General features: G+C 61.5%; 45 protein-coding genes and 1 tRNA gene (2 of these 46 running past the window's edge). 25 read left to right on the top strand and 21 right to left on the bottom strand.

Annotation, left to right across the window (positions count from 1 at the left end):
• Together AC1DYC_RS17880 and AC1DYC_RS17875 are read left to right on the top strand one after the other, a co-directional pair.
• Positions 1–794 carry the 3' portion of a GlxA family transcriptional regulator gene (locus AC1DYC_RS17880; protein WP_112561945.1) on the top strand. 169 nt of this gene lie to the left of the window's left edge, so only the last 794 of its 963 coding nucleotides appear in the window; the start codon falls outside the window, past its left edge; its stop codon occupies positions 792–794.
• Between the two features lie 149 nt (positions 795–943).
• Positions 944–2,608, top strand: coding sequence for a vWA domain-containing protein (locus AC1DYC_RS17875; RefSeq protein ID WP_477306656.1), 1,665 nt, complete (start codon positions 944–946; stop codon positions 2,606–2,608).
• Between the two features lie 69 nt (positions 2,609–2,677).
• Here the strand turns inward: AC1DYC_RS17875 and edd are convergent, their stop codons facing one another.
• From edd to zwf, 3 genes are all read right to left on the bottom strand, one after another.
• Positions 2,678–4,501 carry a phosphogluconate dehydratase gene (gene edd / locus AC1DYC_RS17870; RefSeq protein ID WP_477408606.1) on the bottom strand — a complete coding sequence of 608 codons (1,824 nt, stop codon included), beginning with the start codon at positions 4,499–4,501 and terminating at the stop codon, positions 2,678–2,680.
• A gap of 64 nt (positions 4,502–4,565) precedes the next feature.
• Positions 4,566–5,282, bottom strand: a complete 717-nt coding sequence (gene pgl / locus AC1DYC_RS17865; RefSeq protein WP_477306652.1) for a 6-phosphogluconolactonase — start codon at positions 5,280–5,282, stop codon at positions 4,566–4,568.
• On the bottom strand, positions 5,264–6,733 hold the full coding sequence (gene zwf, locus AC1DYC_RS17860; RefSeq protein ID WP_477408604.1) for a glucose-6-phosphate dehydrogenase: 1,470 nt from the start codon (positions 6,731–6,733) through the stop codon (positions 5,264–5,266). Before zwf ends, pgl begins: the two co-directional genes overlap by 19 nt.
• Positions 6,734–6,990: 257 nt before the next feature.
• Here zwf and AC1DYC_RS17855 point away from each other — a divergent pair, with 257 nt between their 5' ends.
• The 3 genes from AC1DYC_RS17855 (at position 6,991) to AC1DYC_RS17845 (ending at position 10,592) form a co-directional block, all read left to right on the top strand.
• On the top strand, positions 6,991–7,737 hold the full coding sequence (locus AC1DYC_RS17855; protein ID WP_477408998.1) for an SDR family oxidoreductase: 747 nt from the start codon (positions 6,991–6,993) through the stop codon (positions 7,735–7,737).
• Positions 7,738–7,915: 178 nt separating this feature from the next.
• Complete coding sequence (locus tag AC1DYC_RS17850; protein WP_477408602.1) at positions 7,916–9,211, top strand: Mur ligase family protein; 1,296 nt, start codon at positions 7,916–7,918, stop codon at positions 9,209–9,211.
• Positions 9,212–9,296: 85 nt separating this feature from the next.
• Entirely contained in the window at positions 9,297–10,592 is a 1,296-nt protein-coding gene (locus tag AC1DYC_RS17845) for a Mur ligase family protein (protein ID WP_477408600.1), read from the top strand.
• A gap of 33 nt (positions 10,593–10,625) precedes the next feature.
• Here AC1DYC_RS17845 and AC1DYC_RS17840 read toward each other — a convergent pair whose 3' ends face one another.
• The 3 genes from AC1DYC_RS17840 to AC1DYC_RS17830 form a co-directional block, all read right to left on the bottom strand.
• A complete protein-coding gene (locus AC1DYC_RS17840; RefSeq protein ID WP_477408598.1) occupies positions 10,626–11,489 on the bottom strand; it encodes an SH3 domain-containing protein in 864 nt (287 codons plus the stop codon).
• Between the two features lie 247 nt (positions 11,490–11,736).
• Positions 11,737–13,023, bottom strand: coding sequence for an NAD(P)/FAD-dependent oxidoreductase (locus tag AC1DYC_RS17835; RefSeq protein WP_477408596.1), 1,287 nt, complete (start codon positions 13,021–13,023; stop codon positions 11,737–11,739).
• A 120-nt stretch (positions 13,024–13,143) separates the two neighbouring features.
• The gene (locus AC1DYC_RS17830; protein ID WP_477408594.1) at positions 13,144–14,580 is read right to left on the bottom strand and encodes a glutamine synthetase family protein; all 1,437 of its coding nucleotides are present in this window, start codon (positions 14,578–14,580) and stop codon (positions 13,144–13,146) included.
• A 148-nt stretch (positions 14,581–14,728) separates the two neighbouring features.
• Between AC1DYC_RS17830 and AC1DYC_RS17825 the strand changes: the two genes are divergently transcribed.
• On the top strand, positions 14,729–15,436 hold the full coding sequence (locus AC1DYC_RS17825) for an HAD family hydrolase (RefSeq protein ID WP_477408592.1): 708 nt from the start codon (positions 14,729–14,731) through the stop codon (positions 15,434–15,436).
• Positions 15,437–15,476: 40 nt separating this feature from the next.
• On the opposite strand, the gene AC1DYC_RS17820 is transcribed toward AC1DYC_RS17825, so the two are convergent.
• The 3 genes from AC1DYC_RS17820 to aceA form a co-directional block, all read right to left on the bottom strand.
• A complete protein-coding gene (locus AC1DYC_RS17820) occupies positions 15,477–15,938 on the bottom strand; it encodes a response regulator (RefSeq protein WP_477408590.1) in 462 nt (153 codons plus the stop codon).
• Between the two features lie 276 nt (positions 15,939–16,214).
• Positions 16,215–16,457 carry an SMc00767 family acetate metabolism repressor gene (locus tag AC1DYC_RS17815; RefSeq protein ID WP_352558581.1) on the bottom strand — a complete coding sequence of 81 codons (243 nt, stop codon included), beginning with the start codon at positions 16,455–16,457 and terminating at the stop codon, positions 16,215–16,217.
• Positions 16,458–16,511: 54 nt separating this feature from the next.
• Complete coding sequence (gene aceA / locus AC1DYC_RS17810; RefSeq protein WP_477408588.1) at positions 16,512–17,801, bottom strand: isocitrate lyase; 1,290 nt, start codon at positions 17,799–17,801, stop codon at positions 16,512–16,514.
• 247 nt (positions 17,802–18,048) lie between these two features.
• On the opposite strand from aceA, the gene AC1DYC_RS17805 reads away from it, so the two are divergent.
• The 10 genes from AC1DYC_RS17805 (at position 18,049) to AC1DYC_RS17760 (ending at position 29,155) form a co-directional block, all read left to right on the top strand.
• Positions 18,049–19,482 carry a helix-turn-helix domain-containing protein gene (locus AC1DYC_RS17805; RefSeq protein WP_477408586.1) on the top strand — a complete coding sequence of 478 codons (1,434 nt, stop codon included), beginning with the start codon at positions 18,049–18,051 and terminating at the stop codon, positions 19,480–19,482.
• A gap of 140 nt (positions 19,483–19,622) precedes the next feature.
• Positions 19,623–20,522, top strand: a complete 900-nt coding sequence (locus tag AC1DYC_RS17800) for a DUF2167 domain-containing protein (protein WP_477408584.1) — start codon at positions 19,623–19,625, stop codon at positions 20,520–20,522.
• Between the two features lie 366 nt (positions 20,523–20,888).
• Complete coding sequence (locus tag AC1DYC_RS17795; RefSeq protein WP_477408582.1) at positions 20,889–22,925, top strand: hypothetical protein; 2,037 nt, start codon at positions 20,889–20,891, stop codon at positions 22,923–22,925.
• A gap of 58 nt (positions 22,926–22,983) precedes the next feature.
• Entirely contained in the window at positions 22,984–23,265 is a 282-nt protein-coding gene (locus AC1DYC_RS17790) for a DUF1360 domain-containing protein (protein ID WP_477408580.1), read from the top strand.
• A 42-nt stretch (positions 23,266–23,307) separates the two neighbouring features.
• The gene (locus AC1DYC_RS17785) at positions 23,308–23,535 is read left to right on the top strand and encodes a hypothetical protein (RefSeq protein ID WP_477408578.1); all 228 of its coding nucleotides are present in this window, start codon (positions 23,308–23,310) and stop codon (positions 23,533–23,535) included.
• A 168-nt stretch (positions 23,536–23,703) separates the two neighbouring features.
• The gene (locus AC1DYC_RS17780) at positions 23,704–24,657 is read left to right on the top strand and encodes a DMT family transporter (protein ID WP_477408576.1); all 954 of its coding nucleotides are present in this window, start codon (positions 23,704–23,706) and stop codon (positions 24,655–24,657) included.
• A 387-nt stretch (positions 24,658–25,044) separates the two neighbouring features.
• On the top strand, positions 25,045–26,142 hold the full coding sequence (locus AC1DYC_RS17775; RefSeq protein WP_477408574.1) for a polyamine ABC transporter substrate-binding protein: 1,098 nt from the start codon (positions 25,045–25,047) through the stop codon (positions 26,140–26,142).
• Between the two features lie 83 nt (positions 26,143–26,225).
• Positions 26,226–27,365: an ABC transporter ATP-binding protein gene (locus AC1DYC_RS17770; protein WP_477408572.1), complete on the top strand. Its 1,140-nt coding sequence runs from the start codon at positions 26,226–26,228 to the stop codon at positions 27,363–27,365.
• 9 nt (positions 27,366–27,374) lie between these two features.
• Positions 27,375–28,340 carry an ABC transporter permease subunit gene (locus tag AC1DYC_RS17765; protein ID WP_477408570.1) on the top strand — a complete coding sequence of 322 codons (966 nt, stop codon included), beginning with the start codon at positions 27,375–27,377 and terminating at the stop codon, positions 28,338–28,340.
• On the top strand, positions 28,337–29,155 hold the full coding sequence (locus AC1DYC_RS17760) for an ABC transporter permease (protein WP_477408568.1): 819 nt from the start codon (positions 28,337–28,339) through the stop codon (positions 29,153–29,155). Before AC1DYC_RS17765 ends, AC1DYC_RS17760 begins: the two co-directional genes overlap by 4 nt.
• Positions 29,156–29,409: 254 nt before the next feature.
• Here AC1DYC_RS17760 and AC1DYC_RS17755 read toward each other — a convergent pair whose 3' ends face one another.
• Positions 29,410–31,266 (bottom strand): AsmA family protein, encoded by a 1,857-nt coding sequence (locus tag AC1DYC_RS17755; RefSeq protein ID WP_477408566.1) that lies wholly within the window; start codon positions 31,264–31,266, stop codon positions 29,410–29,412.
• A 329-nt stretch (positions 31,267–31,595) separates the two neighbouring features.
• Here AC1DYC_RS17755 and AC1DYC_RS17750 point away from each other — a divergent pair, with 329 nt between their 5' ends.
• Positions 31,596–33,554, top strand: a complete 1,959-nt coding sequence (locus AC1DYC_RS17750; protein WP_477408564.1) for an acetoacetate--CoA ligase — start codon at positions 31,596–31,598, stop codon at positions 33,552–33,554.
• Between the two features lie 536 nt (positions 33,555–34,090).
• On the opposite strand, the gene AC1DYC_RS17745 is transcribed toward AC1DYC_RS17750, so the two are convergent.
• Entirely contained in the window at positions 34,091–38,077 is a 3,987-nt protein-coding gene (locus tag AC1DYC_RS17745; protein ID WP_477408562.1) for a PAS domain S-box protein, read from the bottom strand.
• A gap of 296 nt (positions 38,078–38,373) precedes the next feature.
• Here AC1DYC_RS17745 and AC1DYC_RS17740 point away from each other — a divergent pair, with 296 nt between their 5' ends.
• From AC1DYC_RS17740 to AC1DYC_RS17715, 6 genes are all read left to right on the top strand, one after another.
• Positions 38,374–38,832, top strand: coding sequence for a phasin (locus AC1DYC_RS17740; RefSeq protein WP_112561969.1), 459 nt, complete (start codon positions 38,374–38,376; stop codon positions 38,830–38,832).
• A gap of 348 nt (positions 38,833–39,180) precedes the next feature.
• A tRNA-His gene (locus AC1DYC_RS17735) sits at positions 39,181–39,257 on the top strand.
• 563 nt (positions 39,258–39,820) lie between these two features.
• Positions 39,821–40,270: a hypothetical protein gene (locus tag AC1DYC_RS17730; protein ID WP_477408560.1), complete on the top strand. Its 450-nt coding sequence runs from the start codon at positions 39,821–39,823 to the stop codon at positions 40,268–40,270.
• Between the two features lie 29 nt (positions 40,271–40,299).
• Entirely contained in the window at positions 40,300–40,566 is a 267-nt protein-coding gene (locus AC1DYC_RS17725) for a flavin reductase (protein WP_477408558.1), read from the top strand.
• Between the two features lie 202 nt (positions 40,567–40,768).
• Positions 40,769–42,109, top strand: a complete 1,341-nt coding sequence (locus AC1DYC_RS17720; RefSeq protein ID WP_477408556.1) for a hypothetical protein — start codon at positions 40,769–40,771, stop codon at positions 42,107–42,109.
• A gap of 415 nt (positions 42,110–42,524) precedes the next feature.
• A complete protein-coding gene (locus tag AC1DYC_RS17715) occupies positions 42,525–42,956 on the top strand; it encodes a hypothetical protein (protein WP_477408554.1) in 432 nt (143 codons plus the stop codon).
• Positions 42,957–43,113: 157 nt separating this feature from the next.
• Here the strand turns inward: AC1DYC_RS17715 and cysN are convergent, their stop codons facing one another.
• The 3 genes from cysN to AC1DYC_RS17700 form a co-directional block, all read right to left on the bottom strand.
• The gene (cysN, locus tag AC1DYC_RS17710) at positions 43,114–45,051 is read right to left on the bottom strand and encodes a sulfate adenylyltransferase subunit CysN (protein ID WP_477408552.1); all 1,938 of its coding nucleotides are present in this window, start codon (positions 45,049–45,051) and stop codon (positions 43,114–43,116) included.
• A 2-nt stretch (positions 45,052–45,053) separates the two neighbouring features.
• Positions 45,054–45,959, bottom strand: coding sequence for a sulfate adenylyltransferase subunit CysD (gene cysD / locus AC1DYC_RS17705; protein ID WP_477408550.1), 906 nt, complete (start codon positions 45,957–45,959; stop codon positions 45,054–45,056).
• 73 nt (positions 45,960–46,032) lie between these two features.
• Positions 46,033–46,260 carry a hypothetical protein gene (locus AC1DYC_RS17700; protein WP_477408548.1) on the bottom strand — a complete coding sequence of 76 codons (228 nt, stop codon included), beginning with the start codon at positions 46,258–46,260 and terminating at the stop codon, positions 46,033–46,035.
• 163 nt (positions 46,261–46,423) lie between these two features.
• On the opposite strand from AC1DYC_RS17700, the gene AC1DYC_RS17695 reads away from it, so the two are divergent.
• Together AC1DYC_RS17695 and AC1DYC_RS17690 are read left to right on the top strand one after the other, a co-directional pair.
• Positions 46,424–47,707 (top strand): O-antigen ligase family protein, encoded by a 1,284-nt coding sequence (locus tag AC1DYC_RS17695; RefSeq protein WP_477408546.1) that lies wholly within the window; start codon positions 46,424–46,426, stop codon positions 47,705–47,707.
• Positions 47,704–48,660, top strand: a complete 957-nt coding sequence (locus AC1DYC_RS17690) for an NAD-dependent epimerase/dehydratase family protein (protein ID WP_477408544.1) — start codon at positions 47,704–47,706, stop codon at positions 48,658–48,660. The genes AC1DYC_RS17695 and AC1DYC_RS17690 overlap by 4 nt, the downstream gene beginning before the upstream one ends.
• Positions 48,661–48,709: 49 nt before the next feature.
• Here AC1DYC_RS17690 and AC1DYC_RS17685 read toward each other — a convergent pair whose 3' ends face one another.
• The 7 genes from AC1DYC_RS17685 to AC1DYC_RS17655 all read right to left on the bottom strand — a co-directional run.
• On the bottom strand, positions 48,710–49,243 hold the full coding sequence (locus AC1DYC_RS17685; RefSeq protein ID WP_477408542.1) for a sugar transferase: 534 nt from the start codon (positions 49,241–49,243) through the stop codon (positions 48,710–48,712).
• A gap of 7 nt (positions 49,244–49,250) precedes the next feature.
• Positions 49,251–50,183, bottom strand: coding sequence for a glycosyltransferase family 2 protein (locus AC1DYC_RS17680; protein ID WP_477408540.1), 933 nt, complete (start codon positions 50,181–50,183; stop codon positions 49,251–49,253).
• 139 nt (positions 50,184–50,322) lie between these two features.
• On the bottom strand, positions 50,323–52,311 hold the full coding sequence (locus AC1DYC_RS17675) for an SDR family NAD(P)-dependent oxidoreductase (RefSeq protein WP_477408538.1): 1,989 nt from the start codon (positions 52,309–52,311) through the stop codon (positions 50,323–50,325).
• A gap of 178 nt (positions 52,312–52,489) precedes the next feature.
• A complete protein-coding gene (locus AC1DYC_RS17670; protein ID WP_477408536.1) occupies positions 52,490–53,857 on the bottom strand; it encodes a sulfatase in 1,368 nt (455 codons plus the stop codon).
• Positions 53,854–54,648 (bottom strand): sulfotransferase domain-containing protein, encoded by a 795-nt coding sequence (locus AC1DYC_RS17665; RefSeq protein ID WP_477408534.1) that lies wholly within the window; start codon positions 54,646–54,648, stop codon positions 53,854–53,856. Before AC1DYC_RS17665 ends, AC1DYC_RS17670 begins: the two co-directional genes overlap by 4 nt.
• Positions 54,649–54,726: 78 nt before the next feature.
• Complete coding sequence (locus tag AC1DYC_RS17660) at positions 54,727–55,644, bottom strand: NAD-dependent epimerase/dehydratase family protein (protein WP_477408532.1); 918 nt, start codon at positions 55,642–55,644, stop codon at positions 54,727–54,729.
• A gap of 160 nt (positions 55,645–55,804) precedes the next feature.
• A protein-coding gene (locus AC1DYC_RS17655; protein WP_477408530.1) for a glycosyltransferase crosses the window boundary here: on the bottom strand, positions 55,805–57,671 show its final stretch. 2,363 nt of this gene lie beyond the right edge of the window; only the last 1,867 of its 4,230 coding nucleotides appear in the window; its start codon lies off the right edge, out of view; its stop codon occupies positions 55,805–55,807.

The raw sequence follows: 57,671 nt of genomic DNA, 5'->3' as shown, positions 1-57,671 counted from the left end.
CTTCCAACGGCCTGCCGCTCAAGATCGACTATGCCGTGGCCGACCTGCCGCCGGTCGACATCCTGTTCGTGTCGGTGGGCCTGTCGATCGAGTTCCCCGGCAAGAGCAAGGTGCTGGCGGCGCTGCGCAGCTGGGGCCGGCGCGGTAACGCGCTCGGCGCGCTGTCGGTCGGTTCTTATCTCCTGGCCGAAGCCGGCCAGCTCGAAGGCTATCGTTGCACCATCCATTGGGAGAACCGCGCCGGATTCGTCGAGCGCTTTCCCGACATCAACTGCACCGGCAACGTCTTCGAGATCGACCGCAAGCGCTACACCTGCGCCGGCGGCACCACCTCGATCGACCTGATGCTGGAAATCGTGCGCGGCGATTTCGGCTCGAACCTCGCCAATGGCGTCGCCAACCAGTTCCAGCATGAGCGCATCCGCTCCGCCGGCGACCGCCAGCGCGTCGGGCCCGAACGCGACCTGACCGGCAAGTCGGAGAAGCTGAGGCGCATCGTCGAACTGATGGCCGACCATCTCGACGAGCCTTTGTCGGCGGTGCAACTCGCCAAGTCGGCAGGCCTGTCGGTGCGCCAGGTCGAGCGCCTGTTCCTGCGCCATCTAAGCGTCACACCCGGTCGCTACTACATGCGGCTCAGGCTCGAGCGGGCGCGCGAATTGCTGCGTCAGACCAACATGCCGATCCTCGACGTGGCCATCGCCACCGGCTTCACCTCGCACTCCTATTTCGCGCAGAGCTACCGGCTGCAGTTCGGTCGCCCGCCCTCGGAGGAGCGGCGCACCACCTACTGATGGGGTGCTGAGCCAGCCCTCGGGACAGGCCTTGGCCGCCGCCGGTCCTGTTACATTGCAACCGTTCGTGAGCCGCTCCGGGCTTGTGTCCGAACGCGCTGTCAAATAGCTTCCGGCGCGGACCAGAGGGCGGCCTCAAGGAGATTCCAATGGCGGGACTTTTGCGGAGCGTCGCTGCGGCGCTGCTCCTTTTGTCGATGACGTCGCTCGGCTTTGCGGCCAACAAAGTCATCATCATTCTTGATGCTTCAGGTTCGATGTGGGCCCAGATCGACGGCAAGCCAAAGCTCGAAATCGCCCGTGAATCGCTCAGGACCGTGCTGCAGTCGGTCCCGGCCGACGACGAGATCGGCTTCATGGCCTATGGCCATCGCGAGAAGGGCAGCTGCGAGGACATCGAGCTGATCGTGCCGCCGCAGGCGGGCTCTGCCAGTGCCATCTCGGCTGCTGCCGACAGCCTGAAATTCCTCGGCAAGACGCCGCTGACCGCTGCCGTCAAGCAGGCAGCCGAGGCCTTGAAATACACCGAGGACAAGGCGACCGTCGTTCTCATCACCGACGGGCTTGAAACCTGCGGCGGCGATCCTTGCGCGCTGGGCAAGGAGCTGGAAGCCTCGGGCGTCGACTTCACCGCCGACGTCGTCGGTTTCGGCCTGACCGCCGACGAGGGCAAGCAGATCGCCTGCCTTGCCGACAACACCGGCGGCAAATACATCCAGGCTTCGGACGAGAAGGCGCTGCAGGAAGCGCTGGTTGAAACCGTCGCCGCCCCGGCCCCGGCACCCGAGCCTGAACCCGCTCCGGCTCCTGCCCCGGCCCCCGAACCGGCCAAGCCCGAGTTCAATTTCATCCCCAGCGTGGTCATGGCCGAAGGCGGCGATCCGATCACCGACGGCAATGCCTGGGAGGTCTACAAGGCCAAGTCCGACGGCACGCGCGGCGAGTCCGTCACCACCCAGTACAACAGCTACGAGGCCAATCTAGAACCGGGCGACTATCTCGTCGTCGCGCGCGCCGACGAGGCTCAGGTGGAACAGAAGGTCAAGATCGAGGCCGGCCAGGTCTACAAGCCGCTCTTCACCTTGAACGCCGGCACCATGCTCATCCATCCGAAGGCGTACCAGGGCGCTGATATCAGCGACGAAGCCCATGTCGACTTCGCCTTCCCGGGCGGTAGCACCACTCACTATGGTGATACCAAGATCATCGTGCCGGCGGGTGAGCAGAAGGTGAAGGTCGAGATCGGCAGCGGCTCGGTAAGCGAGACCATCCAGCTCGCCGCCGGCCAGACGGTCGAAAAGGACATCGTCGTCGGCGTCGGCCACGCCGTCGTCAACGCCTACTACACTGCGGGCGGCGACAAGGCCGACTCCTCAGGCATCAGCATCCAGATCGTCAAGGCCAAGAAAAAGATCGACGGCTCGCGCGAAGACGTCGCCCATAGCTATGGTCCTGACAGCAAGTTCTGGCTGCCGCCGGATGACTATGTCGCGGTTACCGCGCTCGACCTCGCGACCGTCGAGCAGCCTTTCAGCATCAAGGCCGGCGACAGTCAGGACGTCAAGGTGACCCTCGATGCCGGCGTGCTGGCGATGTCGGCGCCTGGTGCCTATTCGATCGAGGTGCTGTCGCCGAAGAAGGACATCCAGGGCAACCGCAAGGCGCTTGGCCTGAGCTATGGCGACACCTGGCAGCAGACCATTCCGGCCGGCGACTATGTTGTCGTCCGCCACATGTCCGGTGAAGGCCAGGACAAGGAAATGCCGGTGACGGTCAAGGCCGGCGAACGGAGCGAGGTTACGGTCCAGCCGTAATTGACGTTTCATCCTAAACGACAAAGGGCGGCCTTGAGCCGCCCTTTTTATGTCGTGTGGAATGATGGTTCAGGCCGTGCCGAAGGCGCTGGCGCCATGGTCGGCGCGGCCGACCAGCTGGCGGAAGCCGGCGAACAGCTCACGGCCGAAGCCGAACTCGTTGCCGATGAGATCGATGTCCGCCGTGCGGCGCAGCGCAAGCTCAGGCCCCGGCACCAGCACTTCCAGCGTGCCGGCGTCGGCGTCGAGGCGGATGATGTCGCCGTCATGGATGCGGGCGATCGGCCCTTCCTCGACCGCTTCCGGCGTCACATGGATCGCCGCAGGCACCTTGCCGGACGCGCCCGACATGCGCCCGTCGGTGACCAGCGCGACGCGCTGGCCGCGATCCTGCAGGATGCCGAGCACGGTGGTCAGCTTGTGCAATTCCGGCATGCCGTTGGCCTTCGGCCCCTGGAAGCGGATGACGGCGATGAAGTCGCCGGTGAGCGTGCCGGCCTTGAAGGCTTCGTTGAGGCCTTGCTGGCTGTCGAACACTTTTGCCGGCGCCTCGATGACGCGGCGTTCCGGCTTCACAGCCGACGTCTTGATGACGGCGTGGCCGAGATTACCGGCGAGCACTTTCAGGCCGCCGGTCGGCTGGAAGGCCTTCTTGAAAGGCGCCAGCACCTTCTCGTCACCGCTCTCAAGCGGCGAGGCCTCGCGCACCACGCTGCCGTCTTCGCCGAGCCTGGCCTCGACCGCATAGGGCCGCAGACCCTCTCCCCACACCGTCTGCACATCCTCATGCAGGATGCCTTCGTCGAGCAGTTCGCGGATCAGGAAGCCAAGCCCGCCGGCGGCGTGGAAATGGTTCACGTCGGCAAGCCCGTTCGGATAGACGCGGGCGAGAAGCGGCACGGCTTCCGACAGGTCGGAAATGTCCTGCCAGGTCAGCGTGATGCCGGCCGCCGCCGCCATGGCGATCAGGTGGATGGTGTGGTTGGTCGAGCCGCCTGTGGCGTGCAGGCCGACCACGCCGTTGACGAAAGAGCGTTCGTCGATCATGCGCCCGACTGGTGTGTAGGCGTTGCCCAGCGCGGTGATCGCCAGCGCCCGCTTCGTTGCCTCACGCGTCAGCGCGTCGCGCAGCGGCGTGCCCGGATTGACGAAGGAGGCGCCCGGCGTGTGCAGGCCCATGATCTCCATCAGCATCTGGTTGGAATTGGCGGTGCCATAGAAAGTGCAGGTGCCCGGCCCGTGATAGGATTTGGACTCGGCCTCGAGCAGTTCGGCCCGACCGGCCTTGCCCTCGGCGTAGAGCTGGCGAACCTTCGCCTTCTCGTCATTGGGCAGGCCCGTCGTCATCGGCCCGGCCGGGATGAACACCGCAGGCAGATGGCCGAAGGTGAGGGCCGCGATCACCAGCCCCGGCACGATCTTGTCGCAGACGCCGAGATAGACGGCGGCGTCGAACATGTTGTGCGACAGGCCGACCGCGGCCGCCATGGCAATGATGTCGCGTGAAAACAGCGACAGCTCCATGCCGGGCTGTCCCTGGGTGACGCCGTCACACATGGCCGGCACGCCGCCTGCAACTTGCGCGATGCCGCCAACTTCGCGCGCGGCATCCTTGATCAGTGCCGGAAACGTCTCGAACGGCTGATGCGCCGACAGCATGTCGTTGTAGGAGGTAATGATGCCGAGGTTCGGCACCTTGTCGGCGCCGAGAGCCAGCTTTTCCGACGGGCTGCAGACGGCAAAGCCATGCGCGAGGTTGCCGCAGGACAGCACCGAACGGTTGGCGGTGCGGTTGGAGGCCTCGGCGATGCGGCCGAGATAGCGCTCGCGCCCGGCTTTCGAGCGCTGGCGGATGCGTTCCGTGATGGCTTCGATGTCGCGTCTGGCTGTCATGGTCGGTCCTTTCGAGCCCCGGAAGAACGTCCTCCACCGTCTGCCGGGACTGTGGCAGTTGAAATCAGGGCGCCCAGAACACCTCTACGGGCTTTGGCGAGGCGTCGATCACGGCGCGGATAGGCTTGTGCTTTCCCGGTCCCATCGCATTCTCGAAGGCGGTAAGCTTGTCCTCGCCTTCGATATGCAGTGCGATGAAGCCGGCGGCGATGATGCGCGCCATCGATAGGGTCAGCCGTGGCTCGCCGCCGCTCGGTGCATGCACCGGCAGCACGATCCTCTGCGAGGCGGGATCGAGCAAGGCGGGGAGATTGTCGGCATCGGGAAAGAACGACGCGGTGTGGCCGTCGCCGCCCATGCCGAGGACGACGACGTCGAGCGGCCAAGGCAATGCCTTGAGTGCCGTGTCGTCGGACGCTGCGGCAGTCTCGATGCTTGCGGCCTCGTGATACATCGGTACGAAATGCGCGGCGGCCGCCGCGTTCTGCAGCAAGTTGGCGGCAACCAGCCCGGCATTCGAGCGTGGCGAGGAGGCCGGCACGAACCGTTCGTCGACCAGCGTCACCGTCACCTTGTTCCAGGCGATCGGAATGGTCGAAAGCGCTGCAAAGAACTTCGCTGGCGTGGTGCCGCCGGAGACGGCAAGCAGGCCGCCGCCGCGCTCGTCGATGGCCTTGGTCAGCCGCGCCGCGACATTGCCGGCAAGGGCTGCCGCCAGGTCCTGGCGCCCGGCAAAGCCGTTCCAGTTATAGGAGGGCTCGCTCAATTGCTCTCGTGCCATGTCCGCCCGTCGCGTTCGATCAGCGCTATCGAGGCCGAAGGGCCCCACGTGCCGGCCGTATAGCCTTGCGCCTCCTGCCTGGCGCTTTCCCAGGCGTTCTGGATCGGATCGATCCACTTCCATGCCGCCTCGACTTCGTCGCGGCGCATGAACAGCGTCTGGTTGCCGCGCACGACATCCATGATCAGCCGTTCGTAGGCATCGGGCGCGCGACCGTCGAACGACGTTGCGAAGCTCATGTCGAGTGGGATCTGGCGCAGCCGCATGCCGCCCGGACCCGGATCCTTGATCATGATGAATTGCTTTACGCCTTCGTCGGGCTGCAGCCGGATGACCAGCTGGTTGGCGAAGATCGGTCCCGCGCTCTCATCGAAGATCGAGAAGGGGATCGGCTTGAACTCGATGACGATTTCCGAAACCCGGCTTGCCAGCCTTTTGCCGGTCCTGAGATAGAACGGCACGCCGGCCCAGCGCCAGTTGCCGATCTCCGCCTTGATGGCGACGAAGGTCTCGGTATTGCTGTCCTTGCCAAGCTCCTCGACATAACCCTTCACCGCGCCCCCGGCCGACGCGCCGGCACGGTACTGACCACGCACCGTGTGCTTGGGCGCCTCGTTGCCGTTGATGCGCTTCAGCGCGCGCAGCACCTTGAGCTTCTCGTCGCGCACGGCATCCGCGTCCATCGACGACGGCGTTTCCATGGCGACCAGGCACAGAAGCTGCAGCATGTGGTTCTGCACCATGTCGCGCAGCGCGCCAGCCTTGTCGTAATAGGTGACGCGGTCTTCGAGACCGACGGTTTCGGCAACCGTGATCTGCACATGGTCGATATGCGCCGAATTCCACAGCGGCTGGTAGAGCGCGTTGGCAAAGCGCAGCGCCATCAGGTTCTGCACCGTCTCCTTGCCGAGATAGTGGTCGATGCGGAAGATCTGGCTTTCGTCGAAATCGTCACCGACGGCATCGTTAAGCGCGCGCGCCGAGGCAAGGTCGCGGCCGATCGGCTTTTCCAGCACGATGCGCGAATTCGGCGTGATCAGCTTGTGCTGCTTGAGCTGGTGCGAAATATCGCCGAACAGCGCCGGCGCCACCGCCAGGTAGAAGGCGCGGATGCGGTCGCTGTCGCCGATCGCCTTTTTCAGCTTGTCGAACCCGGCGCCGGTCGTAGCGTCGGCCGGGATGTAGGACAACCGGGCAAGGAAGGTCTTCAGCTCCTTGGCGTCGATATCGGCCGGCTTGACATGATCGGAAATCGCCTGGCTGGCGAAAGCCTGGAATTCGGCGTCGGTCATCTTCGAGCGCGACGTGCCGATGATGCGGGTAGGCTCGGAAAACTGATGGTCGCGCTGGCGATGGTAGAGCGACGGCAGGAGCTTGCGTTCCGACAGGTCGCCGGTGCCGCCGAAGATGATGAAGTCGAAAGGATCGACGGGGATGATCTGGCTGGTCATGGTCTGTCCGCTTTGACGCCGCTCGCTGTGACGCGGCTGATATAATCTAATCGATTTAAATTATCCAGTGCCATGGTGTCACATCAAGGACCAATCACTCCATATTGATCCGGTCCAAATGTGCCTTGACACTGGCTGCCACCCGGAGGCTTGTCACTATCAGAGGGTCCCGGGGAGCTTTCGCGCCTGCAACATAGAGCGGGAATGTGACGAAAGCTAAGGGCAAAATGCGGTTGCGGAGTGATCTTGGAATGAGCATGCGTCTGGAAAACAAGGTCGCCGTCATCACCGGTGCTGCGGCGGGCTTCGGCGAAGGCATGGCCAGGCGCTTTGCCGAAGAGGGTGCCAAGGTCGTCGTCGCCGACCTCAACGCCAAGGGCGCGGAGCGTGTCGCCGCCGAGATCGGCGAGGCCGCGATCTGGACGCAAACCGACGTTTCGCAGCGCTCCGAATTCGACGAGATGGTCTACGCCGCCAAAAGCGCCTTCGGCCGCATCGACATCATGGTCAACAATGCCGGCTATACCCATCGCAATGGCGACATGCTCGACGTCGACGAGGCGACCTTCGATCTGATCACATCCGTCAACATGAAGGCGATCTACCATGCCGCACTTGCCGTGGTGCCGATCATGGAGCGGCAGGGCGGCGGCGTCATCCTGACCACGGCTTCGACCGCGGGTCTGCGGCCGCGGCCGGGCCTCACCTGGTACAATGCGTCGAAGGGCTGGGCGATCACCGCCACCAAGTCGATGGCGGTCGAACTCGCGCCGAAGAACATCCGCGTCAACTGCATGTGCCCGGTCGCCGGCGAAACCGCCATGCTGGAGAAATTCATGGGCGCCGATACGCCCGAAATCCGCGAGAAGTTCCGTGCCTCGATCCCGCTCGGCAGGCTGTCGACGCCGCTCGATATCGCCAACGCCGCGCTCTGGCTCGCTTCCGACGAAGCCGCCTTCATCACCGGCGTGGCGCTGGAGGTCGACGGCGGACGCTGCATCTGAGCAATTCGGCAAGTACCTCTCTGTTCGCATGCGCGGCGGACAGAGCAACGTTGGGAAGAGTTCGTATCGGTTCGCCGGCCGGCCAAGGAACGAACAGTTGACGTCGTCGCGCCGGACCCCAGTTTGACTTCACGATCCACCGAAAGGCATAACGGATCGGCGATTGGTGTCGACGGGAATGAAGATCAAGCAGCCGAAGTCACGCAACGATCTGGGCTGGCGGCTGCGGCTCTACCTGGCCAGACGTGCGCGGGCGAGAAGCAAGGCGACGTTCATCGGCATTACCGGAAGTTCCGGCAAGACGACGGCGGGGAGCCTGCTTGGACATATCCTGGCAGGCCACGGTTCGGTCCATACACAGGTTTTGGCCAACACGATGAAGCTGTTGGTCTCGACGCTATCCAGGCGAATGGGAAAGGGCGGCAAAGCCGACTACGTCGTCTTCGAGGCTGGCGCGTCCGGTCCGGACACAATCAGGCCGATGGCCGAGTTGCTTCGCCCTGACGTGGCTGTTGTCACGATGGTTCGGCTGGAGCATCGCGCCAGTTTCAAGACCCTGGAAAACGTTGCGCATGAAAAGAGCGCACTGGTCGCTGCGCTGGAGCCGGGCGGCTTCGCGATGCTCAATGCCGATGACGCGCATGTGCTGGGCATGGCCTCGGTGAGCGATTGCCGCGCCGTCACATTCGGCACATCGGAGCAGGCGGATTATCGCGTCAGCGATATCGAGGCCGCCTATCCCAAGCCGTTGCGATTCTCCCTCCATTGGCGCGGCGGTGTGCTTGACATCGAGACGCCGTTTCCCGGCGCGCATTTCTGGCTGCCGACGGTCGCGGCCGCGGCAACCGCTCTGGAGCTGGGAGTGCCTCCGCAAACCGTAAAAGACAGGACTGCGACGTTTCAGCCCTTGGCGAACCGCGGTCAGGTGCTCGCCCCCGCCGACGGCCCCCACTTCATCGTGGATGCCGCAAAGGCGCCATGGCATTCGCTGCCCCTTGCCTTCGACATGGTAGCCAGATCGACGTTCGCACGAAAACGCATCGTTCTTGGCCAGCTATCCGATTTTGCCGGCTCGAACAGAAAATATGCCGACGCCTACAGGAGCGCGTGCGAGATCGCAGACCAGGTGATCTATGCCGGCGATCGCGCTCATCGCTCCAAGGCGAACCAGTCCGACCGCGATAGCGGGCGTTTCGTCGAACTGCGCACGGCAAAGGAAGTGTCGGACTACGTCGCCCAAACCGCGCAGCCGGACGAACTGATCCTGATCAAGAGCTCATCCAGCCTTCACCTCGAACGTGTCGCGCTGGCCTGGACCCACAACGTCCAGTGCTGGGTTCCGGTATGCGGCAAAACCGAAGGATGTGAGCAATGCGGCCTCTATGAAGTGCCGTTTGAGCAGCACCGCGAATTTGTGGCGCAGAGAAAATCGAAGCGCCGCAAGCTCAGACTGCTGCGGCTTCTCGGTCGCTAAAGTTTTGGCCCAGGCCCGCCAGCACCCCGTTTGACTCGGCAAATTGGCACGACGCATATAAGGCTGTGCTAAAAACCGGTGGGTTGTGAAACTGGAATTCCGAAAAATTCGCAAGGACCTCGGGTGGGCGCTGCGACGGCTGCAGGCGCGCTGGGTGCGAGCGCGTAGCAAGGCGACATTCATCGGCATTACCGGCAGCTCCGGCAAATCCACATCCACCAGCCTGCTTGCACATTTACTGGGCGCCCAAGGCAAGGTGCATCTCCAGGCCCAGGCCAACACGATGCCTGCGCTCATTCGAACGCTTTACAAGCGCCTGAGGAAGGCTGGCAAAGTCGATTACGTCGTTTTCGAAGCCGGCGCTTCCGACTTCGGCTCGATCGGTGCCATGGCGCAAATGCTGAAGCCAAGCGTGGCGGTGGTTACGATGGTCAGGCTGGAGCACTTCGGCAAATTCAGGACTCTGGACGCTGTGGCGGCAGAGAAGCGGGCGCTGGTCGAGGCAAGCCAACCCGATGGACTTGCGGTTCTCAATTGCGATGACCCACTGGTGCTCGGTATGGCGTCTGGCGCGAAATGCCGGATTGTGACCTTTGGCCAATGCGAGAAGTCAGACTACCGCGTGAGTGACGTCTATGCCGCGTACCCGGAATTGCTGCGGTTCACCCTTCATTGGCGCGGTGGCAGCCTGACTATTCAGGCGCCTTTTCCCGGCGAGCAATTCTGGCTGCCGACTGCAGCTGCTGCGGCCACCGCCTTGGAACTTGGCGTCCCGCCGGAGACAGTTGCGGCGCGAACGGCATCGTTTGAACCGTTACCCAACCGCTCCATGGTGCAATCGGTACAAGCAGGTCCGCAATTCCTGGTCGATACGGCCAAAGCGCCCTGGCACTCGCTCAACATCGCCCTCGAGATGATTGCAAAGGCCAAGGCCACTCGGAAGCGCGTTGTGCTTGGGCAGATATCCGACTACGCCGGCTCGTCGAGAAAGTACGGCACTGCCTACAAGATCGCGCGCGAAATCGCCGATCAGGTCATCTACACGGGCGACAATGCGCATCGCTCGCGCGCCAGCCAGGCCGACCGCGACGGCGGCCGTTTCGTTGAGCTTCGCAGCGCCAAGGAGGTTTCGGATCATATCAAACAGACGGCAGTCCCAGGAGAACTGATTCTGCTGAAAAGTTCGTCCAACCTTCATCTGGAAAGGATCGCGCTCGCCTGGACGCACGATGTGAAATGTTGGGTCCCGGTATGCGGCAAGCCATCAAGCTGCCAAACGTGCGGCCTCTATGAGGTGCCGTTCGAGGAACACCGGGACTTCGTAGCGAAGCGCAGACTTGCTCGCAGAAGACACCGTTTCAGGTGGCTGCTCGGCGGCTGACCAGAAACTGGCAGCCTCGACGACGTCGTTATCTCAAGCTCCGGTCTTGATGTAGCTCTTGTAAATCCAGCCGCGCTTGCCGTTGTAGACGATCTGGCACCATTTCTTGCAGCTCATCACCTGCACTGACGCCTTGGCGGGCACGGTACCCATGGCGGCGGCATTCTTCTTCGGTCCGGTGCGCATTGTCACCGTCCTGAGAATACGTCCGGTGCCGGCGGCAGCGGCCACCGTCTGTGGCTTGGTCTTGGCCTCGTCCGTTGCGGCGGAAGATTGCGCGTCCGGCAGTTGCGGCTTTGGCGTCGGGATGGCGGCGGTTTCGGCGCCGTCGGTGTGACCGTCCTTCGCAGCGGGGTCTGGTGCGGCAACCTTGGACAGTTGCGTGGTGGCATCGCTCTGCGCCGACGGTTCCTCATAAGCCGCAGCATCTGACGGTTTGGCTGCTGCCTGCTCGGTCGTGGCCTGATCGGACGGCGTGGCTGCGGGGTCGGTGTTCGATTGCGGTGCTGTCCAGCGCGGATCGTTGGCCGCCAGCGCCGGTATCGCGGCCGCCCCGGCCGCCACCGTCGTTGAAACCGCGTCGCCCTTGCGCGCGGCTGGCGACGCCGCTGCCACGGCAACTGTCGTTGCGGGCGTGACCGGGGCGATCTTGGTCGTCTTGACCGGAATGGTCGGAACGTTCTGCTGTGTGCTGGCGCTCGCCTGCCGGTCGTTGGCCGGCAACGCCAGCCAAAGCGCGATACCCGCCACGCCAAGCAGCGCAGCGGTGCCGACCGCGGCGATCACCAGATGCGAATTCGTGCGCACCCCCTGCCAGAAGGAGGGCCGCATGTCATAACCGAACTGCATGGCAAAGCGCCGTCGTTCCGGCGCACCGAAACTGAAGGGCTCGTTCACGTTTGCCACCTCCAACATGCGGCCGATGTTCTTTCGATCAGCGCCGGAAGGCCGGCATTCGATCGGCATCGGTCCCAAAAACAAGCGGGCAGGCCCGCAAAAGTCCCCGTTCAATCACCCAGAACCGGCACCTTTTACCCGCGATTGTGGCATCAGTGCGCCCCAACCGTGGATTCTGCACCCTTGTTAAGGATTCTGCAATGTGTCGCTCAAGCAACGAATATTACAGACGGAATCGCTTGTTGCTCTAGATTCGATCCCGCAGCGCAAACCAGTTGAGCGCCAGGAACAGCAGCGGCGTGCGAAAGCGTCGGCCGCCGGGGAAGGCCGGGATGTTCAAATCCTCGATCAGCTTGAGCCGATCGCGGTTGCCGGCGACGGTTTCGGCATAGAGTTTGCCGAAGAAGTTCGACAGCATGACGCCGTGGCCGGAATAGCCGCCGGCCGAGATCACATTGGGCATTACCTCGCGCACGAACGGTTTTCTGGGCACGGTGATGCCGACATAGCCACCCCAGCCATGGGTGATCTCGACATCCCGGAGGTCCGGATAGAGTTCCGCGATCTGCCGGCGGATATGGATGTGGATGTCCTTCGGATCGTTGACGCCATAGACCTCGCGACCGCCGAACAGCAGCCTTCCATCCCTGGATTTGCGGAAATAGCGCACGACGAAACGCGAATCGTCGACCGCCTCGCCGCCCGGCAGCACCTTCGAATCGACGCCCAACGGCACCGTCGCGCCGATGAAGGAGCCGATCGGCATGATGTGCGCGGCACTCACCGGCTCGAGCGTGCCGCCATAGGCGTTGACGCCGATCAGGCATTTCTGCGCCGTGATGGTGCCTCTCGGCGTCGTAACCTTCACCGTGCCACCGCTGGACGTGATTCCGGTCGACGGCGTCTGTTCGAACAGATGGGCACCCGCCGCTGCCGCCACCTTTGCCGTGCCGATCACCAGCTTCATCGGGTGGATGTGCCCGGTGCCGGTGTCGCGGGTACCGCCGAAGTAGCGTGTGGAGCCCAGCCGCTCGGCCGTTTCCCTGGCATCCATGAAGGCGATGTGCGGATAGTTGAAGCGGCTCGCCATGATCTCGGCATGCGCCTTGTAGTCGTCGACATAGCGCTGCTTGTGCGCCACCGACAATTGACCGGGCATGTAGTCGATGTCGATCTGGTTGACGGCGGCGAATTCGAGCAGGTGCGCCTTGGCTTCCTCGGCAAGATCGAACAGCGCCTTGGCGCGGGAGAAGCCGTATTCGGCCTCCATCTCCTCGGCCCAGGCGCGCTGGCCGGTGCCGAGCTGGCCGCCATTGCGCCCGGAGGCGCCGTCGCCGAAGCGATACGCTTCGATCAAAACGACATTGGTGCCCGCCTTGGCCAGGTGGGCCGCGGCCGACAGACCGGTAAAGCCGCCCCCGACGATGACGACATCGCAGGTACGGTCGCCGTCCAGGGCCGGATATTCGGGCCGTGACCCAGCTGTATCCTCATACCAGGAGCGGCCGGGAGAAATCGGAGATTGATAGGGCATGGGAACGCCACGAATCCAATGAATGGTGAATAGTGAATGGCTGCGAGTCGAGTCGTCTGCGCTCATCCATCCAATATGAAACTACTCACCATTCACGGTTCACCATTCGCGCGTCGCCGCTCACACGTTCAGCAGCAGATACTCCCGCTCCCACGGGCTGATCACTTCCATGAAGGTTTCGAACTCCGCCCGCTTGATCGCTGCATAGGTGGCGGCGAAGGACTTACCCAGGAGCGCGCAGAGTTCCTCGTCGCCTTCGAACAGGTCGACAGCCTCAAGCAAGCCGCGTGGCAGGTCGATCTCGTCTGCGTTGGCGGTGGTCAGCACCGGTGGCTCGGCCTTGACCTTGTTGGTCATGCCGATCAACCCGCAGGCAAGCGACGCCGCCAGCGCCAGATAGGGGTTGGCGTCGGAAGACGGGATGCGGTTTTCGACACGCCGCGCCGCCGGGTCCGAGCGCGGCACGCGGAACGCCGTGGTGCGGTTGTCATAGCCCCATTTGTTGTTGACCGGCGCCGAGGCCGACTGCGTCAGCCGGCGGTAGGAATTGACGTAGGGCGCGAACATCACCAGCGCGTTCGGCACATGCTTCTGCATGCCGCCGATGAAGTGGAAGAAGGCGTCGGTTTCCGAGCCATCCTCGGCCGAAAAAATATTCTGGCCGGTCTTCTTGTCGATGATCGACTGGTGGATGTGCATGGCGGAGCCCGGCTGACCCTGGATGGGCTTGGCCATGAACGTGGCGTAGATCTCGTGCTTCAGCGCTGCCTCGCGGATGGTGCGCTTGAACATGAACACCTGGTCGGCAAGCTCGATCGGATCGCCGTGGCGCAGATTGATCTCGAGCTGGCCGGCGCCCTCCTCATGGATCAGCGTGTCGATCTCCAGGCCCTGGCTTTCCGAGAAATGGTAGATGTCGTCGATCAGTTCGTCGAACTCGTTGACGCCGGCGATCGAATAGCCGGCGCCGCCGCCGATGGCCCGCCCCGAACGCCCGACCGGGGGCGTCAGCGGATAGTCCGGATCGGGGTTCTTGCGCACCAGGTAGAATTCGATCTCGGGCGCAACCACAGGCTTCAGCCCACGCTTGTCATAGGCGGCCAGCACGCGTTTCAGCACGTTGCGCGGCGTGAACTCCACCGAGCGGCCGTCCTGGTGGACGAGATCGCAGATGACGGCGGCCGTCGGGTCTTCTTCCCAAGGAACCACGGTCAGGGTCGACAGATCCGGCATCAGCTTAAGGTCGCCATCGTCTTCCGGATAGTGGAAACCGTTGCCATCCTCTGGATAGCCGCCCGAAATTGTCGTCATGAACACCGCCGAAGGCAGTGCGAGCGAGGTGTTGGAAGTGAATTTCTTCGACGGCATCATCTTGCCGCGCGCGACGCCCGCCTGGTCGGGCGTGATGCATTCTATGTCTTCGATGCCGCGCCATTCCAGCCAGGCGCTGACTTCCTTCCAGTTCTTGACGCCGCGTTGATTTTTCACGAAGGCAGGCGTGCGGGCGCGTCCTCCGCGGCTCGACGGACGGACTTCCTTTTTTGCAGGCGGCATCATTCACCAGTTTGGGTTGCGGATTTCGCAGTATAGCCGGGGCGGGTGATGGAAGGGAAGGGGAGCCCACCTGAGTTCGCCTTCCTGGTTGAAAATCGCTCCGTGCAGATTAGGGTCGGCCTCCCGCAGATCGAGCAGCAGAAGACACCACATGCCAGGCAAATTGACCACAATCGGCTTCGATGCCGACGACACGCTGTGGCAGAACGAACAGTTCTTCCGCATGACCGAAAAGCGCTTTGCCGCACTCTTGGCCGACCATGGCGACGCGGAACAGATTTCGGCGCGCCTGCTCGAAGCCGAAAAGCGCAACCTTGCCGTCTACGGCTTCGGCATCAAGGGATTTACCTTGTCGATGATCGAAACGGCGATCGATGTAACCGAGGGACGTGTGCCGGCCTCGACCATCGCCGAAATCCTTGCGGCCGGGCGCGACATGCTGGGACATCCGGTCGAGGCGCTGCCGCATGCGCGCGAGACCGTGGAAAAGCTCGCCGGCGCCTATCATCTGGTGCTGATCACCAAGGGCGATCTCTTCGACCAGGAACGCAAGCTGGAAGCCTCCGGCCTCGGCGACCTGTTCGATGCCGTCGAGATTGTCAGCGACAAGAGCGCCGCCACCTATGCCAGGATCTTTGGCCGCCACGGCAGCCCACAGGACAGCATGATGGTCGGCAATTCGCTCAAATCGGACGTGGTGCCGGCCATCGAGGCCGGCAGCTGGGGCGTCTACATCCCGCACGAACTGACCTGGGTGCTGGAACACGTCGAGCCGCCGGTCTCGGCACAGCGCTTTCGCCAGATTGTTGATCTGGGCGAACTGCCGGCTTTGATCGAAAGCATCGACAGGAAAGGTTGACCGCCTTACCTCGTTTCAGACCGTGAGGCGCGGACTGCGGTCAGCAGCGACCGAGGCCGATCAGCCGGTCGATCACCGGTTGCAGCCTTTCGGTGGTGATCGGCTTGGTCACCACCACATCGATGACGCTGGACAGGCCGAGGCTTTCCGGCGTGCCGGTCTTGGTTGACAGCAGGATCACCGAGGGAAGCGACCGCCCGGACGCGCGCCGCAATGCGCCGATGGCCGACATCAACGCGTCGCAGTCCTTGTTGTCGGCGCCGCCGTCGAGAACGACCGCGCCCGGAATAAGGGTTCGCAATGCCTTGGTCGCCATCTCGGGTGACTCGGAGATCGGCTTCAGCCCCGACTTCTCGACGATCTTCGACACCACCACCCGGTTGATCGGCGATTTTCCGACCACCAGCACCTGGGAGAAATCCGTTGATATCTCGGAGTTCGCATCCCTGCTTGTCGACTTCAGATGTTTGGCGGTGTCGGTCTCGCGATTCACAGGGCACATGGGCGATGCGGGCACTCGGCGCTGCTTCAATGCAGGGTTGAAATACGAGAGCCAATTGGCGCGAGATCGCGCGCCATGTCAAGCTGAAATGGCGGAGCCGGGAAATATAGCCAGAAATATTAAACCGCGAAGCCAAGGTCTGTTTTCAAACTGTAGTTAAGTTTGTGCTCAAAAGCGAAAGTCACCCGCGCTGAAAACGCGCGGGTGACGTTGAAATCAGCCACTGCATGACCGCGTCAGAAGATTCCGTAAGCACAAATCTTCCGTAAGGGAAGATCATCCGTGATTCTGCTGCGTGACGATCACCGGGATCAGCAGGTCACCCCAATTGCCGTCGCCGCCATGGTGCCGGGCCGAGCGCACCAGTTCCACCGAAACGCCCGCCTCGACTGCCTTCATCACCGATTGATTGAGCCTGTGCAGGTCGTTGGCCAGCATGCGGATGGTCGCCTGCTGGTCGACGCTCATGGTGGTGGACTGCTCTTCTGCACGTTCCTTGACGCGGCTTATCGATGCCATTTTTCTTCTCCTGTGTCCCTTGCCCTGTTGGGCGTTTCCTCTGGTTGTTTTCTGTTATTCCGCTGCCGGCTTGAACTGGGCATGCTCGGTCGATTCATGCATGGCGGTGGTCGATGACTGGCCGCCGCTGATCGCCATCGACACCGCATCGAAATAGCCGGTGCCGACCTCGCGCTGGTGCTTGGTCGCGGTGTAGCCATGGACTTCGGCCGCGAATTCGGCTTCCTGCAGCTCGGAATAGGCCGCCATCTGCCGCGCTTTGTAGCCGCGGGCCAGCTCGAACATGCCGAAATTGAGCTGGTGGAAACCAGCCAGCGTGATGAACTGGAACTTGTAGCCCATGGCGCCTAGCTCGCGCTGGAACTTGGCGATCGTCGCGTCGTCAAGATTCTTCTTCCAGTTGAACGATGGCGAGCAATTATAGGCGAGCAGCTTGCCAGGGTGATGCTTGCGCACGCCCTCGGCGAACTTCTTGGCCTGCGCCAGATCGGGCTTCGAGGTTTCGCACCAGATCAGGTCGGCATGCGGCGCATAGGCAATGGCGCGCGCGATGCATGGTTCGATGCCGTTCCTGACCTGGTAGAAGCCTTCGACCGTGCGGCCGGCATCGTAGTCGACGAACGGCTGGTCGCGCTCGTCAATGTCCGAGGTCAACAGCTTTGCCGCTTCCGCGTCGGTGCGCGCCACGACCAGCGTCGGCGTGCCCATCACGTCGGCCGCAAGGCGTGCCGCATTGAGGTTGCGGATATGCGCCGCGGTCGGGATCAGCACCTTGCCACCGAGATGGCCGCACTTCTTTTCCGAGGCCAGCTGATCCTCATAGTGGACGCCGGCGGCGCCCGCCTCGATGAACGCCTTCATGATCTCGAAGGCGTTGAGCGGGCCGCCGAACCCGGCTTCGGCATCGGCGACGATAGGCGCGAACCAGGTGTCGACCGACAGGCCGTTGCCTTCCGAGGTCTCGATCTGGTCGGCGCGCTGCAGCGTGCGGTTGATGCGCTTGACCAGTTCCGGCGCCGCATTGGCGGGGTAAAGCGACTGGTCCGGATACATTGATGACGCGGTGTTGGCGTCGGCGGCAACTTGCCAGCCTGAGAGGTAGATTGCCTTCAGGCCCGCGCGCACCTGCTGCATGGCCTGGTTGCCCGACATGGCGCCGAGCGCATTGACGAAGTCTTCCTCGTGAATGAGTTTCCACAGCCGGTTGGCGCCCATTTCGGCAAGGCTCTGACGGATCTGGACCGAGCCGCGCAGCCGCTTCACATCGTCCGGCGAGTAGGGCCGTTCAATTCCGTCGAAGCGGCCTTCGGGCGCTGAGGGGACGAGGTTGTAAAAATCGGTCATTGCTCACTCCAGATCAATCGATGTCAGTATCTTGCAACGTCGCACGTCGGGGATTTTGCGTCGTTGGTGTGTGACATCGTTTACATTGCACCGCGAAGAAGGCGAGGAAAACCGCCGTATCCGGCCAAAAATAAGAGAAAACCTGTGTTGTGTTTGACAGAATGGCGCTGTAAACTTGTCACGATTGTAAAAGGCTAATGCGCCTCCGTCACGCGCCAACCGTGTAAATTCCTGTCAAGGACAGCCGATGGCCGATCAGAAGATTTTCGCCGGGCCGCGCATCCGCCGCATCCGCATCGCCAAGGGCCTTACCCAGACGGCGATGGCCGAGGGCCTCGGCATCTCGCCCTCCTATCTCAACCTGATCGAGCGCAACCAGCGACCGCTGACGGTGCAGCTGATCCTGAAGCTGGCCTCGGTCTACAAGGTCGATCCGCATGAACTGCAGGGCGAGGCGCGGGGGTCGATCTCGGCTTTGAAGGAAGTGTTCGGCGACCCGCTGCTTGCCGGTGAATTGCCAGGCGACCAGGAGCTGATCGAACTCGCGGAAGCCGCGCCCAACGCGTCGGCGGCGATGATCAAACTGTTTCGTGCCTATCGCGAGCAGGCCGAGCGGCTGTCCGATCTCAACGAACTTCTGGCGCGCGAGGGCCGGGCCACCGCGCTTTCCGGCGCACGGTTGCCGATCGACGAAGTGCACGAGATTTTCGAGCGCCGGCCCAACCATTTTGCCGCACTGGAAGAAGAAGCCGAGGCTTTCACCTCCGTGCTCGACCCGGGCGACGATCTGTTCGGCGCGTTAAAAGCCTGGCTGAAGCGCGAGTACGGCATCGTCGTCAAGGTGTTGCCGGTCGCCACCATGCCGAACTGGCGCCGCCGCTACGACCGTCATTCGCAGCGCCTGTTCCTGTCCGAACGGCTGTCGCCTTTCGACCAGTTGCGCGAAGTCGCCATGGAGGCCTGCCTGATCCGCATGACGGTCGCGGTCGCCGGCGAGATCCAGGCGCTGAAGCTCGGCACCGATGAAGCCCGCCGGCTCGCTCGCTTCGAACTCGGCCGCTACGCCGCCCATGCCTTGATGATGCCCTACCAGGCCTTTCATGCCGCCGCTGTCCGCGCCCGCTACGACATTGATGTGCTGCGCTCACGCTTCGGCGTTTCGTTCGAGCAAGCGGCAAACCGGCTGACCATGCTGCAGCGTCCGGGTGCCTCCGGCGTGCCGTTCTTCATGCTCGAGGTCGACAATGCCGGCAACCGCTTCCGCAAGGCGGGCGGACAGGGCTTTCCGCAGAGCCGCTTTGGCGGCGGCTGTCCGAAACTGCCGGTGCATGCGGCCTTCGCGCTGCCCGGCCAGATCCTGGTCGAGGCGGTCGAAATGCCTGACGGCGCCGAGTTCCTCTGTATCGCCCGGACGCTCGAGGGGCCGCAAGGTTCGTTCTCCGAGCGTCCGCGCCGCACCGCGCTGTTGTTGGGCTGCGACATCGGCTTTCGCGACGAGGTCGTCTATGGGGCGGGGCTGCCGGCGTCGGCAAAGACCGGACAGGGCGCCGCCACGGCGATTGGTCCGGCTTGCCGGTTGTGCGAACGCATCGGCTGTCTCGCCCGCGCCGAGCCGCCGGTGACCCGCCCGCTCGGCCTCGACGAGATGGTGACGGGCTTAAGCGCCTTCGATTTCCAGTGATGCTTGTTGGATCTTGCCATCCGCACTTTAGCGGCGGGAAATATATCCCCTCTCCGAACCAGAACGCTCGAAATATTGATAAAGCATCGGCGCTGCGCTATCGAAGGACCAGATGCATGGCTGCCAAGGGGGGATGGCTTATGGACAGGAAAGCCTTGTGGCTTGGCGTGGCGCTTGCCTTTTCGGCAGTGCCTGCACTGGCGGAAAAATCCTCGGAATTCTTCAAGGATTACGAACAGTATAATGACAAAGGCAAAGCGTTCCTGGACAAGATCGAGCCGAAGACCGGCGCGGTCGACCTGCCCGAAGGCATCCATCTCGATCTCAAGGACAAATTCTATTTTCTGGACAAGAAGGACACCGGTTCGGTCCTGACCGAAGCCTGGGGCAATCCGCCGGATAACGCCTTAGAGGCGCTCGGTATGATCTTCCCGGTAAAAAATAGCCCGATCGGTGACAACAATTGGGGAATCGAGCTGCGCTATGAAAAGATCGGCCATGTCGATGACGGCGACGCCGCCTCCATCGATTACGCCGAATTGCTAAGCAGCATGCAGGCGGACACTTTGTCGGCCAACGATCAACGCGTGAAGGACGGCTATCAGCCGATCAAGCTGATCGGCTGGGCTTCGCCCCCTGTCTATGATTTCGTCCACAAGCGGCTGCACTGGGCAAAGGAGTTGCAGTTCGGTGACGACGCCGTCCATACGCTCAACTACGATGTCCGTTTCCTCGGCCGGGAAGGCGTCTTCGTGATGAGCTACATCGCCACGGTGGAGCAATTGCCGGAGATCAAGCAGAGCCTGGACGAAGTGCTCGGCGTTGCCGACTTCAACACCGGCAGCAAATACACCGACTTCCTGCCCGGCACCGACACCGTGGCCGCGGTCGGCATTGGCGGCCTCATCGCCGGAAAGCTGGCGGCCAAGGCAGGGCTCATTGCGGTCGCGCTGATAGCGCTGAAGAAGTTCGGCATTCTCCTCTTGGTTCCGCTGGCCGGTCTCTGGCGCTTCATCCGTGGTAACAAGACCACATCATAGGCTGACGACATCCCAATACAGACCTGAGTGCCGCCGCTGGCGGCGGGCCTGCCAGCTATCGGCCGGACTGCAGGCGCTTGCGCAAAATATCTGCATGCCCCTGATGCCTGAAAGGGTTGCCGCCGGCTGTCGAAACCAAAGCAGAATGTCTATGAAATGGGTCACAGATAAATTTCGAGATATACATATACACTACAAGAATATATAAAGTAATCGGTTAATAATAATCCACAAGTTGAAAGTTCAATTGAAAGTTGTATTTGGTATATGTGACGCCTCTAACATAACTAATTGGCCAATGCTGTTACTCGATACTGGTCTGCGGATTTTTTAACCCCGCAGCTGAAACCAGAGGAGATTGCAGCCATGAAGTCGCCTGAAAAGCCGGCCGCACACAAGGCCGAACTCACCCCTGACAAACGCATCATCACCAAAATCCAGGCCGAGCGGCTTGCCGCGCTGGCCGAGGTTGATGCCAAGGAACTCATCGGCCACAGCGTTGCCGACCTTGCCGAGCGGTTGAAATGGCGTATCGATCCCGAACTGTTCTTCTTCCGGCGCATCTGCGGGCGCGTCGTCAAGAAAGATCCGGTCACCGGCGTCGAATACCCCGTTCCGTTCGCCACCGTCGAAGTGCAGGACACCGACTGCAACCTGGTCAGCTATTTCCCGGCCAACTGGCGCTGGGGATGGTTCTATCCTTTCCACTGTCGGCGCGAGGTCATTGCCACCGTCAAGACCGACAAATGCGGACGCTTCTGCGTCTATGTCCCGCGCTTCGATATCGACTGGATTCTTCGCTGGCGCCGTCGGCGGATCTGCTTCCCGTATATTTTCGTCAGGCCTTCGATCAAGGATCTGGTGGCCATACCGGAACTGGATCTGCCGGTGCCACCGCGTCCAGGCCCGGTGGAGAAGTTGCCGGGGTTGAAGCGCCATATCGAGACAGCGCTTGGCGCCATGTCGAATGCCGCAAGCCTCAGTCTGGAAGCGAGCTCGCAGAGCGGGCGGGAGACATTGGCGACCGAGCTTGAGGGAGCGCGCGCTTTCCCGACGGAAATGCAGGCGCCTCTTCCGATGGAATTCCAGAAGATGCTGAGCGGCGATGACGACATCGTCGGCAAAAAGCCGTCCGACCCCAGCGAGGCCATCCGCGCCGCGGTCGCCAAGCAATTGGGCGTGCATCATGCGGAAATCGACGGGTTCGACCTCAACCGCTACATCGGTCCGTTCCTGCGCTGCTTCGATATTTTCCTGCCGGAGTGGCAGCGCATCGTGGATGTGCCGGATATCACCTTCCGGGTCACCCAGGACACCAATGGCGACGGCATCGAGGAAGTCATCTATTCCGAAGGCTATTTCGACGTCCGCTGGAATGCCGGTGTCATTCCTCCGGTCACGCTTGTCGCTTCCAGCCGGGCGCGTGTATCGCGTGTCTGCGAAACACCCGTCGTGCCCTGCAAGGACGTGCCGGAAATTCTGTTCGCCGGTCTGATGCCGCTCAACAATGCGTCCTACTTCAACGCCGTCACCGGCTATGCCGTGCGTCCGAACCGTCCAAAACCGCCAATAGGGCCTCGTCCACTGGCGCGGACACCGTTCCACGGCACGTTGCAGCTCTATGGCTGCGTCAATGTACCGAAAGCGCAGTTCTACCGGGTGCTCGCCAGCACCGACAATGGCGTGACCTTCAACGCCATCACCGGGCTGTCCTGGAACATCTATCCGATACCTTCGGGATCGCCGCACCTTGTTACTCCGGACGCCAACGGCTGGTATCCGGTGCTGCCCAATCCGACGGCGTTCCATCCGGACAATCTCGTGCTTGAATGGCCGACGCCGACACTGCAGAGGACACTCCTCAAGATCGAGGTCGGAGGGCCAGCGAAAAATCACCTGATGTATTCCGGTGTCGTCGCCATACAGACGGACAACACCGCCCCAACGGTGCATTTCGACATGTTGGCCTGGAAATTCGCTTCGGAACCCGACAGCGCATTCGGTCTGCCCGGGCGCAACCTGCTGGTGCCATGCCCGACCATCCGGCGCGGCGTCGTGCCGCAAGACATCGACGTGCGCATCGTCGTGTCTGTCACTGCGCATCATTTGCGCAATGCTGTCCTGACCTCGCATGGCTGCGGCAGCGGGTCCTTCTCGTTGCAGACGTCGCTGGCCGATACGTCTCATTGGCATGAAACGACCAGCGACAACTCTTGCCTCCTGTCCGGCACTTATCGCCTCGACTCGAGTGCGTTGGAGGGCTCCTATGGCCTCGGCTGCAGCGCGTTCGCCCGTGCAATGAACCCTGCCGGCGCAGACAATGGGCATCTGTCCGACTGGAACTATGATCCGATCGATATCCGGGTGGATCCCGACGTGGATATCGCCGTCATCAACGGATGAAATCGTCTCTCGCGCGGCGGGGTCTTCCCGCCGCGCGGGAATTTCTCGTGGGGATCAGATGTCGAGCGAACTTATTTTCATCCTCATCAGCCTTGCCACCTGGCGGATCGCGCATTTCGTTGCCGCCGAGGACGGACCCTTTGACATCGTCGTCAAGGTCAGGGCCAGGGTCGGCGTGCTGGGGCATCTTATGGACTGTTTCTATTGCCTGAGCCTGTGGCCATCGGCGTTGTTCGCGCCGCTCGTCAGCCACGGCTGGATTGAGTTCGTGCTGGTCTGGCTCGCCGCTTCGGGTGCTGCCTGCTTGCTTGAGCAAGCGACTGGGTCGAAGACAACATAACAACAGGAGATGATGATGGGATGCTGTGGTCAAAATCGCCAGATGTGGCAGTCGCCGCCGCGTCGAACCCAGATATCAGGACCGCCGCAGCCGCCGGCGCTGACCGGCGCTGTCGCGATCGAGTATCGCGGCGACACGTCGATCGTTGTCGCCGCGCCGGCATCGGGTTTTACCTACGTCTTCCCCAAGGCTGGAGAACATCTCGAGGTCGATGGCCGCGACGTCGCCTGGCTTCTTTCCCAGGGCGACTTCGTCATTGCCGGCGGCTAGAGCATGATCCCATCCCGGTCCCATCGGGATGGAACAGGCTCTAGGTGCCCTAAGCGGAACACCATGCTGGACCACGCCCGGTCGTCCACTTTGCGCTAGGCGAATGCGGCACGTTTCTGTCGTCCATTGTGCATCATGCCGTCCCGAGATAGCCGACAGTCGCATCCCATGACCGATACCGCATCGTCTCCGACAGCCATTTCGCCGACCGTTTCGCCGCGCGACGAGCGCGTCGGCTTCCTGCTGGTTTTCCTGTCGGCGCTGATGTGGAGCTTTGGCGGCACCATTGCCCGCTTCATCGACACCGCTGACAGCTGGACGGTGGTGTTCTGGCGCTCGCTGTGGGCGGCTGCGTTCCTGATTTGCTTCATGGCCTGGCGCGACGGCTGGCGCGGTATGCTCAAATTGTTTCGCGACATGGGCCTGCCCGGCCTTGCCGTCGCCATCTGCTTTGCCACCGCCTCGACATGCTTCGTCGTCGCACTGGCCTACACCACTGTCGCCAACATCCTGCTGATGCAGGCCGGCGTGCCGCTGCTGGCGGCTCTGCTTGCCTGGGTGCTGTTTCGTGAACGCGTCGCCATAGCAACCTGGGTGGCAATCGCCGCCGTCATCGCCGGCGTCGCCATCATGGTGTCGGAATCGCTGGACGGCGCGGTATCGCCGATCGGCGATGGCCTGTCGCTGCTGATCGCCGTCATGTTTTCGATCGCCACCGTCATCACCCGGCGTTTCGCCCATGTGCGGATGACGCCGGCGACCTGCCTTGGCACCATGCTGGCAGCGGCGTTCGCCGGCTCGCAAGCCTCGCAATTCGCCGTCTCCAGCCACGACATGGCTTTCCTGTTTGCCTTCGGCGTCATCAATCTCGGCCTTGGCCTTGCCTTTTTCGCCACCGGCGCCCGGCTGGTCCCGGCGGCCATCGCTGCTCTGCTCGGCACGTTCGAGCCGATCCTCGGCCCGATCTGGGTCTGGCTCGTCCATGGCGAGGTGCCCTCGGTGCGCACCATCATTGGCGGCGCCGTTGTGGTGGCAGCGCTGCTTGTCCATATCGGGCTTGAATTCAAGCGCCAGGCGCGGCCGGCGCGGCCAGGTGTCACCGGCCTGCCATCCCCTAATTGACCCGTCTTTCGTCCTAATTGACGCGGCACACACCTTATTGACGGGCGTCCCCCGCGCGGGCCATTGACAACCTCGCTGCGGCACGGGCAGGCTGGGGGCACGGCAACAACAAGACAGGCTTATCTTGCCAAGTGTCCCCGCCGGTCGGACCAAGACCGGATCACAGTGTCGTATCCCTGCCCGCGCCACGGCGAAAGCCTTTGACGGCGGCAGCGTACCCCTCAGAAGGGGACACAGAGCCATCATCCGCCGCCTGTCGAACCGCCCGCATGCAGCCGGCAGTTGGCGCTTGTGGCTGCCCGGAAAGCTCAATACTCTGAAGCAAATGCCCAATCGCGCTGAAACTGCGACGAATTGGCGAAGGAACACTCATCAAAGGAGAACAGCATGATCCGCAAAGCGCTCTGGCTTTCGGCAACCTCGGCATTTCTGACGCTTTTCACCGTCGGCGGCCATGCCGAGGACCGCGTCGTCAACGTCTTCAACTGGTCGGATTATATCGACAGCTCGATCATCGAGGACTTCACCAAGGAAACCGGCATCAAGGTCGTCTATGACACCTTCGATTCCAACGAGATCCTTGAGACCAAGCTTCTTGCCGGCGGCAGCGGCTATGACGTCGTCGTGCCCAGCGGCAACTTCCTGGCGCGCCAGATCCAGGCCGGTGTGTTCCAGAAGCTCGACAAGTCGAAGCTGCCGAACATTTCCAACATGTGGGACACCGTTCTGGAACGGACCGCCAAATACGATCCGGGCAATGAATACTCGATCAACTACATGTGGGGCACCGTCGGCATCGGCTACAATATCAAGAAGGTGCAGGCAGCACTCGGCACCGACAAGATCGACAGCTGGGATGTGTTCTTCAATCCCGACAGCCTGGCCAAGCTGAAGGACTGCGGCGTCTACGTGCTGGATTCTCCGGCCGACATCATCCCGGCGGCAATGAAATATCTCGGCCTCGATCCCAACAGCACCTCGCCCGACGACATCGCCAAGGCCGAGGAGACGTTGCTGAAGGTGCGGCCGTATATCCGCAAATTCCATTCGTCCGAATACATCAACGCGCTCGCCAATGGCGATATCTGCCTGGCGGTCGGCTGGTCGGGTGACGTCTTCCAGGCGCGCAACCGCGCCGTGGAAGCCAAGCAGGGCGTCGAGATCGGCTATTCCGTGCCCAAGGAAGGCGCGCAGATGTGGTTTGACCAGATGGCGATCCCTGCCGATGCGCCGCATGTCGCCGAGGCGCTCGAGTTCCTCAATTACATGATGAAGCCGGAAGTGATCGCAAAGTCGTCCAACTATGTCTTGTACGCCAACGGCAACAAGGCCTCGCAGCAGTTCGTCGACAAGGCGCTGCTGGACGATCCGGCGGTCTATCCGGATGCCGAGACCTTGAAGAAGCTCTATACGGTCCAGCCTTACGATCCCAAGACCCAGCGCCTGATCACGCGCAGCTGGACCAAGATCGTCACCGGCCAGTAAGCAATGCGACATGGTCCCGGCCGTCACCTGCCGGGACCATTCTTCTCTGGGGCAAAAAGCAAAAAAACAGGACGGAGTGGGACATGAAATCGCTTGGCAGCATCCGCAGGGATTTCGCGCCATGGAACGACCCGAACGCCAAGCCATACATCCAATTCGACAACGTCACCAAGAAGTTCGGTGACTTCACCGCCGTCAACAATCTGTCGCTGACCATTTTCGAGCGCGAGTTCTTCGCCCTGCTCGGCGCGTCCGGCTGCGGAAAGTCGACGCTGCTGCGGATGCTCGCCGGCTTCGAGGAGCCGACCGCCGGCCGCCTCCTTCTCGACGGTCAGGATTTGCGCGGCATCCCGCCCTATCGCCGTCCGGTCAACATGATGTTCCAGTCCTATGCGCTGTTTCCGCATATGACGGTGGAAAAGAACATTGCCTTCGGTCTCAAGCAGGAAGGCATGCCGGCGCCCGAAATCGAAAAACGCGTCACCGAGATGCTGAAGCTGGTCAAGCTCGAGCAGTTCGCCAAGCGCAAGCCGCACCAATTGTCCGGCGGCCAGCGCCAGCGTGTCGCGCTCGCCCGTTCGGTTGCCAAGCGGCCGAAGGTGCTGCTGCTCGACGAGCCGCTCGGCGCGCTCGACAAGAAGCTGCGCGAGGAAACGCAGTTCGAGTTGATGGACCTGCAGCAGGAGCTCGGCCTGACCTTCGTCGTTGTTACCCACGACCAGGAAGAGGCCATGACCATGGCCGATCGCATCGCCATCATGGACAAGGGCGAGGTCATGCAGGTGGCAACACCGGCGGAAGTCTATGAAGCCCCGACGTCGCGCTTCGTCGCCCACTTCGTCGGCAACGTGAACATGTTCGAAGGCAAGGTCGCCGAGCGGGCGGCCAACACCACACGCATCACCGGCGCGACAGGGGCTCAGATCGTCGTCGAAAACAGCACCGATACAAAGGCCGGTTCCGACATCGTCTTCGCCATCAGGCCGGAGAAGATCAAGGTAACGTCAAAAAAGCCGGCGGACGCCGTCAATGCGCTTGAGGGCGAAGTCTACGACGTCGCCTATCTCGGCGACATGACCGTCTACCACATCAGGCTGGATGACGGGCAGATCATCAGGGCAAGCGCGCTCAACGCGGCGCGCGTCACCGAGGATCCGCTGACCTGGAACGACCGCGCCTGGGTCTCGTTCCGGCCGGATGCCGGCGTCGTGCTGACGCGGTAGGGGGCGGCCATGTCCAACATCGCCATCACCGACGCCGGCCCCTCGACCGAGGCCAAACCGTTCCTGACACGGCTCGCCAGCGGCTTCGTCAGCCGGCTCGTCATCATCGTGCCCTATCTCTGGCTGCTGTTCTTCTTCCTCATCCCGTTCATCATCGTCTTCAAGATTTCGCTGTCGCAGACGGCGATTGCCATGCCGCCCTACACGCCGGTGCTCGACTTCAAGGACGGCATTTCCGGTTTCTTCGCCGGCTTCCGCGATCTCAACTTCGACAACTATACCTTGCTGGCGCAGGATGCGCTCTACTTCAAAGCCTATGTGACCAGCGTCATCATCGCTGCCATCTCGACCGTCCTGACCTTGCTCGTCGGCTACCCGATCGCCTACGGCATGGCGCGTGCGCCGGCGACGATCCGCCCGACCTTGATGATGCTGGTGATCCTGCCGTTCTGGACGTCGTTCCTGATCCGCGTCTACGCCTGGATCGGTATCCTCAAACCCGAAGGCCTGCTCAACCAGGTGCTGCTCGCCACCGGCATCATCGACGAGCGCCTGATAATCCTCAACACCTACTATGCGATCTTCATCGGCATCGTCTATTCCTACCTGCCGTTCATGGTGCTGCCGCTCTACTCGTCGCTGGAAAAGATGGACTATTCGCTGATCGAGGCGGCCAAGGATCTCGGCTGCCCGCCAACTGCCGCCTTCTGGAAGATCACCTTTCCGCTGTCGCTGCCGGGCGTCATCGCCGGCTGCCTGCTCGTGTTCATTCCGGCGGTCGGCGAGTTCGTTATTCCTGACCTGCTCGGCGGATCGCAGACGCTGATGATCGGCAAGACGCTGTGGAACGAATTCAACAGCAACCGCGACTGGCCGGTATCGTCGGCGGTGGCGGTGATCCTGCTGTTGCTGCTGATCGTACCGATCATGTTCTTCCAGCGAGCCCAGGCGCGCGCCCAGGAGCAGGACAAATGAACACCACCTGGAGCCGCTTCAACGTCACTTCGGTCGTGCTTGGCTTTGCCTTCCTCTATCTGCCGATCGTGTTGCTCGTCATCTTCTCCTTCAACGAGTCCAAGCTGGTCACCGTCTGGGGCGGCTTCTCGACCAAATGGTATGCCTCGCTATTCCACAACCAGGGCCTGATGGACGCCACCTGGGTGACCGCGCGTGTGGCTGTCATCTCCGCCACGGTGGCAACCGTGCTCGGCACGCTGGCGGCGCTGACCTTGACCCGCTACACCCGCTTCAGGGGCCGCATCCTGTTTTCCGGCATGGTGTTCGCGCCGCTGGTCATGCCGGAAGTCATCACCGGCCTGTCGCTGCTTCTGCTTTTCGTCGCCGTCGGTCTCGACCGCGGTTTCCTCACCGTCACGCTTGCCCACATAACTTTGACCATGTGCTTCGTCGCTGTCGTCGTGCAGTCGCGTCTGGTCTCGTTCGACCGGTCGCTGGAAGAGGCCGCGATGGATCTCGGCGCAACGCCGGTGAAGACATTCTTCCAGATCACGCTGCCGGTCATTCTACCGGCAATCGTCTCCGGCTGGATGCTGGCCTTCACGCTGTCGCTCGACGATCTGGTGATCGCCTCCTTCACCTCCGGCCCCGGCGCCACCACGCTGCCGATGAAGATCTACAGCCAGGTGCGTCTCGGCGTGACGCCGGAAATCAACGCCGCTTGTACCATCCTGATCGCAGTCGTTGCGGTCGGTGTCATCATAGCCTCGATCGCCAACAAGCGGCGTGAGGTGCAGCGTCAGCTCGACGAACAGGCCGCGCAGCGCGGGTGAAACTTGCCGGGGTTGCCCGGCACGTACCCCCACCCTTAATCCCTCCCCACAAGGGGGAGGAAAGCTGCCGCGCCCTTCTATCTGCGCCCTTGCATGCCAGACCCCAGTAATCTGCCGAGATGAGCGCAAACAGGGTCTCCCTCCCCCTTGTGGGGAGGGATTAAGGGTGGGGGCAGGTGCCGGGCAAACATCTCAGAAAATGGCATATGCGATTGCCCTGCTTTCCGAGAGGCCCGCCTATTTGCCTGATCCGCTTATTCGCCTGAAACGCCGCGGCTGATCGGCGAGATGAACGGTGTGCTCCAGGTGCCACCGACGAAGAAGGACGACTGGTTGTTGGGGCCTTGCTGACCATTGGCGGGCGCTGCCGCAGGGTCTGCCTGCGTAACACCGCCCGACAGCGCCAGCCCGCGTCCGCCATAGGACGCGATGCCGGACAGCCAGATCTTGTATTTCGCCGAATTGGCCTCGGCCTTGTCCAACCGCGCCACGCCCTTCGAGATGGTGGCTTTGAGCTCGGCGCCGTCGATCGGCAACGTCCCGTTCGAGACGTCGTCGAGGGCAAAGAAGCCGCCCTGTTCGGTGTGCTTCAGAAACGCCGGCAAATTGAGCCCGCTCAGCGCGCCCGGCCCGAACGTCGCCGAGACCGAGCCGTCGGCGTTCTCGAAGATCGAGTCCCAGGATTTGCCCGGTCCTTTGAGGATGACCGAGACCGTGCCGGTGCTGGCCGGCACCAGCCGTGTCATTCCGGCCGCGCTGCCAAAGGCGCCGCCGTCAATATCTGAGGCGAGCAGCCGGATTTCGACTTGCGTGCCCTCGGGCTTGCGGTCGAAGCGCAGGCTCGACTGGACGTTGCCACCAAAGGCCGAGGCATCGGAGATATCGAAGACGGCAAGCCCGTTCTTGACCTGCGCGGTGGCGGCGACGTCGGCAAGCTGGACCGCGCCGGCCGAGGCATGCGCGGCCGACAGTCTGAGATCGAGATTGACGCGGTCGGCAAAGCTGGTGTCGATTTCCCCAGGCCCCGTTTCACCCGTGGGCGCCAGCGGCGTGAAGGCCGAGAACAGCGACCTGAGGTCGAGCGTATCGAAGGCCAGCGTGCCGGAAATCACCGGCAAGGCGTCGCCGAACGAGAAGTCCAGCGCCCCCATTCCCGGGTTGTTGTCGAGCGCGACCGCGGTGTTTTCGAATTTAACCCGGCCGGCCGTCGCCGTGATCTTGCTCGAAATCGACACCGAGCCGATTGCGGCGCCCGGTGCAATGCCGGCCTGCGACCATTCCAGCACGCGCCGCATCGACGGTGCGGCGAACTTCACCTGGCCGTCGAAATAGGCGTTTTGCGACATGCCGGCCGTGCCGTCGAACGAGAAGCTGGCCGGGGCCGCCTTGAACGAAAAGGTGACCGGCGCAGCACCGCCTGCAAACAACACCAGCGGCTTGGCCGAGGACGCCTCGACGGTGACGCTTTCGCCGCGCCAGATGCCGGTCGCCGACAAGGTCGCATTGCTGTTCATCGCCGCCCAGTTCGCCTGGCCGCTGAGGCTGGTCAGCAATTCCACGTCCTTGCCGCCGATGGAGGCAACCATGCGGCCGTCCCTGAACTCCACCGTACCGAAGGGATCGGTCGGCAGCTTGCTCAGATCAGGCTTGGACGGATCCGCGCTGACCACGCCGCGCGCCGTGTCGATCGAACGCGTGATGCGGCCTCCCGTGGGTACGGCGGGCAGGAACATGCCGTTCGCGGTGCGCTGAACCCGGATCGTCGGCCGCACCAGCCGCGCCGTCGAAAACACCACATCGCCCTGCAGCGCCGCCATGGCCGAGAGGTCGACCTCGACCCGTTCGGCCTCGATCACCGGCGGTGCGTCGGTCTCGGTCCACTGCGACAGCGTGACGTCGCTCAGTATGGCGCGGAACGTCGGCCACACCTCGATGCGCGGCGAACCCTCAATGGTGACCCTGAAACCGCTCCACGCGCTCATCTCCCAGGCGATGCGGTCGCGCACGATCCGGGTCGACGCAATCAGCGGCAGAGCGGCGACGACCAGCGCGATGACGAGCACGGCAACGCCGATCGCCCATATTCCGCGCCGGATCAGAGGTGATGGCATATAGCCCCGTATGCTTTCATTCCGATAAAAAATCGCCCGACGGGTGTAACCCAGCGCTGACGCATTTCAAGTCTTTATGGCCCGGCGATGGCAATTGCGCACAGCTGGCCGAGTTTAGCTGAACAAAATCTTGCTCTGCTGCGTGGCGATAGGCATAAGCGATGCAGCTTCAGCTTGCTACGAGGCGCGGCGTTTTTGAGACAGCGGCGCCTGCAAAGCTGGGGCTAATGCATGTCGCCGGAAGTGTGCAGCAGTTCCGCGACAACGACATGCATAGAGACAAAAGCATATCAGTCTTGCGACGCGACGGGCTTCAAGGAGGATCGATCATGGCTGCCGAAGCACCGCTGTGGACCCCGACGCAAGACCGGATCGATGCGGCGCCGCTGACCGCTTTCATGAAGGCGGCGGCAGCAAAAACCGGCACATCGTTCGCCTCCTATGCCGACCTTCACCGCTGGTCGGTCGAGGATCGCGAAGGTTTCTGGAGCCTGCTGTGGGATTTTTGCGGCATCGTCGGCGACAAGGGTCAGCGCCTGCTGGCCGACGGCGACAAGATGCCCGGCGCCGCTTTCTTCCCCGACGCGACGCTCAATTTCGCCGAGAACCTGCTGAAAAAGACCGGTTCTGCTGACGCAATCGTCTTTCGCGGCGAGGACAAGATCGAGCGGCGGTTGTCGTGGACCGAACTGCACCAGCTGACCTCGCGCTTCCAGCAGCTTTTCCTGTCGCTCAAGGTGAAAAAGGGCGACCGCATCGCCGCGATGATGCCCAACATGCCGGAGACCGTCGCTGCCATGCTGGCCGCCGCTTCGATCGGTGCGGTCTGGTCGTCCTGTTCCCCCGATTTCGGCGAACGGGGCGTGCTTGACCGTTTCGGCCAGATCGAACCCGTCGTCTTCATCGCGCCGGACGGTTACTGGTACAATGGCAAGGCGATCGAAGTCGCCGACAAGATTGCTGCCGTTGCCACGAAGCTCGAAACCGTCGGCAAGGTGCTGATCGTCGACTATCTCGGTACGTCGCGCGATATCGCAGGGATTATCGACAAGGCCGTGGCGCTCGAAGAGGCATTGTCGCCTTTCGCGGCAAAGTCCGTCACGTTCGAGCCGCTGCCGTTTGCGCATCCGCTCTACATCCTGTTTTCGTCGGGAACGACTGGCATTCCCAAATGCATCGTCCATTCGGCCGGTGGCACGCTGGTCCAGCATGTGAAGGAACACCGGCTGCATGCCGGGTTGGTCGATGGCGACCGCTTCTTCTACTTCACCACCTGCGGCTGGATGATGTGGAACTGGCTGGTGTCGGGCCTGGCATCAGGCGCGACACTGCTGCTCTATGACGGGTCGCCCTTCTACCCCGACGGCAATGTGCTGTTCAGCTTCGCCGAGGCCGAGAAGATGACCTTCTTCGGCACTTCGGCCAAATTCATCGATTCCGTGCGCAAGGCCGGTCTCAAGCCGATCCGCAGCCACGATCTGTCGAGCGTACGGGCGATCTCCTCGACGGGCTCGCCGCTGTCGCCGGAGGACTTTCGCTTCGTCTATGACGGCATCAAGCAGGACGTGCACCTGGCCTCGGTCTCCGGCGGCACCGACATCGTCTCCTGCTTCGTGCTCGGGGTGCCGACGCAAGCTGTCTGGACCGGCGAGATCCAGGGCCCTGGCCTCGGCCTTGCCGTCGATGTCTGGGATGATGGCGGCAAGCCCATCCGCCAGGAAAAGGGCGAACTGGTCTGCACAAAAGCGTTTCCGTCGATGCCGATCAGCTTCTGGAACGACCCTGAGGGCAAGAAATACCAGGCGGCCTATTTCGAGCGCTTCGACAATGTCTGGTGCCATGGCGACTTCGCCGAATGGACGGCGCATGGCGGCATGATCATCCACGGCCGCTCCGATGCGACGCTCAATCCGGGCGGCGTGCGCATCGGCACGGCGGAGATCTACAACCAGGTCGAGCAGATGCCGGAAATCCTGGAAGCGCTGTGCATCGGCCAGGATTTCGACAATGACGTGCGGGTCGTGCTGTTCGTGCGGCTGGCTGCAGGGGTGACGCTGGACGAGGATCTGGAAAAGCGCATCCGGGCGAAAATCCGCACCGGCGCCAGCCCGCGCCACGTGCCGGCAAAAATAGTTGCCGTCTCAGACATTCCGCGCACCAAATCCGGCAAGATCACCGAGCTTGCGGTGCGCGACGTCGTGCACGGCCGCGCCATCAAGAACAAGGAGGCGCTGGCCAACCCCGAGGCGCTGGAGCTGTTCAGGAATCTGCCGCAACTGGCGGAGTAGGCGCTGGCCTGTCGCCGCAGCCAGCCGTTCCAACGTCCGTATTAGCCGACGCATCTCTCCCTTCGTCATTCTATGGCGGAGCAAGGAGCGCAGCGACGCGGCGCAGACCATAGAATCCATTCCGTGACATCAAGGCGCTGCGGCGGTCCAGAATTCTGCTCCGCTGCGCTCGACGGCCAAGGTCACGGAATGGATCCTCGGGTCTGCGCTCCGCTTCGCGTCGCTCCGCCCGTGGATGACGAACTCCGGGCGATCGCCCCGAGGATGACGAAGGCGCGTGAGCCCCACTATGGTTAACCAAACGTATCCGCCGAATTTACCTAGATTTCACGAGTGGTACACATTCGTAAATTTTCTGGGCCGCCGGTAAGGAGTTGTTAAGGCCCGGCGTCGATAGTCGCACGTAACTTGAGGGAGAAATCCCGTTCCTCGTCCCCTGAGGATCAGATTCGCTCAAGCCCCGTTGTGACAGCAAAATTCCATTAAGGCGTCCTGTTGGACGCCTTTTCTTTGTGCCGGTTCAAGATGGAGCGGCTTTACTCGGCGAGTACACGCGTCGACGGGAAGGCGACCTCGACCAGCGTGCCTTCGCCCGGCGTCGAGGTGATGGTGAAGCGGGCGCGGTTGGCTTCCACCATCGCCTTGGTCAGCGGCAGGCCTAGGCCGGTGCCGTCGCCGCGTCCGCGCTTCAGCGCATTGATCTGCTTGAACGGCTTCAGCGCCTGCTCGATCTCGGCATGGCTCATGCCGATGCCGGTGTCGCGTACCCGCATGACGACGTCGCCGGAAGTTTCGTAGGCCGTCGAAACGATCACCTGGCCGCCGGCCTGCGTATAGCGAATGGCGTTGGACAGGATGTTGAGCGCGATCTGGCGCACGCTTCTAAGGTCGGCGACCACTTCCGGCAGCCGCGAGGCGAAGCTGGAGCGGATGATGACGCGCTCGCGATTGGCCTGCGGCTGCATCATCGCCACGGTCTCGCCCAGCGTGTCGTTGAGCGATACCGCTTCGTAATCCATCTCCTGCTGCCCGGCCTCGATCTTCGAGATGTCGAGCAGATCGTTGACGAGATCGAGCACGTGATTGCCCGAGCGGTTGATGTCTCTGAGATAGTCGCGATAACGGTCATTGGCCACCGGGCCAAACTTCTCATCCACCATCAGCTCGGAAAAGCCGATAATGGCGTTGAGCGGCGTGCGGATTTCGTGGCTGATGCGGGCGAGAAAATCGGTCTTCTGCGAGGAGGCACGCTCGGCCACGGCGCGCGCCTGGGTCAGATCCTCCTCGGCCCGCTTCCACTGCGTGATGTCGCGCACCACGGCGCAAAAGCCGCTGTCGTTGGGCAGCCGGCCGATGGTCATGAACAGCGGGATGAAGCGCCCCTGCGCCTCGCGCCCGATCACCTCGCGACCATCGTTCATGACGCTCGCCACGCCGGGTTCGGACAGACCGTTGAGATAGTCGCGCGCCGCGCGCTGGCTTTCGATGGCAAACAGCGAGGCGAACGGCTTGCCGGTCACCTCGTCGCTGTCAAAGCCGAACAGCGCTTCGGCCGGCCGGCTGATCGAGCGGATGTCGCCGTCGCGGCCGATCAGCACCACGCCATCGGTGGCGGTGTCGATGATGGTGCGCATTTCGGCAATGCGCGATTTGAGCTCGGGCACGTCGGGCTGCGTCTGCTCTTCGGTCGCGACATGCGCAGCCACCGGCGCCTCGTCCTCGCCGGTGCGCCGCACCACCAGCATGAGTGCCTTGCCCGCGCGCCACGGCACCGAACGCAAAATGGCCTCGATCGGAAATTCCTGGCCTTCCCGCGTCTTCAGCCGCAGAGCGTGGTCGCTTTCATCAACCGCCTCGGAGTAGGGGTCGGCAAACAGCGCGCCGAGGCCGCCGGCATCGCTCAAATCCTCGAGCGTGTCATAACCGGTGAGGCCGAGGAATTCGTCGTTGGCGTAGTGAAGCTCGTCGCCGGAATGGATGAGCAGCGGCACCGGCAATTTGCCGAGGATCGACGTATCCGGCGCCTTGTGTTCATCTCTGGCCGAAAATGCCGAAGGCACAAACCCGTCAAGTTTGAGCGGCGGCACTTTCAGGCGCGGCGGTTCTACCGGCGCGGTGTCCGCATCGCCGGCCCTGTCCCCGTCTTGTACGGCCGACCCTGCCGGGGCCCAGTCCTCATTGTCCTCGGCATCGCGGAAATCGGCGGACGTCATGCTGTCGTCTTCACCGGCATCGGCCGGCGTCTCGGCAACAGCCGGCTGCGGCTCCGCGCTCTCGACGATCTCTTGTGCGCTGGTCTCATCCGGCTCGGAAGCCGGCGCCGGTTCGTTGTTGGAAGACGTCGCTTCGGTGCTTTCTCCGCTGACGGAGCCTGGTTCGGGATCGACATAGTCGAGCAGCGAGCGTGAGACTATCGGCGCCTTCGCCTCGCTTGCTTGGCTGTCCGCAGTAACATCGCCCGGCTGCGCGCCGTCGAGCCGCGCCAGATCCTTTTCGTCCTCGGCATCGCTTTCCGGCGGCTCGGCCTCAGCGGTTTCGCTGTCGGCCGCCGATGGGTTCACCGCGGCAACCGGGACGGCCTCGTCCAGAGTGGAGGCTTCGGCGGGTTGTTGGGCTTGCGCGGCCGTTTCAGCCTGGTCCGCCTCGACATGATCCGGCTTGGGCTGATCTGGCTTGGCCTGGTCCGGCTCGGTCTGGCCAGGCGTTGCCTGATCCTTGATGACCGGTTCGGCCTGCTTAGCAGTCTCCGGCTGCTCCGGCGGAGGATTGTCCTTCTTCAGCCGCTCGCCGATTTCACGGAAAGCGCTGCGTTCCAGCGTCGACAGGCCCTTGTCGTTGGCGGGCTGCCTATGCTCGGCCAGCCGGATGACCTTGTCGGCGAAACGCCGTTCCTGCTTCGGCACGATGGTCAGCGCCGGCACTTCGCCCTCGAACGGATCGGCCGCCTTGGGAACTTCCGCCACAGCCTCTTCCGGGGCTGGCTCGGCTGCTGACGGTGGCACGCCATTGGGGATCAGCGCCATGCCGATCGCTTCCGGATCGACCACCGCATCGCTGGCGCGGGCGACACCGAAGCCGCGGAACCCTTCGAAGGCGCGGCTGCGGCCATAGACGGGCAGTGCGGCCAGATCTACCGGTATCTTCAGGTCGGAGCCGGCAACCGGCCACAGCACCGAGCGGCCCGACCAGGTGTCGCGGCGTTCGAGCAGGCCGGCTATCTCGCCCGAAGCATCGAGGCCGAAAATTGTCGCAACATCCTTGAAGCGGCGGCCGATCACATCGGCGGCGGGCTTGCCGACGATGTCGGCGAACTCCGGCGAGAGCGCGCTGAATTTGCCCTCGGCATCGGTGCGCCAGACAAAACGCAGCGGCGCCGCCGTGCGGTCGATCTCGCGGGCGGCGGATGGCGCAGCCGGTGGGGTTTCGTTGGAGGGCAGGGTGGGAGAGGTGGCAACAGGACTGTCCGGCTGCGGGTTCACGGCCGGGGCGACCGATTCCGGCTCGGCTTGCGCAGGGCTGTCCGGCTCGCTCGCCCGCGGTTCTTCGCCGGCATGGAAGTACCAATGATCATGTTGCGCAGGCGCACTGTCGTTGGCGGCCTGCTCGCGGCCGGTCGTCTGCTCGCGATCGTCTACTTTTGTATCGGCTGACGCCGAAGCCTCATGCTCAGTCGGAGCGGCCTCGGCGACATCAGGCGCGACCGCGAGCAGTGCGCCCTGATCGGTGCTTGCTGCGGCTTGGTCAGCCACCGCATCCGCCGTTACAGCTGCCGCGTCCTCTGGGGCGGCTTGCGTCGGGCCCGCACCCTGCTGCGCTGCGACAGGTTCGGTATCCAGCTCACCGACAGGATTTTCTTCCCCGAGCTGGTCCTCGTCGATGACCACCAGCAGATGCCTGGCATCGGTCAGTCGGGCAAAGCCCGCCGGATAGGACGTCGTGCTGCCGGGGACCAGCCGCTTGACGATGCGGTCGTCCTGGCTCGCCACGTCGGCGACAAGCGCCGCCAGCGTCTCGGGCCGGATGGCGAGCGCGGCAAAACCATCTGAAGCCGCCTCGACGGTGCCGGCGGCGTCGACAAAGGCGATGAAATGGCCGTCTTCGTTAAAGCCGCTGATAGCGCGGGCCGCAATGTCGGCAGCACTGCGTGAATCGGTCTGCGCTGCCGGAACCGCCAGCATGATAGCGCTTTCGCCGTCAGGCATGGTCACCGCGCTGGCCAGAAAGCCGACGGCGCGGCTGGTCATGCCGGTCGCCAGCCGCACCGTGATGGCGCGGTCGCTGCCGATCCTGGGGAAGCCGGCGGTCGCCATGATCTGCCGCCTGGCGATCAGCGGCAGCTGTGCCGAGGCGCCAATGATGGCTTCGATATCGGGATAGCCGAACACCGCCGCGCCCGGCCCGTTGGCCCAGATCACCTGTTCGAGGTCGGCCGACAGGATCGCGATCGCGTCGCCGGCGGCAAAGCGCTGGCGGACTGCGTCCAGCACGGCGACATCGAGGAAAGAGTAGTTCTCGGAAGGCATGCGCTTGGCGGACCCTTTCGGTGAAACCTCTTGGCGAACCTACAAGGCGGGCAATTTGCAGTTAACGCTTTGTTAATAAAAGCCCGCGCGGCGAAGGTCCACAAGCCACGGCGGAAAGCGGATGGAATCTCTGGCCATTTGGTTAACGTCGGGAAACGCCCGGGGTAACGTCGCGGAAGAAATTTATGGTGCACTGCAACAAACATGTTGCATCGCACAAAAAAACCGCTATATTGCCATCATACATGAACGAGACGGCTTTTTGTCAAAGCCGCTACCCCCGAAAGGATGGAAAAATGACCAAGGCCAAGACCGCTGAGACCATCGAAAACGTTGAATTCCCGAGCTTCGACGCCTCCAAGGCGACCGACCAGATCCGCGCTTTCGCCGAAAAGGGCGTTGAGCAGTCGAAGGAAGCTTACTCCAAGCTGAAGACCGGCGCCGAAGAGACCCAGAAAGTTCTGGAATCGACCTTCGAGACCGCCAAGACCGTTTCCAGCGACCTGTCGCTCAAGACCATCGCGGCCCTGCGCGCCAATGCCGAAGCCGGCTTCTCGCATCTCGAAGCCCTGATCGGCGCCAAGTCGCTGTCGGAAGTCGTCGAGCTGCAGACCGCCTTCCTGCGCAAGCGCGTCGAGTCGACTGTCGAGCAGGCCAAGGAATTCCAGGCCGTTGCCTCGAAGGCTGCCGAAGACGTCTCCAAGCCGGTCAAGACCGCTTTCGAGAAGGCCCTGAAGGACATCAAGGCCGCCTAATAATTGCGCACAACTCTACGATGCATCAAAACGTCGCATTTCGTCAGACAAATAGATGTGCGATAGAGTTGCCCAGTGAATACCCGGCGAGTGGAACCTCCTCCCTCTGCTCCCCGGGGTGACCAGCCAGCACCTCCTCCCGCTGGCTCGTAACAGGAAAAGGCCGGCACCTCCTCCCGCCGGCCTTTTCTTTTGCCTGCTGAAAAGCGGTGCCCATTCGAGGAACCGGGCTTTGCCTTATCAAAGGCCTTGAATTAGACTCTGATAGACCGTATTGGACGCATCGCCGAACGACAGAGCGGATCTCGGAGAATGAATTTTTCACCACGATCTGGCTCAGGCGAACGTGCCGTTGTAGCTCAGATGGTTAGAGCGCCGGATTGTGGATCCGGAGGTCGCTGGTTCGATCCCAGCCAACGGTACCACCAATCTTCCCGCTAAGTATTTGAATTTATTGCAAAATTGTTCTTTTGGTGGCAGAGTTTGTATCACAATATGTATCCATATGGTGATTGGACGCGCTCGTAAAACGGCGCGAAGAGATTGATCCCAATAGCTTTTTTGCGGATTTGCGGCTGTCACCGTCGGAAATCGCGTGACGCTTGCCGAGGAAAATCGAACCAGAACGGCTCGATCTGCCGACCCTGACCAAGCAGGAGCCGTTTCCGATGGTCACAGCGCTGGCTTGATCAATAGCTCGCCCAGGTTCCCACAACTGTCTCGATTTCTTGGAACTCAACTCGGACGCCGAGATTGCAGCGCCACCCCTTGCGACAGAAAATATGGAGTTGCAGTCCCTACGATTGAGCTGATGATGGACGAGGCTCCATACGCGCACGATTGGTCGGAATGATGAGTGATCCTCTTAGCAGGCTGTCTTGGGACGATCTTAGGGTTGTGAAAATTATCGGTGAGCAGGGTAAGCTATCCCTCGCTGCGGAATTTATGGGACGTGCATCGATTCCGCATCGTGCCACAGGTAGCAGTCGTGCTGGATCGCCGCCTTGCCGAGGGCACGCTCGCTTATCGCGCCGCATCGATTGTCGAGGCCGAAGAGGCCGACGGGCGCATCCGCGTCACGCAGCGGCCAAGGCGCCAACACAAGCTCATCGTCGAAGCGTTCGACAGCGTGATCGTGACGACCGGGCCGGCGCATGCCGATATTCTTCGCACCAACACGGCGATTGCCACCCTTGGACATCTGGGCCTGGTTCGTCTTGACCCAACCGGCCTCGGTCTGGAGACCGACAGACAGGGCCGCGCGGTCGGCGCGTCAGGTCACGCGGCCGACACTATTTTCATCAGCGCGCCACTGGCGCGCGGCAGCGTCGGCGAGCTGATGGGAATTCCCGAGGTCACCGCGCATGCCGAGGGCATCGCTGCCGAAATTCACCAATGGTTGGGAGACCAGACGGTGTTGCGTCGCAAGGCGTCGTGACACTGCAAACACGATGAGGCTATATCCAGATGACACTGACCGAACGCATTCTCCTGGATGAAGCCCGGATCCCGCTGAAATTCGCGATGCGACATCTGGCCGGAGCCGTCTCCGTGGTCACCGCAGGTATTGGCGACGAGCGGACGGGCGCAACGATTACCACCGCCCACTCCTTGTCGGTCGAACCTGAGGTGATGGTCGTCAGCATCAATCTGATTCCTCCTGGCGCCGACCACAGCCCATCGAAGGAACCCCATGGACCGCGCCTTTGCGCGGGCGCTTGCGCTCGTCTATGAGATGGTTCGCCTACTGGTCGTGGTAGCTCTCTAGCGGGATCAACGCACTTATCCCGCGGGCGCTGTAATCGGACGAGGGTGTCCGATATTTGTCATATTTTGTGATTTGCACGATATCGCCGACGGGGCTCTGATGTGTGCAGGCCTTTCTGGCTTCAGGCAGGTGGGGAAAAAGGGCGAGGGGTGTGAAAGGTGGCCAAGCATGGCCAATACGAACACCATTGTCTTGAGCGGCGACTATGGCTACCGCCAATATAAAGTATCCGGTCTGCCCGCCGACACGATAATCGATGCCACCAGCGCCTCGTGGATCGTCGCCAATCAGGGAAGCCCCACCAACCTCTATCCGTTCGCGGTCGTCAACCCCGGCGACAACCTAGTGGCTTTGGGCGGCACGATCAACGGCACGGTCTCCCAAACCGGCGACTGGGAGAACATCTACGTCAACTCCGCCGCAGTCCGTATAAATTCAGCCCACAGCTTTACCATCGACGACTGGACGATCACCCAGCCCTGGGATGGCATCCGTGTCGGCGGCACCGGCACCTTCCTCATCGAAGATTCCTATGTCGGCAACTCACGAGACGACGCGGTCGAGGACGACGACGTGATCGGCGGCACTATCCGGGATTCCCTGTTCGACCACGTGTTTTCCGGAGTAAGCCTTGGCGACGGTGACGTGGATGGGTCTGACAACACGGTCACCATGGACGGCATGCTTCTGGGCATGGGCGAGTACCTTCGCAAAGGCGTGATGACCCACGGTTCGCCATTCAAACTCGACAATGGCACAGGCGCTAACGATATCGTGCCCAGCCTGCACTTTATCGACTGCGTGGTGGCGATCACAGACGTTCACCACAACGGCCAGGCGCGGCTGCAGCATGCCTGGGACAAGACGGTCGAGGCGCACGGCAACTACTACCTCAACCTCTCTGACACGCCGCTGCCGTCGGATTATCCAATGCCGCCCGCCGGCTGGACGGTCCTTCAAGGCCAGGCGGCCCGCGACTATTGGGCCCAGGCCAAGACGGCCTGGCATGCAGCCCATGACGGGACCGACCCGATACCGTCACCGCCGACCCCGCCGACCCACGGAACGACCGGGGACGATACTTTTGTCGGCACTGGCGCGGCCGATACCTTTGATGCCCTGGCTGGCAACGATACACTGCGGGGCCTGGGTGGCAACGACGTGCTGACTGGTGGCAGGGGCGAGGACACCTTCGTTTTTGATACGGCCTATGGCCCCGGCAATGTCGACACACTCACCGACTTCAACGCGGAACATGACGCGCTTTATCTCGACAATGCCATCTTCACCAAGCTCGGCGACGGTTCCTTGTCCAGCCCGACGCGGGTGAACTCGTCGTATTTCGAGTTGCGAGAACACGCCGCCCACAGCAACGATTACCTCCTCTATAACCGGGCCACGGGCGTTCTGTCCTATGATCCCGACGGCTCGAAATCGACCCCGCAGGTGGAAATCGCCCACCTAGAGCCCGGGGCAGCCCTGACCTATCACGACGTGTTCGTCGTTTGATCGCGCATGCGATCGCACATGGCACAACGAAGCGCGAGCGCGGCACCGGTGTGCCTGTTGCGACTGACAGCAATCAGAAATGGCGGCGGATAGCGCCCATCTAGTCGCCGGTGGCGGGTTTCGCGATGTGGGCTTGCTTGCGCTCAACGGTTCTCAGGTCGCAACGGTGCATAAGTCGTTCGACCGTGAGTATCGGGGAAGGCGCTGATGATGACGCCAGCGCTGAAAAGAACTCGCCTTTTTGCTGTGGGACGTGGGTCTGTTCGGGCGTCGGCAGCAGCGGAGCAATGCGCCGTATTAGTCAAAATTTGGCAATCGCCATTGTCCGTCGAGAAACCGCCTACCCGGCCTTGTCAGCGCATCGTGGCGCGATAATTTTTGTTGAGAAGGGGACTTCGATCAAAAGGAGCCGACCATGAAACACCAAACCCGAAGCCAACTGCAGACAATCGCAGAAGTGGAACCCTTGTCGACATACCCGATCATGACCCGGCAACAGCGCATCGAGCGCTGGGCAAAGTTGCTAGACGAACATCCCGAGCGATGCTTGGGCGCGCTGACTGGCACTGAGCATCTGAAGGGGCAAGCCCGCGACGCAGCACGCAGTGAGGCCTCGCCAATCACAGTGGCCTTCGAGGATCCGGTACTGCGTGCGGTCGGCCTGAAGGATGACACCTATGGGGAAGCAAGGCGCTTCTTCGAACTGTCTGACTGGGAGTTGCATGACATCGTCTGCAGTTGCCATGTCGGGACCACGATAAGAGGGCAATGGGCTGCCGCTAGAGTCCGCCGGGTAATCGCTGAGAACAGGTTTCTCAAATGGTTCAGGGAGAGAATGTGGCACTGAGGTCGCCTAGAATAGCGACAACGATTGCATCAGTAAGAGCCCATGACATCCGGCTTCTCTCGCGGTCGACCGCACAGCCGGTGTGGAATACACGCATCACCTCACGCCCGGCCCGCGAGCGCCAGCCGCTCGGAGATTTCGAGCATCAGCCTGTCGTTCAGAGGCCGCCGCCGCTGTCATATTGGTCTTCGGCAATGTCGCGCTCGTTCAGCCAGTGTTCCAGGGCGTCTACCATTTCTTCGGCCGATTTGCCGAGTGTCTTGAGATGTATTTCCGGGTTTTCCGGGGCTTCATACGGTGAATCGACGCCGGTGAAGTTCTTGATCTCGCCATTCAGCGCCCGCGCGTAAAGGCCCTTCGGGTCGCGCCGGGCGCATTCCTCGAACGGCGTATCGACGAACACTTCGACGAACTCGCCGTCGGCCATCAACTCGCGCGCCATGCGGCGCTCGGCGGCGAAGGGCGAGATGAAGGAGACGATGACGATCAGACCGGCATCGGCCATCAGCTTGGCGACTTCGGCGACGCGGCGGATGTTTTCGACGCGATCGGCATCGGTGAAGCCGAGATCGCGGTTGAGGCCGTGGCGGACATTGTCGCCGTCGAGAATGTAGGTGTGGCGTCCCGAGGCGAACAGCTTCTTTTCGAACAGGTTGGCGATGGTCGACTTGCCGGAGCCCGACAGTCCGGTCAACCAGAATATGGCGGGCCGCTGGTTCTTCATGTCGGCGCGCACGCGTTTGCCGACATCGAGCGACTGCCAGTGGATGTTTTCGGCGCGGCGCAGCGTGTGCAGGATCATGCCGGCGCCAACCGTGGCGTTGGTGATGCGGTCGATCAGGATGAAGGCGCCGGTGGTGCGGTTGTCGGCGAAGGTGTCGAAGGCGATCGGCGCTCGGGTCGAGATGTTGCAGATGCCGACTTCGTTCATGTCGAGCGACTTGGCTGCTTCGCGGGCAAAGTTGTTGACGTTGACGCGGTATTTCAGGTCGGTGACGGTTGCGCTGGTCTGGTCGGTCTCGGTGCGCAGGATGTAGGAACGGCCCGGCAGCAGCGCTGCCTCGTCGAACCAGACGATGTTGGCGGCGAACTGGTCGGCGACCTGCGGTCTAGCTGCGGGCGACACCAGCATGTTGCCTCTGGAGACTTCGACCTCGTCGTCAAGCACAAGGGTGATGGCCTGGCCGGCGACGGCCTGGGCGAGATCGCCGCCATGCGCGACGATGCGCTTGACCCGCGAGGCCTTGCCGGATTTCGCGACGACAACCTCATCGCCCTGCGCAACCTGGCCGGACGCGATGGTGCCGGCAAAGCCGCGGAAGTCGAGATTGGGCCGGTTGACATACTGCACCGGAAACCGGAACGGCAATTCGACCGCGGCCTCGTCGACCGATACGGTTTCGAGATGCTCGATAAGCGACGGGCCGGAATACCACGCCGTCTTGTCGGAGCGGCTGGTGACATTGTCGCCATAGCGGGCCGACATCGGGATCGGCACGATCGTCTGGAAGCCGAGCTCGTGCGAGAACTGCCGGTAATCCTCGACGATGCGATCGAACACCGCCTGGTCGAAATCGACGAGATCGATCTTGTTGACGGCAAGCACGATGTGGCGAATGCCGAGCAGCGAGGCGATGATCGAGTGGCGCCGGGTCTGGCGCAGCACGCCCTGGCGCGCATCGATGAGCACGATAGCGAGATCGGCGGTCGAGGCGCCGGTCGCCATGTTGCGGGTGTACTGCTCATGGCCGGGCGTGTCGGCGACGATGAACTTGCGCTTGGGCGTGGCAAAGAAGCGATAGGCGACGTCGATGGTGATGCCCTGCTCGCGCTCGGCCTCGAGGCCGTCGACCAGAAGCGCGAAGTCGATATCGTCGCCGGTGGTGCCGTGCTTGCGCGAATCGCGTTCGAGCGCGGCAAGCTGATCCTCAAAGATCTGCTTGGTGTCGGACAGCAGGCGGCCGATCAGCGTCGACTTGCCGTCATCGACCGAGCCGCAGGTGAGGAAGCGCAGCAGCGACTTCTTCTCCTGCGCCGCCATGTATTCGCGGATGCCGTCGGTGGGGGCGAGGCTCTTGGCCAGGATGTGGCGCATGCTCAGAAATACCCCTCGCGCTTCTTCTTTTCCATCGAGCCTGCTTCATCGCGGTCGATGAGGCGGCCCTGGCGCTCGGAGGTGCGCGCCGTCAGCATCTCGCCGACAATGGCTTCCAGCGTGTCGGCGTCGGATTCAATGGCGCCGGTCAGCGGATAGCAGCCGAGCGTGCGAAAGCGCACCAAGCGGTTCTCCACCGTCTCGCCGGGGCGTAATTGCATGCGGTCATCGTCCTTGAGGATCAGCATGCCGTCGCGTTCGACCACCGGCCGCTCCTTGGCGAAATAGAGCGGCACGATCGGAATGTTCTCCTGCAGAATGTACTGCCAGATGTCGAGCTCGGTCCAGTTCGACAGCGGAAACACGCGGATCGATTCACCCGGCGCAATGCGGGTGTTGAAGATCTTCCACATTTCCGGCCGCTGGTTCTTCGGGTCCCAGACATGCTGGGCGTTGCGGAAGGAAAAGATGCGCTCCTTGGCGCGCGATTTCTCCTCGTCGCGCCGCGCTCCACCGAAGGCGGCGTCGAAACCGTATTTGTCGAGCGCCTGGCGCAGCGCCACGGTCTTCATGACATGGGTGTGGGTGTTCGAGCCATGGTCGAAGGGGTTGATGCCGTCGCGCACGCCGTCTTCATTGACATGGACCAAAAGGTCGAAGCCGAGCTTCTGCGCCATCTGATCGCGAAAGGCGATCATCTCGCGGAACTTCCAGGTGGTGTCGACATGCAGGAAAGGGAAAGGCGGCTTGGCCGGATAAAAAGCCTTCATCGCCAGATGCATCAGCACGGAGGAATCCTTGCCGACGGAATAGAGCATCACCGGTTTGGAGAAGGAGGCAGCAACCTCACGGAAGATGTGGATGGATTCGGCCTCGAGCCGCTGCAAATGCGTAAGGGCGATGTTCATGGACTGTGAGCGTTCTCTCGTGCCATCCAGACCTTGCATCAGATGGATCGGGCGTCTTTTTCAGCCGCCCGGTTCAAGCTTCACTGCTGGACACTATCGGTTCGTGCCGGCGTTCTAGCAGATCGCCACCTGATATAACAACGCTGGAAAGGCCGGCGGCCAGGCCGATCGGGAACGAATTTTCCATGAAAAGCCCGAAATTCGGAAATTCCTGCCCGGCAGATTGATCGCCCTGAAAGGCCGGGAAAAATCTTGCCGGAACCCTGGAAAAACCGTCGGGGCCGGTGGATGCTTCCGCCATGCGATGCGGCCACGCCAACGATTCAAGATCCTCGCCGCACTATCGAAAACCGAACCCAGCCGCTATACCGGCTCCTGAACCCGCACCCGCCGGGATGCTGCAAAAGCCGCAGCCAAAACACCCTCCGTCGCCAAGCGACCCCAGCGCATTGTGAACCAGAGCATTGACCCCGACTTCCACCATCAAGCAGCACCTCTCGCCGTCACGGATCAACATCACCTTCTCCATTATCTGCTTCTTTTGCCCGCCGGTGCTGGGGTCGGCTGTCAGCTTTGTGTTCAATGGCGGCGGCCTGTGGTCGGTGGTTCTGCTTGCGCTGAAAAGACGGCGCTTCAACATCGACCGGCCGATGATCGCCATGACGGTCGCCATCTATGCCTATTGCGCAGCTTGCGTGCTCGCCTCCATCGTCAACAATTCGATCGCCAGGGATGCGCCGAATCTGCTGGGACTGATCACCTTCCTGTTTTTCCCCGTCTCATACGCGACCTGGAGCATCACCCAGAAAGCCGCGCTGGCGCGCATCGTCGTGCTGGCCAGCGCCGCCGCCTGCTTTGGCGCCCTGCTGCTGGCGATCGTGCAGTATTACTGGCTGGGCATACGGGCCGAAGGCGGCGCCGGCAATGCGATCGTATTTGCAACGGTCGCTTGCCTGAGTGTGATGATGTGCCTGGCGGGCGCCTTGTCTAACATCGAAAAGAACAGGGCTCTGCTGGCCTTCGCGACACTGGCCGGTGCAGTCGCCATTCTCTATTCGGGGTCGCGGATCATCTGGCTGGCGATGCTGGTGGCCGGCATCGCCGTCCTGCTGATCAACCGTCGCAAGCTCAACAACAGAAATGCCATTCGCCTTTTGCTGATTGCGGGCGCGACCGGCATCGTCATCGCTGTCGTCGGCCTCCCCATCATTTCCGAGCGCGCGGCCTTCCTGTTCAGCGACTGGGATGCGCTCGCCACGAAGGGTGACCACACCACCGCGCTCGGGTTGCGCGCAGCACTTTGGCAGATTGGCCTCGGCGCCTTCCACGACATGCCGATTTTCGGTCACGGCATTGCTGCAAGCCGCGAGCTGATGAAGGATGGGTTCCACAATCAGTTCAACATGCCGTCCGTGGGCTTCAGCCATTTCCACAATGGCTTCCTGACCGCATTGGTGCAGGCAGGGCTGCTTGGCGCCATTACGCTCGCGGCTGTTTTCGTCGTTGCCGCGAGAAACGCCGCCATCGTGCTGCGCACCAGCACCGATACGATCGAGCGGTTCGGCGCCACGATGATTGTCGTTACCGTGATGACCTATCTCATCGGCGGCCTGACCGGCATCCTGGTCGGCCACGACATCCTCGATTCGACACTGATGGTGTTCCTGGTGTCCGGGACCTACCTTGCTTCGGGCCGGCAACAGGCGTTGCCGGAACCAGCCTTGACTCCGCAGGCAAGCCAGCCGTGAAAGTGCTGGTCACAGGCGCGACGGGTTTCATCGGCAGGCAGGTCGTTAACCAGCTTGGCGAAGCCGGGTTCGAGGTGCGCATGGCATCGCGTCACCCAGAACAGCTCGATGCCGCGAGCGATGCCGTGCTGCTGCCGGACTTCGACGCGCCGGCCCAGGCATTCCAGGCGCTGATGCGAGATATCACCCATGTCGTCCACTGCGCGGCTCTCAACAATGACCGCAAGGCGAGCGAGGCCGATTTTCTCGCCGCCAATGCGACGCTGACCGCCCAGCTGGCGCGCGCGGCCGCCTGGCGGGCAAGCGGGCGCTTCATCTATCTGTCATCGATCCGGGCGGTAGCCGGTCCCGGCTTCAGCGGGACGATCAGCGAGGCGACGCCCCCTGCTCCGCAATGCGCTTACGGCCGCTCGAAACGCGAAGGCGAGATCAGGATGCTGGAAGCCTATGCGTCCAGACCCGCCGATGCCACGGCGCTGCGCCTGCCGCCGATCTATGGCGAAGGCATGAAGGGAAATCTGGCGAATCTGATGCGCTGGGGCGGCATGCCTGTAAGCTTGGCGCTGCCGGCGGCCGTCTTCAGCGGCGTACGATCGCTGATGTCATGCGAGGCAGCAGCACACACGGCGGTGTATCTACTCAGCCGTCCGCAGCCGCTTCGCCCCGTCTACGTCGCCTGCGACCTGCCGCCGCTGCCGGTCTCTTCCATCATCAGGGCTTTCCGGGACGGTTATGGCTACTCGTTGAAACTGTCCAAAGTGCCCACAGGTCTGATGCGGATCGTATTGACCTTGATTGGCAAGGCCAAGGCATGGGAAGCGATGACAGCGACGCAGATATGCGATCCGTCGCTGCTGGTATCCGAAGGCTGGGCGCCGCGGACCGACACACTCGAACAACTGACCGAGCTCGCGCGCCGCTACAAGTCCGGCGCTGCTCAACTGTCTATTTGAGCATGATCTCGTCCGAAAACCGGGGCCACTTTTCGGGATCATGCTCTGGTTAGAAAATCGTACCCACAAGAATACGGATATCGAGGCCGATCGAGGCTGTCTTCAGATATTCGGCATCGGTTTCGGCGCAGCGTTTCGGGTCCGACATGTCGATGCCTTTCATCTGCGCAAGCCCGGTAATGCCCGGCAGGGCCGCAAGCACGCCCAATTGCCTGCGGCGTTCGACCAGCTCGGTTTGCGTGGGCAGGCATGGACGCGGGCCGACCAGGCTCATCTCGCCCTTCAGCACATTCCACAGCTGCGGCAGTTCGTCGATCTTGAATTTTCGCAGCACCGCGCCGGCGGGAGTGACGGCGTTTGCCGGCGCCTGATGCGAGGGTAGAGACGGCGTTCCCACAACCATCGTCCGCAGCTTGTGGCAGGCAAACAGCGCGCCATTCTGTCCGACCCGGGTTTGCGAAAACAATGCGGGTCCAGGCGAAGACAGCCTGATTGCCAGCATGGCAAGCAGGATGACGGGCGAGGTTAGCGGCAACAGAACCGCCGCCACGACGAGGTCGAAAGCTCGCTTGGGTCCCGTCATAACCAATCTAGATCCGCCGCCAGATGAAGGCCAGATAGAGCCCAAGCGTACCCGTCAGCGTCTGCCGGTAGACGCCGCTTTTTCTGAGAAGACGCAGTCGTCGCAGGACACCGCCCTTGCGCGCCCTGATGAACAGGCCGAGGCAGGCGGCGGCATCCTTGGTGAGAATGTCGCGATTGACCGCCAGACCGCTCAGATTGTGATCGGTCCAGACGGCGAACTCGCCCTTGAACAGGCGTCCCAGCCGCGACAGCCGCGCCTTCCACGAAACGTTGGCGCCGACCAGGTTTGCCTCATGCTGGCGGTAGCGCACCAGCGGTCGCGGGTCATAGCGGACAGTGCCGCCGGCGGCGGTGACGATCAGATAGGTCCACCAGTCATGGCTGACGAACTCGGTCCTTGCCGATGCCTTTGCCAGCAACTTTCGCGCCGTGCGGTTGATCATCATGGTGTTGCCGCCGGCAATGCTCTGCACAAGCGCATTGCGAAACGACGGCGGCTTCAGGAACAGCGGCGAATGCCCTTGCGCTGCTCCGGTTTCGGACATGGTCGCGGTCCTCGAGCAAAACAGCAGTGGTGTTTCGGCATCGTGCCCCTGCATCCAGGCAATAGCGCTCTCCAGCCTGTCCGGCTCCCAGATATCGTCCTGGTCGCAGAAGGCGTAGTAATCGGCATCGATGCGCGGATCGACGATCATCGAGCGGAAGTTGGCGGCAAAGCCCTGGCGAGGACCGTTCGACAGGGTCAGCAGCCCCTTAGACCAACGGCTCTGCCAGGCGCCGATGATGGCAGAAGTGCCATCGGTCGAACCGTCGTCGGAGACCCAGACGTCGACAAGAGGATGCGATTGCGCAAGCAGCGAGGCGAGCTGCTCGTCAAGGAAAGCCGCGCCATCTTTTGTGCCCAGCAGCACGGCCACGCGCTGATCTTGTCTGGTCACTGGTTCAGAATCATCTGCAAGCGCCTGGGAACGGCCATCGGATTGGTTTCAATAGCCAATTCCGATCGATCAGGACAGGCTCTTTGTATTGACGCAATCCCGGACGGGAAAACCGCTTCACACTTGTTCTGGAATTGCTCTAACCCGCTTGTCCGACTGTTTTCGCAACGGTTTCCCGGCGTGCGTCACCTGGCGGCTTTTCCGCCTGATGAAGCCCGGCCATGACGGCGAGTGCTGCGGCCTTGTCCTGATCGCGCATGGCCGCCTGCAGCGATGTCAGCGCGGCCTGGACCTTGGGCCATCCCACGACATCGGTTCGCAGACCAAAGATCTTGGGGATATCGAGCGCGACAATCTCTTCATTGCCGCCATGCAGCACCTCGTGAAGCTTCTCGCCTGGCCTGATCCCGGTGAAACGGATCGGAATGTCGGTGTAGGGGCTCTTGCCGGCCATGCGGATCATGGTTTCGGCGACTTCGAGGATCGGCACCGGCTTGCCCATGTCGAGCATGTAGATGGCGTAATCGTCCTTGCCCTGGCGCCGCTCGGCATCGGCCGCCGACATGATGACGAGGTCGACGGCTTCGGCCACCGTCATGAAGTAGCGGGTCATGCGGCGATCAGTGATGGTGACCGGACCGCCGGCCTCGATCTGCGCCTGGAAGATGGTGGCGACCGAACCGTTGGAGCCGAAGACATTGCCGAACCGCACGGCAATGAACTTGGTGCCGGAGCGACGGCCATTGGGTTCGGTGGTGTGCGTTTCGTGCAGCGAAGAGACGATCTGCTCGGCGGCGCGTTTTGTCATGCCGAGCACCGAGGTCGGATCGACTGCCTTGTCGCTGGAAATCAGCAGAAACTGCGGCACCCCGCATTTGGCGGCAACCTCTGCGCAGACGAGAGTGCCCAAAATGTTGGTCTGGATCGCCGATTCCCAGTTTTCCTCAAGCAGCGGCACATGTTTGAGCGCGGCAGCGTGGAAAATGATGTCGGGCTTGAAATCGCTGACGACGCGGGTGATCTGGCGCCGGTCGGTGACATCGACGATGCGGCTCTTGAGCCGGGCATGATCCTTTTCGTCGACCTGCTGGTCGAGCTGGAAAATCCCGAACTCCGAGATGTCGGCAACCAGAACCGCCTCGGCGCCGAGTTCCAGCGACCGCTTGACCAGGATGCGACCGATGGAGCCGGCGCCGCCGGTCACCAGGACGCGCTTGCCGCTGACGAAGCCGCCAATGCGCTCAACGTCCGACGGAACCGTGGAGCGGCGCAGGATGGTTTCCATCTCGACAGCGTCGAGAACCAGCTTTCCGCCCTGCCCGAGCTCCGAGACGCCGGAGAACTGGACGACGGCGATGCCGCTGTGACGGGCGACACGGACCAGCTCCGAATATTCCTCGATCTCGCGTTCGGTGCCATTGCCGAAAATCAGCATGTCGAGGCTTTTGGTGCCCCTTACATATTCTTCGAGGACCTCCACGAGGCGGGGCCGCACGGCCACAACCGGGACGCCCTGGATCTGCGTGCCCAGCGGCGCGCCATTCTCGATGGCCATGATGCCGGCGATGGAATATTCGGCCGGCTCTGCCGTGCGCGTGAACCGGATGATGACGTCTGCTTCGCCGAGCCTGCCAACGAACAACGCCTGCTTGATCGCCACATTGCTCGCGTTGCGGCTCAGGATTCGCCAGCTCGCCCCATCGCGCAGAAACCGGTAGTAGAGCCGCGGCGCCGAAATGATGGTGAAGGAGACGAGGAAAAAGACGATGAACTGGCGCTCGTTGAGACCCGTCACCGGCTGAAACCATCGAACCACCAGCGAGACGACGTAGAGCGTGACCGTCAGGATCGCGCAGCTCTTCAGAATGTTGAAGAAGTCCGGCGTGGAGGCAAAGCGCCACACCGTGTTGTAGAGGCCGCAATAGCGAAACAGGAGATGGCTGAGAAAAACGATGCTCGCCCAGCACGCCAGGCCCGGCCAGGAGAGCGCGTCGAATGAAAGTCTCGACTGCGAAAGCCCGAGACTCAGCGCCACCGCCACCAGGACCATGACAATGTCCTGGATCATTATAATGGCGCGCCGCATCTTCGGCCGAAGTCCGGACACGACTTCTACATAGGATGTCATTGGGTAGTACTGAACTCCAGGCGCAAGGATATGGACACTAACGTGATGCGAGAGCGACGGAAACCCGTCACCGATCACCTGTTTAGAGTGCCAATCCCCAGCCCCGCCGCTTTTGTATCGCATAGCGTGGAGTTGAGGTCATCGCCAGATATTTTTTTGGAATGCCCTTAGCTGACAGTCAATCGCGATGGTCGGACGGGAGGCGGGCGCCAAGATCCAGACGCATTTTCTCAAAGCGCACGTCACCGATCAGATTGTTCCACTCATAGGGGTCGGCGCTCAAATCATAGAGTTCTTCCGACAAATCGGAGTAGCGCGTGTAGCGCCAGCGGCTCGACCGGACGGAATGATTGCCGCGCAACCATGTCATGATCGCACAATGGTCTTGCATCTCGCCGCCCTGCGCCAAAGGCATAAGTGAACGGCCGTCTATGTCCGCCGGCGGCTCGAGCCCGCATAGATCAAGAAGCGTGGGAAACAGGTCGACCAGGCTGACCGGCTGTTCGACACGAGGCAACGTCGCCATACCCCGTGGCGGCAACAGAATGAAGGGCACCCGCGTTGCTTCCTCCCACAGCACGAATTTTCGCCAATGCAGCTTTTCGCCAAGGTGGAACCCGTTGTCTCCCCAAAGAACCACGATTGTATTGTCGGCTGCGGGCGAAGCATCCAGGGCGGCAAGCACGCGTCCGATCTGGCTGTCGCAGTAGGAGATGGCGCCGAGATAGCCCTGGACGGCGTTGCGCCATTGGCCGTGCTTCAGGACGGTTTCGTGGTCAGGCGGCGAGAGAGCCCAGGCCTTTGCGATGGCGGGAACGTCGTCGAGGTCGTCATTTTTGACAAAGGGCAGGCTGACCTTATCGAGAGGATAAAGATCGAGGAACCGCTGCGGAACGTACCAGGGCAAATGCGGCTTGTAGAAACCCGTCGCGCAAAAGAACGGCTGCTCGTGCGGTTTTTCGAGGAAGGCGCAAACTGCGTCTGCGGTCTTGAAATCGGGCATCTCCGGCTCACGGGCTGGCTCGATGGCGCCCCAGTCGAAGTGATGATTCGTCGACGCCACATTCTGGAAATCATCAAAATCAAACATGCGGTTGAGCGGCCGATGCAGCGGCATCGGCTCGGCGGCGGTCGTATGGAATTCGTCCCACAGGGCCGGGCGGTTCTCGATGTCGCTCCATTTTGCCGACAGTGTCCTGTTGCGCCCCGCATCGGCGTAATCGAAACTGCCATGGAAGACTTTGCCCGCACCCATGCAGAAATACCCGGCCGCGCGCAGGCGCTCGAGCAGCGTGACCCTGCGCAGCGGCGCCTCCCAGAATGGCTCGTTCTGGTAGACGCCGGTTGTCGTCGGCAGACATCCGGTGAACACGGACATCCGGCTGGCATTGCAATAAGGTGCCGTGCAGTAGGCGCGCAGGAACGTCGTTCCACGCGATGCGAGCCGGTCGATTGCAGGCGTCTTGACGTCCGGATGGCGGCCCAGTGGCGCAATCCAGGAATTGAGATCATCAGCCACGATGAAGAGAATATTTGGCCGCTTCATCGGCTTTCCACCGTCATGCTCTGATCCATAGTCGGCCAATCGGAAACCGACAGCCCTGAAAGTCTGGAGAATTCGGCGGTGTCATCGTAGAAAATCTCGCGCAAATAGGTCACATCCTCCGGCCGGAGCTCGTCCTCGCATCGTCTGCCAAGATGGTCGGTTCGCGCGGCAAGGGCAGGAAACGGTTGGATGGCGAGGAAACGGGCAACCGACTCCAGCGTAGCTTGATGATCCCTCAGCAGATCCAGTGAACGCAGGAGCAGAACATTCTCCCTTGGGAACAAGGCAAACAGCCGGCGCAGCTGGCGTGCGTAAAAGCCCCGTTCGACATAGCTATACACACGCCACGCCGGATCGGTCGGATCCAACCCCTTGAGCCGCCAGCGGCCTTGTCGGATCGCCAGGTGAAAAGGCAGATGCTCCGCCTGCCTGTCTGTCTCCATGCGCCATTGCGACCACGCTCGCTCAATCGGATCGCGAAAGATGAAGATGAGTTTTATTCCGGGATTATATCGCTTTATCCTCTCCAACGAGTGTGGCCAGAACAGGTAGATTGGCGTTACGTCAAATCCAATGCGGATCCTGATATCTTCGGTGAAAAGGCTCTCCAACCTCGAATAGTCCGGCTCGGACCAGTTCTGGGCCTCATCATCAAAGAAGTGCGCCTCCTTGACTGACGGCGTCGCCATCTGCGGATGCTGAATGAGATAGCCGAACAGACTGGTGGTGCCAGCCTTCTGCACGCCGCCGACCATGAAGCCCAGCCGCGGTTGGTCCGTCTCATTTCTCATGCCAAGGCTACTTCTTTGTCATGGCTGTCTGTCCGCACCGGGCCATTGGGCTGCCAAGAAGATTAATATAAATAGAACTCAAGAGGCAACCTGAGTCGTCTTCTTGTAATCCATTACGAAATTTTCTATTGCCTCGGATACATCGAAAGCAGCTCTCCAACCAGTATCGCGCCTGATGGCGTCACAATTCAACTCTACGTCCTTTACAAGGAACGATTTCTCACGGATGTAGTTTCGGCGAATTGGCCGCCCGCATGCGTAGGAGCAAAGATCGACCATCTCATTTACGCTAAACGATTTTCCCAAGCCGACGTTGTATATTGCTTCTTGCCGCCCTTGCGGCCTCAGCACAGTATCGATGGCGCTGCAAAGATCCCGGACGTCGATGTAGTCGCGCAACGCGTCACCGTTGCCCCATATGTCAATCGGAACACCCAGAAAGGCTGCGCGGACAGCGGTCGCCACAAGGCCCTGGCCTTTTTCGGGCGATTGGTATTTGCCAATGGGGTTCGAGGCGCGAAGAATCGAATAGCTCCATTCTCCACCTGTCGACAGCGTCCTTAAGGCGCTCTCGATCATCAGCTTGCCGCATCCGTAGGTGCTTATAGGACGGGTTGGATGTGTTTCAGTGATGCTCGGCTGCTGCGGGACCCCATAGATCGTTCCGCCAGATGACAGATAAACCACGTGCCGAATTGAGGTTCCGCGGATACTTTGCAGGAATTTAACATGCGGAACGACATTCCGATTCACCTCGGAAGCAAGGTCATTTGCAAATGTGGCAGGTACAGAAGCGCTAACCAGCAATACGACCGCGCTTAGCCCTTCGAGATGATGCCGATAGGTGTCAGGATCGTCGAAATCGATAACGGTCATATTTCTTGATTGAACAGCGCCTTGTCGCCGAACAAAGCCTCGGAACTGCACTTTCCTTTGATCAAAATAGTCAACAAGATTTCGTCCGATAAAACCAGATGCTCCGAAAATGCCGATCATCAGCGCCCCCTTGGGAGGCTTGTATGCAGCCGGATACCTTCGTCTCCCCCAGCACGAGCAACTGTCAGTCTCCGGCGAGATGCGATGCCAGACCCGCACTCAGCCAAATAGCACCTGATCGGCAGAATGATCGCTCCGCGCATCGTTCTGTCAGCGCAGCTCATGCCGCACGATCCATATCTCCGCCCATCTTCGATGCCAGGCGCTGCGATATCTCGCTGGCGAATGCCTCAGGCGAAAAATTGGCTACAAAAACTGCTTTGGCGGCGTCACCTACCTCGCGCCATTTTGCGCGGTCGCCGATTGCTCGCCTAAGGGCAGCTGCAAGACTGGTTGGGCTGGGATCTTCCGCTATGTAACCGGAGATACCGTCAACAATGAATTCCGAAGTCCCAACAGCAGGAGAACATACCAAGATCTTTCCGCACCTCAGCGCATCGATCGAAACCAGGGGTAGGGTATCGTCGCGTGAAGAAACGAGAAGTATATCGGTTTCATGCAGCGCGCGTTCATATTCCGTATGATCGAGAGCTCCCGCCATCGAAACACCGATTCTGATGTCCGCCATCTGGCTGATCTGGGCATGATACCCCGCATCGTGGACTCGCCCCGCCAATCGCAATTCACATGTGCGCCGGACGCTCTTCTCCAACGCGTCCAACGCCAAGATGGCCAGGTCCTGACCCTTGCGCGGCTCGTATGAGCCCAAGACCGAAATGACGATGTTCTCGGCGTCACTTATACTCTGCCCGGAAGGCTCGGAGGCAAAACCTACGGCTGAGGCCCCATACGGAACGACACGATAGTCCTGAGAAAACGGTTGGACCGCACGGCCAGCGATCTTGCTTCCGACCCAGACTTCCGCAGCTTTCCCAAGTGCATCCCTAGCATCGGAATTCGATGAGAAAAGATCCTTCGCGAACTCGCTTTCGTGAATGTACCAGAAAGTTGGGACCAACTCGGAGAGTTGAGACACAACCGGCCATCCAAGCACGGTGTTCACGATCACCGTGTCAAAATTTCTGCCGAACTTAAGAACTGTTTCATGCCGAGTGAGGACAAGCTCGTCGACGACGACCGTTATACCCAGTTCATTTATATGCTTTCGCATCGGCCCGTCCTCTGGCGTCACCACAACCACAAAGTTGCCCGCGGCTGAAAGCGCCTTGGCCAGATCGAGAACAACACGCGGCGCACCGCTCTCGGTCATTTCATGAGAGACAATCATTATATCGTGGCCTCTCACATACTGACATTCCGGAGAGTCAACGACACCGCGACCGGGGTATACCTGAAACTCCTCCTGAGAGTCCTGATACAACAGCTCCTTCATCTTCTTTGTATAGAACGGGTCTCGGCTAATAGCGTTAGGCCATCTCCTTAGAAGATTTATATCGGATTTATCTTTCTGATATTTTTTGAGTGCTTTTTCTTTATCTTCAAGCTTTCCAATAGAAACATGCCCTATGTGATACAGGCGCGGATATGGTGTATAAACGCAATCATATCCGCTTTCTCTCACCCTAAGGCAGATGTCGACGTCAGAGTGGGAAATCGGAAAATTCTCAGCATCGAAGCCGCCAACTTTTGTAAATACCGCACGATCTATCATCAGACACGCGCCGCAAATTAGCGACACATCGCGAACGGACTGGGCGAAGTTGTAGCAATTGGTTGTCATGTCGGGGAGACAATGAAACGCAGTTCCCACCAACCCCCGAACGCCGGTAACCATCCCCGCATGCTGAATCAAGTTGTTCTCATAAAGTAGCTTCGGCCCAACAATACCGACGTTTTCAAGCGTTGCAATTTCCAAAAGACTCGAAACCCAGTCCTTTGAAATAACCCGAACGTCATCGTTAAAGAACACAATGTAATTCCCAGTCGATTCACGGGCACCCTGGTTACACTTGTCAGAAAAATTGAATTTCTTGTCGTAGACCGAAAACTTAACCTTTTTCGAAATCCCCGTAAGATCTTTTGCTATCCGGCTATTTGTCACCACGATGATCTCAAAAAGATCGTAT

It is taken from the genome of Mesorhizobium sp. P2_E7 (assembly GCF_056403855.1).
This window is presented reverse-complemented; position numbering and strand designations above follow the sequence as displayed.

What these genes read in the sequence shown, in the direction of transcription:
- AC1DYC_RS17875 (WP_477306656.1), top strand. Translation starts at nt 944, where the DNA reads ATGGCGGGACTTTTGCGGAGCGTCGCTGCGGCGCTGCTCCTTTTGTCG.
- edd (WP_477408606.1), bottom strand. Translation starts at nt 4,501, where the DNA reads ATGACAGCCAGACGCGACATCGAAGCCATCACGGAACGCATCCGCCAG.
- pgl (WP_477306652.1), bottom strand. Translation starts at nt 5,282, where the DNA reads ATGGCACGAGAGCAATTGAGCGAGCCCTCCTATAACTGGAACGGCTTT.
- zwf (WP_477408604.1), bottom strand. Translation starts at nt 6,733, where the DNA reads ATGACCAGCCAGATCATCCCCGTCGATCCTTTCGACTTCATCATCTTC.
- AC1DYC_RS17855 (WP_477408998.1), top strand. Translation starts at nt 6,991, where the DNA reads ATGCGTCTGGAAAACAAGGTCGCCGTCATCACCGGTGCTGCGGCGGGC.
- AC1DYC_RS17850 (WP_477408602.1), top strand. Translation starts at nt 7,916, where the DNA reads ATGAAGATCAAGCAGCCGAAGTCACGCAACGATCTGGGCTGGCGGCTG.
- AC1DYC_RS17835 (WP_477408596.1), bottom strand. Translation starts at nt 13,023, where the DNA reads ATGCCCTATCAATCTCCGATTTCTCCCGGCCGCTCCTGGTATGAGGAT.
- AC1DYC_RS17830 (WP_477408594.1), bottom strand. Translation starts at nt 14,580, where the DNA reads ATGATGCCGCCTGCAAAAAAGGAAGTCCGTCCGTCGAGCCGCGGAGGA.
- AC1DYC_RS17825 (WP_477408592.1), top strand. Translation starts at nt 14,729, where the DNA reads ATGCCAGGCAAATTGACCACAATCGGCTTCGATGCCGACGACACGCTG.
- AC1DYC_RS17820 (WP_477408590.1), bottom strand. Translation starts at nt 15,938, where the DNA reads ATGTGCCCTGTGAATCGCGAGACCGACACCGCCAAACATCTGAAGTCG.
- AC1DYC_RS17815 (WP_352558581.1), bottom strand. Translation starts at nt 16,457, where the DNA reads ATGGCATCGATAAGCCGCGTCAAGGAACGTGCAGAAGAGCAGTCCACC.
- aceA (WP_477408588.1), bottom strand. Translation starts at nt 17,801, where the DNA reads ATGACCGATTTTTACAACCTCGTCCCCTCAGCGCCCGAAGGCCGCTTC.
- AC1DYC_RS17805 (WP_477408586.1), top strand. Translation starts at nt 18,049, where the DNA reads ATGGCCGATCAGAAGATTTTCGCCGGGCCGCGCATCCGCCGCATCCGC.
- AC1DYC_RS17800 (WP_477408584.1), top strand. Translation starts at nt 19,623, where the DNA reads ATGGACAGGAAAGCCTTGTGGCTTGGCGTGGCGCTTGCCTTTTCGGCA.
- AC1DYC_RS17795 (WP_477408582.1), top strand. Translation starts at nt 20,889, where the DNA reads ATGAAGTCGCCTGAAAAGCCGGCCGCACACAAGGCCGAACTCACCCCT.
- AC1DYC_RS17790 (WP_477408580.1), top strand. Translation starts at nt 22,984, where the DNA reads ATGTCGAGCGAACTTATTTTCATCCTCATCAGCCTTGCCACCTGGCGG.
- AC1DYC_RS17785 (WP_477408578.1), top strand. Translation starts at nt 23,308, where the DNA reads ATGTGGCAGTCGCCGCCGCGTCGAACCCAGATATCAGGACCGCCGCAG.
- AC1DYC_RS17780 (WP_477408576.1), top strand. Translation starts at nt 23,704, where the DNA reads ATGACCGATACCGCATCGTCTCCGACAGCCATTTCGCCGACCGTTTCG.
- AC1DYC_RS17775 (WP_477408574.1), top strand. Translation starts at nt 25,045, where the DNA reads ATGATCCGCAAAGCGCTCTGGCTTTCGGCAACCTCGGCATTTCTGACG.
- AC1DYC_RS17770 (WP_477408572.1), top strand. Translation starts at nt 26,226, where the DNA reads ATGAAATCGCTTGGCAGCATCCGCAGGGATTTCGCGCCATGGAACGAC.
- AC1DYC_RS17765 (WP_477408570.1), top strand. Translation starts at nt 27,375, where the DNA reads ATGTCCAACATCGCCATCACCGACGCCGGCCCCTCGACCGAGGCCAAA.
- AC1DYC_RS17760 (WP_477408568.1), top strand. Translation starts at nt 28,337, where the DNA reads ATGAACACCACCTGGAGCCGCTTCAACGTCACTTCGGTCGTGCTTGGC.
- AC1DYC_RS17755 (WP_477408566.1), bottom strand. Translation starts at nt 31,266, where the DNA reads ATGCCATCACCTCTGATCCGGCGCGGAATATGGGCGATCGGCGTTGCC.
- AC1DYC_RS17750 (WP_477408564.1), top strand. Translation starts at nt 31,596, where the DNA reads ATGGCTGCCGAAGCACCGCTGTGGACCCCGACGCAAGACCGGATCGAT.
- AC1DYC_RS17745 (WP_477408562.1), bottom strand. Translation starts at nt 38,077, where the DNA reads ATGCCTTCCGAGAACTACTCTTTCCTCGATGTCGCCGTGCTGGACGCA.
- AC1DYC_RS17740 (WP_112561969.1), top strand. Translation starts at nt 38,374, where the DNA reads ATGACCAAGGCCAAGACCGCTGAGACCATCGAAAACGTTGAATTCCCG.
- AC1DYC_RS17725 (WP_477408558.1), top strand. Translation starts at nt 40,300, where the DNA reads ATGACACTGACCGAACGCATTCTCCTGGATGAAGCCCGGATCCCGCTG.
- AC1DYC_RS17720 (WP_477408556.1), top strand. Translation starts at nt 40,769, where the DNA reads ATGGCCAATACGAACACCATTGTCTTGAGCGGCGACTATGGCTACCGC.
- AC1DYC_RS17715 (WP_477408554.1), top strand. Translation starts at nt 42,525, where the DNA reads ATGAAACACCAAACCCGAAGCCAACTGCAGACAATCGCAGAAGTGGAA.
- cysN (WP_477408552.1), bottom strand. Translation starts at nt 45,051, where the DNA reads ATGCGCCACATCCTGGCCAAGAGCCTCGCCCCCACCGACGGCATCCGC.
- cysD (WP_477408550.1), bottom strand. Translation starts at nt 45,959, where the DNA reads ATGAACATCGCCCTTACGCATTTGCAGCGGCTCGAGGCCGAATCCATC.
- AC1DYC_RS17700 (WP_477408548.1), bottom strand. Translation starts at nt 46,260, where the DNA reads ATGGCGGAAGCATCCACCGGCCCCGACGGTTTTTCCAGGGTTCCGGCA.
- AC1DYC_RS17685 (WP_477408542.1), bottom strand. Translation starts at nt 49,243, where the DNA reads ATGACGGGACCCAAGCGAGCTTTCGACCTCGTCGTGGCGGCGGTTCTG.
- AC1DYC_RS17675 (WP_477408538.1), bottom strand. Translation starts at nt 52,311, where the DNA reads ATGACATCCTATGTAGAAGTCGTGTCCGGACTTCGGCCGAAGATGCGG.
- AC1DYC_RS17670 (WP_477408536.1), bottom strand. Translation starts at nt 53,857, where the DNA reads ATGAAGCGGCCAAATATTCTCTTCATCGTGGCTGATGATCTCAATTCC.
- AC1DYC_RS17665 (WP_477408534.1), bottom strand. Translation starts at nt 54,648, where the DNA reads ATGAGAAATGAGACGGACCAACCGCGGCTGGGCTTCATGGTCGGCGGC.
- AC1DYC_RS17660 (WP_477408532.1), bottom strand. Translation starts at nt 55,644, where the DNA reads ATGATCGGCATTTTCGGAGCATCTGGTTTTATCGGACGAAATCTTGTT.